At 39.2% G+C, this 57,671-nt stretch carries 52 protein-coding genes and 1 riboswitch (1 of these 53 running past the window's edge); of the genes, 24 read left to right on the top strand and 28 right to left on the bottom strand.

Features of this window, described 5'->3' with window-relative positions; translation table 11 throughout:
• The 3 genes in view from AQF98_RS21630 to AQF98_RS21620 are tightly spaced (at most 60 nt apart) and all read right to left on the bottom strand, a layout consistent with a single transcriptional unit that may run on beyond the window.
• Positions 1 to 1,459 carry the 5' portion of a phosphocholine-specific phospholipase C gene (locus AQF98_RS21630; protein WP_055134058.1) on the bottom strand. 1,046 nt of this gene lie to the left of the window's left edge, so the window shows 1,459 of its 2,505 coding nt (coding positions 1–1,459); the start codon lies at positions 1,457 to 1,459; its stop codon lies beyond the left edge, outside the window.
• Positions 1,460 to 1,519: 60 nt separating this feature from the next.
• A complete protein-coding gene (locus AQF98_RS21625; protein ID WP_055134057.1) occupies positions 1,520 to 3,007 on the bottom strand; it encodes a SusD/RagB family nutrient-binding outer membrane lipoprotein in 1,488 nt (495 codons plus the stop codon).
• Between the two features lie 19 nt (positions 3,008 to 3,026).
• Positions 3,027 to 6,224 (bottom strand): SusC/RagA family TonB-linked outer membrane protein, encoded by a 3,198-nt coding sequence (locus tag AQF98_RS21620; RefSeq protein WP_200911943.1) that lies wholly within the window; start codon positions 6,222 to 6,224, stop codon positions 3,027 to 3,029.
• A gap of 326 nt (positions 6,225 to 6,550) precedes the next feature.
• On the opposite strand from AQF98_RS21620, the gene arr reads away from it, so the two are divergent.
• Positions 6,551 to 6,967: an NAD(+)--rifampin ADP-ribosyltransferase gene (gene arr / locus AQF98_RS21615; protein ID WP_369816953.1), complete on the top strand. Its 417-nt coding sequence runs from the start codon at positions 6,551 to 6,553 to the stop codon at positions 6,965 to 6,967.
• Between the two features lie 6 nt (positions 6,968 to 6,973).
• On the opposite strand, the gene AQF98_RS21610 is transcribed toward arr, so the two are convergent.
• From AQF98_RS21610 to AQF98_RS21590, 5 genes are all read right to left on the bottom strand, one after another.
• Positions 6,974 to 7,462 carry a MarR family winged helix-turn-helix transcriptional regulator gene (locus AQF98_RS21610; RefSeq protein WP_055134055.1) on the bottom strand — a complete coding sequence of 163 codons (489 nt, stop codon included), beginning with the start codon at positions 7,460 to 7,462 and terminating at the stop codon, positions 6,974 to 6,976.
• A 29-nt stretch (positions 7,463 to 7,491) separates the two neighbouring features.
• The gene (locus AQF98_RS21605; RefSeq protein WP_055134054.1) at positions 7,492 to 9,942 is read right to left on the bottom strand and encodes a TonB-dependent receptor domain-containing protein; all 2,451 of its coding nucleotides are present in this window, start codon (positions 9,940 to 9,942) and stop codon (positions 7,492 to 7,494) included.
• Between the two features lie 212 nt (positions 9,943 to 10,154).
• Positions 10,155 to 11,150 (bottom strand): AhpC/TSA family protein, encoded by a 996-nt coding sequence (locus AQF98_RS21600; protein WP_055134053.1) that lies wholly within the window; start codon positions 11,148 to 11,150, stop codon positions 10,155 to 10,157.
• Positions 11,151 to 11,154: 4 nt separating this feature from the next.
• A complete protein-coding gene (locus AQF98_RS21595; protein ID WP_055134052.1) occupies positions 11,155 to 12,630 on the bottom strand; it encodes a RagB/SusD family nutrient uptake outer membrane protein in 1,476 nt (491 codons plus the stop codon).
• Positions 12,631 to 12,642: 12 nt separating this feature from the next.
• Positions 12,643 to 15,801, bottom strand: a complete 3,159-nt coding sequence (locus AQF98_RS21590) for a TonB-dependent receptor (protein WP_082435234.1) — start codon at positions 15,799 to 15,801, stop codon at positions 12,643 to 12,645.
• Positions 15,802 to 15,897: 96 nt separating this feature from the next.
• Positions 15,898 to 16,008, bottom strand: a riboswitch (SAM riboswitch).
• Positions 16,009 to 16,333: 325 nt separating this feature from the next.
• Between AQF98_RS21590 and AQF98_RS21585 the strand changes: the two genes are divergently transcribed.
• From AQF98_RS21585 to AQF98_RS21575, 3 genes are read left to right on the top strand one after another with little or no spacing between them, the layout of a single operon-like run.
• The gene (locus AQF98_RS21585; protein WP_055134051.1) at positions 16,334 to 16,531 is read left to right on the top strand and encodes a KOW motif-containing protein; all 198 of its coding nucleotides are present in this window, start codon (positions 16,334 to 16,336) and stop codon (positions 16,529 to 16,531) included.
• Between the two features lie 39 nt (positions 16,532 to 16,570).
• Positions 16,571 to 16,951 (top strand): hypothetical protein, encoded by a 381-nt coding sequence (locus AQF98_RS21580; protein ID WP_055134050.1) that lies wholly within the window; start codon positions 16,571 to 16,573, stop codon positions 16,949 to 16,951.
• A 57-nt stretch (positions 16,952 to 17,008) separates the two neighbouring features.
• Positions 17,009 to 17,374: a DUF2200 domain-containing protein gene (locus AQF98_RS21575; RefSeq protein ID WP_055134049.1), complete on the top strand. Its 366-nt coding sequence runs from the start codon at positions 17,009 to 17,011 to the stop codon at positions 17,372 to 17,374.
• Between the two features lie 71 nt (positions 17,375 to 17,445).
• Here the strand turns inward: AQF98_RS21575 and AQF98_RS21570 are convergent, their stop codons facing one another.
• Positions 17,446 to 18,318, bottom strand: a complete 873-nt coding sequence (locus AQF98_RS21570; protein ID WP_055134048.1) for a LysR family transcriptional regulator — start codon at positions 18,316 to 18,318, stop codon at positions 17,446 to 17,448.
• A gap of 105 nt (positions 18,319 to 18,423) precedes the next feature.
• On the opposite strand from AQF98_RS21570, the gene AQF98_RS21565 reads away from it, so the two are divergent.
• Together AQF98_RS21565 and AQF98_RS21560 are read left to right on the top strand one after the other, a co-directional pair.
• Complete coding sequence (locus AQF98_RS21565; RefSeq protein ID WP_055134047.1) at positions 18,424 to 18,951, top strand: GNAT family N-acetyltransferase; 528 nt, start codon at positions 18,424 to 18,426, stop codon at positions 18,949 to 18,951.
• 2 nt (positions 18,952 to 18,953) lie between these two features.
• Positions 18,954 to 19,820, top strand: coding sequence for a DMT family transporter (locus AQF98_RS21560; protein WP_055134046.1), 867 nt, complete (start codon positions 18,954 to 18,956; stop codon positions 19,818 to 19,820).
• A 56-nt stretch (positions 19,821 to 19,876) separates the two neighbouring features.
• Here AQF98_RS21560 and AQF98_RS21555 read toward each other — a convergent pair whose 3' ends face one another.
• Both AQF98_RS21555 and AQF98_RS21550 read right to left on the bottom strand, forming a co-directional pair.
• A complete protein-coding gene (locus tag AQF98_RS21555) occupies positions 19,877 to 21,280 on the bottom strand; it encodes a S41 family peptidase (protein ID WP_082435232.1) in 1,404 nt (467 codons plus the stop codon).
• A gap of 73 nt (positions 21,281 to 21,353) precedes the next feature.
• Positions 21,354 to 22,160 (bottom strand): helix-turn-helix domain-containing protein, encoded by an 807-nt coding sequence (locus AQF98_RS21550; RefSeq protein ID WP_055134044.1) that lies wholly within the window; start codon positions 22,158 to 22,160, stop codon positions 21,354 to 21,356.
• A gap of 329 nt (positions 22,161 to 22,489) precedes the next feature.
• On the opposite strand from AQF98_RS21550, the gene AQF98_RS21545 reads away from it, so the two are divergent.
• The 11 genes from AQF98_RS21545 to AQF98_RS21495 all read left to right on the top strand — a co-directional run bounded on the left by AQF98_RS21545 (position 22,490) and on the right by AQF98_RS21495 (position 30,342).
• Positions 22,490 to 24,109 carry a vitamin K epoxide reductase family protein gene (locus AQF98_RS21545; protein WP_055134043.1) on the top strand — a complete coding sequence of 540 codons (1,620 nt, stop codon included), beginning with the start codon at positions 22,490 to 22,492 and terminating at the stop codon, positions 24,107 to 24,109.
• A 124-nt stretch (positions 24,110 to 24,233) separates the two neighbouring features.
• Positions 24,234 to 24,458: a hypothetical protein gene (locus AQF98_RS21540; protein WP_055134042.1), complete on the top strand. Its 225-nt coding sequence runs from the start codon at positions 24,234 to 24,236 to the stop codon at positions 24,456 to 24,458.
• A gap of 175 nt (positions 24,459 to 24,633) precedes the next feature.
• Positions 24,634 to 24,858, top strand: a complete 225-nt coding sequence (locus AQF98_RS21535) for a TIGR04149 family rSAM-modified RiPP (RefSeq protein ID WP_055134041.1) — start codon at positions 24,634 to 24,636, stop codon at positions 24,856 to 24,858.
• Between the two features lie 145 nt (positions 24,859 to 25,003).
• Complete coding sequence (locus tag AQF98_RS21530) at positions 25,004 to 25,231, top strand: TIGR04149 family rSAM-modified RiPP (protein ID WP_055134040.1); 228 nt, start codon at positions 25,004 to 25,006, stop codon at positions 25,229 to 25,231.
• A gap of 160 nt (positions 25,232 to 25,391) precedes the next feature.
• Entirely contained in the window at positions 25,392 to 25,616 is a 225-nt protein-coding gene (locus AQF98_RS21525) for a TIGR04149 family rSAM-modified RiPP (RefSeq protein ID WP_055134039.1), read from the top strand.
• A gap of 174 nt (positions 25,617 to 25,790) precedes the next feature.
• Positions 25,791 to 26,021, top strand: coding sequence for a TIGR04149 family rSAM-modified RiPP (locus tag AQF98_RS21520; RefSeq protein ID WP_055134038.1), 231 nt, complete (start codon positions 25,791 to 25,793; stop codon positions 26,019 to 26,021).
• A gap of 83 nt (positions 26,022 to 26,104) precedes the next feature.
• A complete protein-coding gene (locus AQF98_RS21515) occupies positions 26,105 to 26,698 on the top strand; it encodes a M15 family metallopeptidase (RefSeq protein ID WP_055134037.1) in 594 nt (197 codons plus the stop codon).
• A 1-nt stretch (position 26,699) separates the two neighbouring features.
• Positions 26,700 to 27,215, top strand: a complete 516-nt coding sequence (locus AQF98_RS21510; RefSeq protein ID WP_055134036.1) for a hypothetical protein — start codon at positions 26,700 to 26,702, stop codon at positions 27,213 to 27,215.
• Between the two features lie 31 nt (positions 27,216 to 27,246).
• Positions 27,247 to 29,058: a biosynthetic peptidoglycan transglycosylase gene (locus AQF98_RS21505; RefSeq protein WP_152969784.1), complete on the top strand. Its 1,812-nt coding sequence runs from the start codon at positions 27,247 to 27,249 to the stop codon at positions 29,056 to 29,058.
• 14 nt (positions 29,059 to 29,072) lie between these two features.
• Positions 29,073 to 29,726: a hypothetical protein gene (locus tag AQF98_RS21500; RefSeq protein WP_055134034.1), complete on the top strand. Its 654-nt coding sequence runs from the start codon at positions 29,073 to 29,075 to the stop codon at positions 29,724 to 29,726.
• A 1-nt stretch (position 29,727) separates the two neighbouring features.
• A complete protein-coding gene (locus tag AQF98_RS21495; RefSeq protein WP_055134033.1) occupies positions 29,728 to 30,342 on the top strand; it encodes a hypothetical protein in 615 nt (204 codons plus the stop codon).
• Here the strand turns inward: AQF98_RS21495 and AQF98_RS21490 are convergent.
• The 5 genes from AQF98_RS21490 to AQF98_RS21470 are packed head-to-tail and all read right to left on the bottom strand — an operon-like array spanning position 30,339 to position 36,270.
• On the bottom strand, positions 30,339 to 31,088 hold the full coding sequence (locus tag AQF98_RS21490) for a succinate dehydrogenase/fumarate reductase iron-sulfur subunit (protein ID WP_055134032.1): 750 nt from the start codon (positions 31,086 to 31,088) through the stop codon (positions 30,339 to 30,341). The two genes, AQF98_RS21495 and AQF98_RS21490, sit on opposite strands and share 4 nt — an antisense overlap.
• Positions 31,089 to 31,094: 6 nt before the next feature.
• Positions 31,095 to 33,011 carry a fumarate reductase/succinate dehydrogenase flavoprotein subunit gene (locus tag AQF98_RS21485; RefSeq protein ID WP_055134031.1) on the bottom strand — a complete coding sequence of 639 codons (1,917 nt, stop codon included), beginning with the start codon at positions 33,009 to 33,011 and terminating at the stop codon, positions 31,095 to 31,097.
• A gap of 1 nt (position 33,012) precedes the next feature.
• Positions 33,013 to 33,702: a succinate dehydrogenase cytochrome b subunit gene (locus AQF98_RS21480; protein WP_235524283.1), complete on the bottom strand. Its 690-nt coding sequence runs from the start codon at positions 33,700 to 33,702 to the stop codon at positions 33,013 to 33,015.
• Entirely contained in the window at positions 33,675 to 35,105 is a 1,431-nt protein-coding gene (locus AQF98_RS21475; RefSeq protein ID WP_055134030.1) for an anion permease, read from the bottom strand. The genes AQF98_RS21480 and AQF98_RS21475 overlap by 28 nt, the downstream gene beginning before the upstream one ends.
• 10 nt (positions 35,106 to 35,115) lie before the next feature.
• Entirely contained in the window at positions 35,116 to 36,270 is a 1,155-nt protein-coding gene (locus AQF98_RS21470; protein ID WP_055134029.1) for a porin, read from the bottom strand.
• Positions 36,271 to 36,622: 352 nt separating this feature from the next.
• Between AQF98_RS21470 and AQF98_RS21465 the strand changes: the two genes are divergently transcribed.
• The gene (locus AQF98_RS21465) at positions 36,623 to 36,988 is read left to right on the top strand and encodes a hypothetical protein (protein WP_055134028.1); all 366 of its coding nucleotides are present in this window, start codon (positions 36,623 to 36,625) and stop codon (positions 36,986 to 36,988) included.
• 54 nt (positions 36,989 to 37,042) lie between these two features.
• Positions 37,043 to 39,139: an AAA family ATPase gene (locus tag AQF98_RS21460; protein WP_082435230.1), complete on the top strand. Its 2,097-nt coding sequence runs from the start codon at positions 37,043 to 37,045 to the stop codon at positions 39,137 to 39,139.
• A 112-nt stretch (positions 39,140 to 39,251) separates the two neighbouring features.
• Here the strand turns inward: AQF98_RS21460 and AQF98_RS21455 are convergent, their stop codons facing one another.
• From AQF98_RS21455 to AQF98_RS21425, 7 genes are all read right to left on the bottom strand, one after another.
• Entirely contained in the window at positions 39,252 to 40,787 is a 1,536-nt protein-coding gene (locus AQF98_RS21455; protein ID WP_055134026.1) for a DUF5689 domain-containing protein, read from the bottom strand.
• Positions 40,788 to 40,800: 13 nt separating this feature from the next.
• Complete coding sequence (locus AQF98_RS21450) at positions 40,801 to 42,363, bottom strand: SusD/RagB family nutrient-binding outer membrane lipoprotein (protein ID WP_055134025.1); 1,563 nt, start codon at positions 42,361 to 42,363, stop codon at positions 40,801 to 40,803.
• A 74-nt stretch (positions 42,364 to 42,437) separates the two neighbouring features.
• Positions 42,438 to 45,713 (bottom strand): SusC/RagA family TonB-linked outer membrane protein, encoded by a 3,276-nt coding sequence (locus tag AQF98_RS21445; RefSeq protein ID WP_055134024.1) that lies wholly within the window; start codon positions 45,711 to 45,713, stop codon positions 42,438 to 42,440.
• 426 nt (positions 45,714 to 46,139) lie between these two features.
• Positions 46,140 to 47,033, bottom strand: a complete 894-nt coding sequence (locus AQF98_RS21440) for an alkaline phosphatase family protein (RefSeq protein ID WP_055134023.1) — start codon at positions 47,031 to 47,033, stop codon at positions 46,140 to 46,142.
• A gap of 13 nt (positions 47,034 to 47,046) precedes the next feature.
• Positions 47,047 to 48,279, bottom strand: a complete 1,233-nt coding sequence (locus AQF98_RS21435) for an MFS transporter (protein WP_200911941.1) — start codon at positions 48,277 to 48,279, stop codon at positions 47,047 to 47,049.
• Between the two features lie 8 nt (positions 48,280 to 48,287).
• Positions 48,288 to 49,373, bottom strand: a complete 1,086-nt coding sequence (locus AQF98_RS21430; RefSeq protein ID WP_055134021.1) for a zinc-binding dehydrogenase — start codon at positions 49,371 to 49,373, stop codon at positions 48,288 to 48,290.
• Between the two features lie 42 nt (positions 49,374 to 49,415).
• Positions 49,416 to 50,111, bottom strand: coding sequence for an HAD family hydrolase (locus tag AQF98_RS21425; protein ID WP_055134020.1), 696 nt, complete (start codon positions 50,109 to 50,111; stop codon positions 49,416 to 49,418).
• A gap of 170 nt (positions 50,112 to 50,281) precedes the next feature.
• Here AQF98_RS21425 and AQF98_RS21420 point away from each other — a divergent pair, with 170 nt between their 5' ends.
• Positions 50,282 to 50,848, top strand: a complete 567-nt coding sequence (locus tag AQF98_RS21420; RefSeq protein ID WP_055134019.1) for a helix-turn-helix domain-containing protein — start codon at positions 50,282 to 50,284, stop codon at positions 50,846 to 50,848.
• A gap of 10 nt (positions 50,849 to 50,858) precedes the next feature.
• On the opposite strand, the gene AQF98_RS21415 is transcribed toward AQF98_RS21420, so the two are convergent.
• Positions 50,859 to 51,944, bottom strand: coding sequence for an acyltransferase (locus tag AQF98_RS21415; RefSeq protein ID WP_055134018.1), 1,086 nt, complete (start codon positions 51,942 to 51,944; stop codon positions 50,859 to 50,861).
• A 199-nt stretch (positions 51,945 to 52,143) separates the two neighbouring features.
• Between AQF98_RS21415 and pxpB the strand changes: the two genes are divergently transcribed.
• Genes pxpB through AQF98_RS21395 form a run of 4 tightly spaced genes read left to right on the top strand, consistent with a single transcriptional unit; the run spans position 52,144 to position 55,813 of the window.
• Entirely contained in the window at positions 52,144 to 52,872 is a 729-nt protein-coding gene (gene pxpB, locus AQF98_RS21410) for a 5-oxoprolinase subunit PxpB (protein WP_055134017.1), read from the top strand.
• A 3-nt stretch (positions 52,873 to 52,875) separates the two neighbouring features.
• Positions 52,876 to 53,862, top strand: coding sequence for a biotin-dependent carboxyltransferase family protein (locus AQF98_RS21405; RefSeq protein WP_055134016.1), 987 nt, complete (start codon positions 52,876 to 52,878; stop codon positions 53,860 to 53,862).
• Between the two features lie 8 nt (positions 53,863 to 53,870).
• Positions 53,871 to 54,632 (top strand): LamB/YcsF family protein, encoded by a 762-nt coding sequence (locus AQF98_RS21400; RefSeq protein ID WP_055134015.1) that lies wholly within the window; start codon positions 53,871 to 53,873, stop codon positions 54,630 to 54,632.
• Complete coding sequence (locus tag AQF98_RS21395) at positions 54,629 to 55,813, top strand: NRAMP family divalent metal transporter (RefSeq protein WP_055134014.1); 1,185 nt, start codon at positions 54,629 to 54,631, stop codon at positions 55,811 to 55,813. Before AQF98_RS21400 ends, AQF98_RS21395 begins: the two co-directional genes overlap by 4 nt.
• A 202-nt stretch (positions 55,814 to 56,015) precedes the next feature.
• On the opposite strand, the gene AQF98_RS21390 is transcribed toward AQF98_RS21395, so the two are convergent.
• The 4 genes from AQF98_RS21390 to AQF98_RS21375 all read right to left on the bottom strand — a co-directional run.
• Positions 56,016 to 56,414: a hypothetical protein gene (locus tag AQF98_RS21390; RefSeq protein ID WP_055134013.1), complete on the bottom strand. Its 399-nt coding sequence runs from the start codon at positions 56,412 to 56,414 to the stop codon at positions 56,016 to 56,018.
• A 10-nt stretch (positions 56,415 to 56,424) separates the two neighbouring features.
• Positions 56,425 to 56,874, bottom strand: a complete 450-nt coding sequence (locus AQF98_RS21385) for an SRPBCC family protein (protein ID WP_055134012.1) — start codon at positions 56,872 to 56,874, stop codon at positions 56,425 to 56,427.
• On the bottom strand, positions 56,864 to 57,247 hold the full coding sequence (locus tag AQF98_RS21380) for a DoxX family protein (RefSeq protein WP_055134011.1): 384 nt from the start codon (positions 57,245 to 57,247) through the stop codon (positions 56,864 to 56,866). Before AQF98_RS21380 ends, AQF98_RS21385 begins: the two co-directional genes overlap by 11 nt.
• Positions 57,248 to 57,273: 26 nt before the next feature.
• On the bottom strand, positions 57,274 to 57,671 hold a 398-nt coding region (locus AQF98_RS21375; protein ID WP_055134010.1), incomplete at its 5' end, for an SRPBCC family protein.

The following is a 57,671-nucleotide window of genomic DNA, read 5'->3' as shown; positions in this document are numbered from 1 at the left end:
CTTCTTGTGGAGCTTTTGGATCTATGCCCGAAAATTCTGTTGCGGTATTGATGCCTGCAGAAGTTTTTCCGGTATAAGGTCTTTGGCTGTGCGGAGGTACAAAAGGCGATTGGTGATCGAAATAACCATCACTCTCATCGTAAGTGAGCACAAAAATTGTTTTTTTCCATACTTCCTCATTTTTGGTCAGGATATCTAATATTTCAGAGATATACCATGCACCATGCCACGGAGAACCCGGATGATCGGAGAAACGGCAGGGTGCAACCAACCAAGACACCATAGGTAACTTGCCATTTGCTACATCGGCCCTAAACTGATAAAGGATATCACCCTTGGGCACTACCATTTGTCGTTTTACCCCTGCATCATCATAGTCTATCTGTTCTACTTTATGGTAATCAGGATCAGCCTCATTGGTTACAAAAGCCCTCTTGTGGATATTTTTTTCGAAATCGCTTAAGGCAGCAAAACCTTGTTCGTTCCAAGTCTTGATGGCTTCTTGTACTTTTACCAAAGTCTCCTTTTTTGTAACCAGTAATTTTTGTTCTTGCTCATCTTTAGGCAATTTGGCTTCTAAATGATTGATCTCTTGAGGTAGATCTGCTAGCTGTTTACGCAAAAAGGCCATATGTGCCGGATGAAACCGAACTTTGTATTGTTTAAAAAACTCGAGACTATTGTCGGTAAAATTGGCCAACCAATCATCTTCCTCATCCTTAAAACCTACCGGAAGGCTCAATTCGTTCTGGTAAACCTTCCAAGGAATCTGTGCTTCTTCCAATCGTTCTGGATAAGTTTTCCAACCTACATTTTTGTAATCGATCTGACCATTAAAAACATGTGGCAAAGACTTTTCGTCGTGCGGATTTTCCCTAACCGCTCCAGACCAGAACGAAGTACGGTTAGAACTTGTACCTGTAAGCGTAGAACAGAAATGTTGGTCGCAGATGGTAAAGGCATCGGCCAAGGCATAATAAAAAGGAATATCTTTTCGATCAAAATACCCCATGGTTAATGGCATGTGTTCATAAGCCCTAGCTGCTTTCTTAGCTTCTAACCAAGTATCCATTTTACCTTTGTTTCTAGCACCAACCATGTCTGTCCAAGAATGCGGCAGTGAACCCATCCAGGTGATTTTGGAATTTTTGATATCTAACCTAAAAGGCGCATAAGTCTGCCCTTGTTTATTGGTTTGAAACCAAATTGGAAGTCCATTTTGTTGTTTCAGTACCCTCGGATCATTAAATCCCCTTACCCCCTTTAAAGCACCATAGGCATGATCAAAAGAACGGTTTTCCTGCATCAGAAAAACCACATGTTCAGCATCCTTATAGCTACTACCAGGAGTAGGTTCAATAGACATGGCCTTTAGCAGTGAAGGTGGTACCATATTGGCAACAGTGGTTAAGCCTGCAAACAAACTTGTCTTTTTTAAAAAGTCTCTTCTAGAATCCATTATACGATAAATATAAAAAAGGGCCATTTCATTAAAAATGGCCCCATTTGATTGTTGTTATTATTTAACCCACCAAGTGGCTTGGTTGATCTGATCATTATTGGCTCCAAACTGGCTAGATATGGCCTTGTTCACGTTCGCCGCATTGTTATTGTATTCTGCCTGAGGGTAGATCCATCTAAAAGGAATATTTACACCTGCTGGCCTGCGAAACGAAGGGTAACCTGTACGTAAGTTAGTGAAAAAGGCCGACCATCCATTTTGGAAATAGGTTTGTAGGTATTTCTGTGTGGTGATCAATTCTATCTTTTGCTCATTACTTATCGCTTGGTCAAAATTATTAAGGGGTTTGCCCAAATAATTGCTGGCTGCCGTTTCATTAACGTAGCTAGCAAGGCTGGCCACATTGTTTTCGTAGAATTTGAAATTCGATTTTACACCGCTCTCATATAAGCTTTTAGCATCAGCAGTAATCCATCCTTTCACCGCAGCTTCGGCTAAGATCAATTGTTGTTCTGCATAACCGATCAATACTCTTGGCTCATTTACCGGATCGGCATAATAACGTTCGTGTACTTTAGATACTCTTCCAGCAACGGCTTTAACATTGGTTTCTGCATAAGGTGCTGCCGGATCTCCACCTTCATAAGATGAAAAATCAGAAATTGGCTTACCTGCTTCCTTACCTAACCTGGTTTGTGTGCAGAAAAGGAAAAGACGAGGGTCTTCACGTTCTTTCAAACGCTCTACAAAAGTCATGTCCATGTACATACCCGAACCAAAACTACTCGAGTTGAATTCTGGGTATCGGTTGTTCTGTTGGTTAAGGAATACCAATCTGGCACTTTCGTCTTTTGCAAATAAAGGCTCAGATGCATAGATGCCAGCAAATTGGTTTACAATATCCAGATCAGTTTCGCTCGTCTTTTTAGATAGGGTAAGCAATACCTTTAAACGCAATGCATTTACGGCCTTGCGCCAGTTTTGTACCGAACCACCAAAAATAATATCACCCACAATAATGGTATTTTGACCTTTCAGAATGGTATTGGCTTCATTCAATTCTGTCAATATTCCTTTAAAAACTGCTTTTTGCGTGTCGTAAACTGGTGTAAATATCGGATTTGCACTTTCTCCTTTTAAAGCCTCGCTGTAAGGGATATCTCCGAAAGTAAGGGTAAGGTTATAAAAATAATAGGCCCTAAAAAATTTAGCGAGTGCGTTATAAGCCTTTAGGTTAAGCTTAGTCGCTTCTTGATCCATTTTGGTTACAATACGCAGGTTATTGAAAGGATCAAAACTTGCCCTGTTCCATTTGTAATACTGCTCTAAATTTTCGCCATCACTTTGTACCAACATTTTATTGGCATATAAAGGGCCAGTTCCACCAAACTCTTGGAAAGCTGTCCACTCAATTTTGGTGAGCAACAATTGTGGGTGCGTTTCTTGTGGCCTATTGGGATCTTTATTCAATTCTTCGAGGTCTTTTTTACAAGAAATGGTAAATAGACAGACCACCATTAAGCATACATTTAATATCTTTTTCATGTCTTTTTTGTGTAAACGATTAAAACTTAAGGTTAATTGAGCAGCCCAAATATCTCGACGAAGGATCCTGTAGATCAGAATCGGTACCGAAATCTGGATCTAGATATGGCATTTTTTTCCACATGGCCAAGTTGTAACCATAAAGGCTAACATCTAATGCTTTTACTTTTCCCATTTTAACGAGTTTGGTCAAATCATATCCTACAGAAACCCTACGTAACTTTACAAAAGAGCGGTCGAAGGTATTGGCGAACTTTTTATTTTCTGCTTCGGTTACTCTAGCTCGGTAAGGATACTGTTGGCTCCAAGTTTGCCAGCTCACGGCCTTAGTATTTTGGGCATAAGTACGTGTATCTGTCACTACATTTCCGTTAATGTCTCTGGTAAGGCTACCACCAGTAACCACAACACCTGTTGGTACGTAAACAGGTTTACCAGCTGCATATTCAGCATCGCGGTATTCTGTTGAAGCTGGATGTTTTCCACCCCACCACATTTTCTCTATGGTGGTCGAGTTCATGATACCACCCCAAGCACCATCAATATCTACATTGATGACAAAATCTTTGATCTTGAACTTGTTCTGGAAACCAAATCTCCAGGTAGGATCAAGATTTCCAACTTTTCGTTGAAATGGATCTCTGATCGGAAGGCCACTGTTGGCATCGAGGATCAATTCTCCTTTAGCATTTTTCTCCCAAACGGTGCTGTAATAGCTGTCTGCTCTATCGCCCACTACCAGGTTGCCAAATTTGGCATTGCCATTGTATATTTCTTTTAGTTTACGGATAGATGATGACCAGTTTAGGTTCAGGTCCCAGCTAAAATTGCGACCTACAACTGGTTTGATACCCAACACTACCTCATAACCATTGGTTTGGTATTTATTACCATTCACCTTACGGGTGGTAAAACCAGAGGCCTGAGAAACGTTCAGGTCAATGATCTGGTTTTCATCAATGATATTGTAATAGGTCAGGTCTAAACTTAACCTATTCTTGAAAAAGGCAGAAGAAAAGCCCAACTCATAAGAAGTAGATTTTTCAGGATTGATCAATGGATTAACCAAGCCACTGCCATAACCTACAGATGGCGTACTGCCATAGGTTACATCTTTTGTATATACGGATTGGATACTGTAAGGTGCCAAATCGTTAGATACCTGCGCCCATGAGGCATTCAACTTCATAAAATCAACCACCTTTGGCATTTTGATATATTGCGATAGAATGGTGCTGATGGAAGCCGAAGGATAGAAATAAGAGTTTGAAGATGAAGGCAGTGTAGACGACCAGTCGTTACGAGCCGTTACATTCAAATATACAGCGTTGAACAAATCGATGTTAGCTGATCCGTACACACTCTGAATCTCTTTCTTTTCGAGATAGTTAGTAGCTTGAACAGGCCCTTGGGTATTATTTAAACTATATACAAAAGGTACAATGATACCATCTGTACTCTGATATTGCTGTCTGTAAGTTCTAGCAAATTTAGAGGCCCCAGCGTTAATGGTTAACCCAACTTTGCTGCTCAACTCCTTGGTATAAGTAGCCAGAAAATCGGCATCGAAATTGGTCTGGTTAGAGTTCCAGTCTTTATAGTCGCCATTTCTAGAATCGCCATAGTTTAAGTATGTTTTTGGACTTTGCATGTCTTCAAACAAACTGGTATTTCTTAGGTTTGCCCTTGCTTGTAAAGTCAGCCCAGGAGCTGCCGTCCATGCCAAACGCATTAAACCATCAATGGTATTTTTATTGTGTAATTGGTTAAACTCATAAGCTGCAAAATAAGGGTTGTTATACCATGCGTAATTATAGTTGGCCTGTCTGTAACCTTCAGCACCCGGCACATACATGTGTTCTTTCAGTTCTTTTCCATTCACATCATCGCCCATCCAGATCAAGATGGTGTACATGTGGTTTTTAGGACCGTAGCCATAACGTGGGAAATTTGGAGAATAAACCTTGTTGTAAGAAAGACTTGCTTCTGCTACCAAATTCTTAGTCAGGTTATAGTTTCCGCTAAAATTAAGGCCGCCAGTAGATAAGGAAGTATTTGGCACCTGCCCTTTTTGATTGGCATACTTTCCTGAGAAATAAAGCTGTGCTTTTTCACTTTTATAGGCCATAGACATGTGGTTATCTGTTACAATTCCAGTACCTAAGAAATCGTTCAGGTTATCATGGCGTACCCAATCAGTTGGTACCCTTTCGTACCTCGACTTATCGTTATAGATGGTTCCACTTACATCTCCCCACCACGGAATAACTGCTCCTGTTTGTTTGTCTCTAATCGGGCTGTTCCATTGTCTTACTTTGATACCAGTTCCAAATTTTGGACCCCAGATCATATCTCCATCAGAGATACCACCATCAGCACCATCCCAGAACTCATATTTTCCTTCAGATCCATTACCATACTCGGTTTGTGTTTTAGGGAAAACTGTAAAACCAGCGGTAACCATAGTATTTGCTCCCACATTTACTTCTAGGCCATCTACCTTAGCTCTTTTGGTGGTAATGATAATTGCACCATTCTTTCCTCTAGAACCATAAAGTGCCGAAGCGGTTACCCCTTTTAATACGTTGATGTTCTCAATATCGGTAGAAGACACATCATAAAGATTACTTTCAACCGGAATACCATCGATTACCAATAAAGGTGTTTTTCCTCTAAGGGTAATCTGTGGACTTTGAAATATACCAGTAGGATTGTTCACACTCAAACCTGCAACCTGACCACTCAATGCATTTCCAATGTTCATGGTTTTTGACTTATCCAACACTTCTGTGTTTACTTCCTGTGTGGCATAACCCAATTTTCTTTTTTGTTGTTTGATCCCGATAGCGGTAACTACTACTTCGCTCAATATTGATTCTTGTATCTCTAAGGTTACCTCTATTTGGGTCTTTGAGCCCACGGTAATTTCTTGCGATCGATAGCCAACCAAAGAAAACACCAAAATATCGGTAGGTTGAACTTTAAGGGTAAACTTTCCATCGCCGTTTGAAGACACGCCTTTTTTGGTGCCTTTAACTAAGATACTGACCCCAGGAAGCGCTTGCCCCCCTGCATCTTTGATCGTACCTCCGATAGACAGCTCTTCACCAGCTTTTAAAACTGGGGTCTGCCCCTGTGTAAGCGCAAATGCGTTTACAGTGCCCATAAATGGGATAAACAGCAGCATGAGGCCACTGAGTGCTTTTCTGAACTTCATAATGATTTTGTTTTCGGTAACTTTCTTGCAATTTTACCCCACCGAAATGAACTTAAAACAAAGCCCAGATTAACTAATCCCCAGAAAAGACTGTTCAAAGATTATCAAATTGTTAAAACCATTAACGTTTAGCAAAAAAAGCCATAGCAGGCAAAATAATGGATTGACCTATTTTTCTAGTGAAAGACTTATTGCCTATATTTATATTTGAAAGCCGACTGTTTATTTCATAAGCAGCAATGAATAATTTGGCTTTTTTTGAATGCTTAACGATCGTCAATCTCCCCTAAAAAACAATGAAAAACCCCAATAATAAAGATCAATCGATAGAGTTTACCAATGAACTGCATTTACAAGAATTGTATCATGGCACTAAAGCTAACTTGAAATTGGGCGATTTAATTGAACCTGGTTTCAATTCAAACTACGGCAAACAGAAAAAGGCTGTTTTTGTTTATCTAAGTGCCACTTTAGATGCGGCTACTTGGGGTGCTGAACTTGCCTTGGGCGAAGGAAGAGGCACAATTTATAAAGTAGAACCTACTGGCCCAATTGAAGACGATCCTAATTTAACGGACAAAAAATTCCCTGGCAATCCAACAAAATCATACCGGAGCCTTTATCCACTTCGGGTAATTGGAGAAATTACAGATTGGCAAGGCCATGCTCCAGATCAGCTCAAAGCAATGAAAGACCACATTGAGCAGTTGAAACAATTGGGTGTGGAGGCTATTGAGGATTAAAAATATTTAAGGCTTTTGCTGTAAAATATCTAGCTTAATTCTTTGATACATACTTTGCTCGTCTAATGCCTGTTCCAATTCTGTTAAAACACACAGGATATTGGCACTGGCACTTTCAATCCATTTTTTATTTTCTGCTTTGATGCTCGTTAATATTGGTGCAATTTGTTCCAATGTTCTTTTCCCTGTAGTGGTTAAAGAAATCATTCTTTTTCTGCCATCCTTTTTATCACCAACAGATTTGATCAGGTTCTTTTGGCTCAACTCCTGAACAAACTGCACAATAGCCGGATGGCTCAATTGTAAAGACTCGGCAATTGCGGTAATGGACATTACTTTCTCCTTTTGCAGCAGGGATAAGATCAAAAACCATTTGGCCTCAAAATCAACATCCGATTCCTTATATATTTTACTAACATCGGTAGAAAGGCGCTCGCTTAATCTTTTTAAGCGAGTTGCCAATGCCAATTCTCCCAATTCGTGTATCAAATCCATAGGTCTAAGTTAGAAAAATTAGGTTAAAATTAGCCCGCTCTCCTTTTCTCTTCATCGGCAGCGCCCGCTCTTCTCGAACTTGAAACCTGCGATTTTCCAAAACGGTAACTGAAACTTAGCGTTCCAACCCTCGTGTCTCTGCTCTGATAAAATTGCTCGCTGTAACCTGTCAGCTTGGTGTATGCATCAGTTTTGGTTTTATAAAATACATCACTTACGCTTAATTTTATAGACGCCTTTTTATCCATTAACTGTTGTTGCACACCTAGCGCTAAACCCCAGTTGCCCTTCACATCCAAAAACCCGTAATAAGACCTACTCTGGTAATTAAAAATGGCTTCGGCACTTGTACTTCCACTAATTTTAATATTATTGCTCGAGTTAAAATTATAGCTTACCCTGCTTACATTCAGGTCTGTGTTCACCAAATTTCCTTTATAAAGTCCATAAAAAGCCAAGGCATTATTGGTACTATTTAACCATTTACCCACCTTTATCGGAAAACTAAAGCTCACACTATAATAATCAAACTTGGCCAAGTTTCTATTGGTCTGGATCACTGAGTTAGGTTCTACATTGTCTGGCGAGAGTACGCTCAGAATATTATCTGTAGTTCTGCTGTAACCGATCTTGGTCATGTATTTTTGTTTGTAGGTATGGGTCAGCTCAAACGAATTGGTCAGCTCTGGCTTAAGGTAAGGGTTACCGGTAGAATAGGTTAAAGGATCTAAGAAGTTCTTAAACGGATTCAATTGGCGGTAAGATGGTCTATTGATTCTTCTACTTAATGAAAGGCCCAAATCGTTATTGTCTGTAAATTTATACCCCACATAACCGCTTGGGAAAAGCTGTGTATAATTCCGATCAAATGTGCTATTATCTGTCAATTGGATGCCATTGGCATTTGTATTTTCTAACCTTAAGCCTAATTGCAGACTTAGTTTTTTCCAAGACTTGGCCGCATTTGCATAAACTGCATTGATGTTTTCATCATAAATAAAATGATTGCTCTTGCCTGTTTCCAGTACCGACGAGCCATTGCTCAGATCGAAAAATTTGATATCGTTATCTGTTTTAACCCAACTACTTTTTACCCCCAGCTCCAACTTGGCTTTGAGCGCTTTGAGCGGTTGCTGATAATCGATTTTAAATGATTTGATGGCTAAGTTACCCCCCAGATCGCCTTTAAGTAAATAGGGTGCTTTGGCCACACTGCCATTCGGATTTAAATAACTGGTGGTATAGTTTTGGATCTCGTTTGAAGCAAAGCTGGCATAATCGAAATCGGCCGAAATTTCTTTGCCCGTTGTATCTAATACCTGCTTATAATTAATGTTGATGCTGTTGTTATTTCTAATTGGTGCATTGGCCGCTACCGTATTAAACGAACCTGTATTTTGCGCTGAACTATTGTAAGATTTCGCTCTACTATCTGAGTTGATATCGCCCCTGCTGTAAATGCCATTGGCTGCAAAACCAAGTACAATATTTTTATTGAGGTAAAAATCACTTCCTACCCTCACATTATGGTTATTAAATATAAACTTGAAATAATTATTGTAATTGTTGCTGCCTGTTAACTGATCGGTAGCCGAATAAAAATTCCTAAAAATATCGAGTTGGTTAAAGTTTTGGTTGTACCCATAATTATAAGAACCAAAAACATTCATCACCTTTGTGCGGTGGTTGAAATTTAAAGATGGATTTACCTTGGCATATTTCCCTTGTCCAAAACTCAAGGTAGCATTGGCATTTGTACCACTGTTATTTCCTTTTTTTAACCTGATATCGATGATCCCTGCATTTCCAGCAGCATCGTATTTAGCAGATGGATTGGTTACCAAGTCGATTTTTTCGATCTGGTTGGCCGACATACTTTTTAACATGTTGGCTAAATCTTGTCCAGACATGGGTACAAACTTGCCATCAATCATGACCAGCACACCTTGTTTGCCACGCATGGCGATATTGTCATTTTGATCAAGCGTAATACCAGGCGCCTTTGCCAATACTTCTAGGGCATTGCTGCCCACAGCAGAAATGGAACCTGCCACATTGAGCACCGTTTTATCAAACTGTTGTTGAATAAATGGCTTTGTGGTGCTTACCACAATCTCTTTTAAGTTAGTGGTTAGCCCTTGCAGCTGGATGGTGCCCAGATCAAGATCTTTGCTTAAAGTAATTGCAGCAGATTCATATTTTGCAAATTCTAGGCTTTGGGTCATCAATAGGTAATTGCCCTGCGGTATTTTTTCAAAAGCAAAACTGCCATCTGCATTTGCAATTTCTAGCTTAACCAATGCTTTGGTATCGGCTTTTAAAAGCTGAACACTTAGTCCTTCTATCTTTGCTTTTTGCGCACTTGCAAATACGCCTTTGATGTTAAATTGCTGCCTTTCTTGTGCTGATACTAAATTTACGTAAGTACTTACATAAATAAACAGCACAAAATAAATAGATACTACTTGTTTGGTCTTCATAAAAAATCAGGTTTAAAGTTTGTTTGGTATAGGCATTAGACACCATATCTTACCAAATGTTGCAATACCTTCTATAAATTTATACAAAAACAAAGGGTATTTACTGTTAAAAAATGTTAAATAGGTAAGTACTTACGTATTTATACTTAAAATACCAATAAAAAAGGCAGCACTTTGCAGCGCTGCCCTGACAAAGGGGAACCTATTATCTTTTACTTTGCTGTACTAAATAAGCGTTCCAAGGTTTGTTGCAGTTCTTCTCCCCTCAAATTCCTTCCTATAATTAAGCCCTGCGGATCAATCAATACATTAGCCGGAATTGCCCTTACCCCATATAGTTTAGCGGGTGCACTGTTCCAAAATTTTAGATCCGAAACTTGTGTCCAATTCAATTGATCGGCTGCAATAGCTGCAAGCCAATCGGCCTTGCTTTTGTCTAAGGATACCCCTAAAATATCAAAACCTTTGGCATGGTATTTCTGATAGGCAGCCACCACATTTGGGTTCTCCTTTCTGCATGGACCACACCAAGCTGCCCAGAAATCAATTAATAAATATTTGCCTCGAAATTGCGACAGACTGACCGATTGACCATGTTGGTTTAAGGCTGTAAACACTGGTGCAGGTTTACCAATAGCAACTGTGCTCAACACACCGATCAATTCTTTCAGCACCCCTACATAGGGTGTTTGCTGTAATGAAGGAGCTAAGTAACTGATATTTTCTTCAATTTGTGCGGCACTCAAGCGATAAGAAAAATCTCTGTACAACACATAAGCCGACACAATGGAATTGGGATTTTGCTGAATAAAAGTTTTGATATCAACATTTCTTTCTTTTTTATAGGCAATAAACAAATCGTTACTTTTTGATCCACTGATCACCGATCCAGTATAGTATTTAGTGGTATCTAAATCGGCATTGATTTTACCAGCTTCCAGAAATACATAAAGTGGATTTTTGTCTTTGTTTAAAGTTAATCCGTACAACTCTGGCAAGATCAATTTTTGGTTAAATTGAAATTGACCATCTTTAACCGTTGCCGAATCGATGGTAAAGAACATTTTGTTGTTAAATTTTTGTAAGTAGACCTTACCATTTTGTAGCCCTTTTACAGTACCTGTAATGGTAATCTCTTCTTTTTGTTGGGCTAAGGCCATGCTGCTACCGAGCAGCAACAAAGCCATTACGTTGCTTAACTTTTTCATCAGATTATAAATTAGGGTTGGTATTAATTTCGTTTATTGGAATACTGAACAAGTAAAATGGACTGTTGGGTACCAAAGGCGTATTGTTCGAAAACTGGAAAATATAGTGCCCTTTAATGGTTACATTGGCCGATCCTGATACAAATGTGTCTGTAGTTTCGGTTCTTATTGGTTTTCGTTGCAAACGCAAAATATCTAACAAACGGAAACCTTCGCCCCATAGCTCTCTTCTTCTCTCGTTTAAAATTTCTTCGATCAGCTCTGCTTGATTAAAGGTACCACCAACAATGGCTGGCAGGTTTCGTTTAACCCTTAGTTCGTTTAAAGCATTAATGGCACCTGGCAAATCGCCCAATCTGGCTTTGCTTTCTGCTTCTATCAATGTCATTTCTGATGAACGCATTAAAACGATATTGCCAGAGCGGTCTGTCTTGTCTACAAACTTTTTGTATTTATACCATCGGTACATCGGATCTGATGGTGTAGTTACCAGTTCAAACAAGTTTTTCCTCACATCCTGATCTGCAAATAGTTTCCTGAAATTCGGATCTGGCATGATACTTCTGTAACCTGTAGTTGGCGTTACATCAATGTAGGCGAAAAAGGATGCACCTCCCAAATTTTGGTCTGCCCGCTGTGGATGGCCCCAAATCCACTCTACATTACTCACATCATTAAATCCTTGGCCATATTGTCCGGGTTCCATAATGGCATAACCAGTTCTGGCCTCTTTTGCTTTGGTAGCGGCCAAGTCCCATTTTTCCATGGTAAGGTAGGTTCTTGCCAATAAGCCTTTCACCACATTGAGGTCTAACCTATTTTTAACGGTTCTTTTGTAACCTACCAATAAGGTTTCGGCTTGTGTTAAATCATTAATTACCTGATTATAAACAGCCGCTACACTTGCCCTGGCCTTAGGTTGCGAGGCCGGACTGGTAGGTTCGGTATAAATAGGAACGGCTTTGGCAGTTTGATCTTTAATGTAAGTAAACTGGTATTGGCGCACTAAATTGAGGTAAACAAATGCCCGAAGTGCCAAGGCCTGCCCTTTTAAATATCTTTTATCTGTATCCGAACCACTAGCCTGATCTACGTTGGCTATAATGCCATTACAGTTATCAATCACTTTGTACTGGAAGCTCCAAAAAAACAATGCCCTTCTAGTAGTATTATCATAAGGATCGCGATAAGGGTACGAGTCTCTAAAACCATAAACACCATCTCGAGCTATGGCATCTTCGCCCATTACCTCTTGGGTTAAAAGAATGGCCGGATAACCCGGATTATCTTGAGAAGTGCTCGATTCCATCAAGTAACGTAAGGTACCATTGGTTAAGGCATCGATATTTGCTGTCGAAGCATAGGCTTCTTTTCCGGTAAGGTCGCCAGCGGGTGCCGTTTCAAAAAATTGGTCGCTGCAGCTGGTCAACACTGCCACCACTGCCAGCAATAGTATAGATTTGAATTTTTGTGTTTTCATGTGCTGTAGAAATTAAAATGAGGCGTTTAAACCAAATGAAATTGTTTTTTGTGCCGGGTAGCGATAAAAGGTAACCCCATCTACCGCTTGCTCCGGATCGAGTCCGCTTTGCCCAAATAGGGTCACTAGGTTTTCGCCTGTTACAGAAAGTCTGATATTTTTGAAACCGATTGATGACGCTACCTGACTTGGTAAGCTATAACCCAGTGTTAAGTTTTTCAAACGTGCGTAAGAGGCATCGTATAAAAATCTGGTCGAAATGCTGTTCCAATTGGTGGCCTGTGTACTCAAACGTGGCACATCTGTATCGGTATGTTGGGGTGTCCAACGGTTTAGGATCTCGTCAGACCAGGTTCTACCCGGATTATCTCCATTGTGAGAGATCATTACCTTATCTAAGTCTAATATTTTACCTCCTATCGAATACGAAATCAAGAATGAGAGCTCAATACCTTTGTATTTTAGCCTGCTGCTAATCCCTCCATAAAGGTCTGGCAAGGCCGATCCTTGAAAATATTGATCGGCATCGGCAAATACACTCGTAGTCGTTCTTCCGGTAATGGTTTTTACACCAGCACCATCTGTGGTAAATGTATTTTTGTACCAAAGTGGTTTTCCATTAGCTGCATCTACCCCTGCCCATTCTCTGATAAAGAAATCGTATACTGAACCACCCACCACTAATTTTTTGGTAGAGCCCAACTGACCAACGTTTCCAGAAATGATCTCTTTTTGTGGTAAAGCCGTAATTTGATTACTGAAATGGCCAAAGTTGATTCCTAAGTCCCAGGTTAAATCTGTAGTTCTTACAGGCACCACATTGATCTGGCCTTCAAAACCATTGTTTCTTAAAGAGCCAATGTTATCATCAATTGCCGTAAAACCTAAGGAAGGAGAAAGTGGTCTGCTGAATAACAAATCTTTAGATTTTCGCTGATAAACCTCAAAAGTTCCTGTTAAACGGTTATTGAACAGGCCAAAATCTACACCTGCATTAAAATTAAGGTTAGTTTCCCATTTAAGGCCCGGTGTAGGTAACCTCGAAGTTACCAATCCGGCTTCGCCTAAGCTGTTATAAATGGAATACAGATCCTGATAAGCATAATAACTACCTAAGTTGTCATTACCCTGTGCACCATAACTGGCACGTAAGCTCAAGTTGTTTAACCATTTTGTTCCTTTCAGGAAGTTTTCTGAAGTAATGTTCCAAGACGTACCGAGCGACCAGAAGTTGCCCCAACGAGAACTTGGACTAAACCTTGATGAACCATCTCTACGGAAACTAGCCGTGATGTAATACTTTTGGGCAAAGTTGTATTCAGCCTTGCCTAAAAAACTACTCAGTTTATATTCATCAGAATCGCCAGTAAAACTATTCAACAAGGATGCTGCAGCAGGTTCGTCTTTCCCTTGAAAGCCAAAATTACTTCTAGAGCCTGAAAGATTAGAGCTGTTCAACAAATAGAGTTCTTGTCCGGCCAATAAGTTAAAGTGGTGCTGATCTGAGATGTCAAAAGTATAATCCAGTAAATTGTTGATGGTGGTTCCGAGCGTACGTGAACTGCTCTTGCTTACCGAACCTTTTCCGGCCAATCCTGAACCAAAACCGGGATTGGTATAGGAATGGTTAAGGCGATTGACATAATCAGTATTGACACTGTTTTTCAATTTCAGGCCTTTCAGGATGTTAAACTGAAAATTCCCCCGAAAAATCAAGGCATCTTGTTTGTTATTGTATTTGTTAAGGGCTACCCCACCCAACAAGTTATTTCCTGTTGCGGCAGCACTGGGTCTGTAATTCCCGAAATCGTAAATTTTGTTGCCTTCTGCATCAAATTTGTAGCTTCCATCGGCATTTCTTTCGTAAACCGGGTAGATATTGGATACTAGCCTACCAAAATTGGCAAAATTACCTTGGTTGCTATCTGTTTGGGGTGGCGAATCTTGACTTGTACTTGTGGCAGCAATATTCAGCCCTGCTTCAAACCATTTGTTTACCTTGGTGTTGTAATTGACACGGGCATTGTATCTCGAAAATCCAGAACCTACAATAAATCCTTTGTCATTTAAATAGCCACCAGCAACATAATACTTCGAATTTTCGCTACCCCCACTAATGCCCAGTTCGAGCTGGTTACGGATACCATTTCTGGATAAAGATTTGGTCCAATCGTCGTTCCAAAGCGAATTTGCACCTGCCAATAACTTTCCATCTAAGCCAACTGGCTGAGGGTAAGCTGAACCAAAAGGGTTGATTTTTAAGGCACCTACCAATTCTGTGCTGGCATATTGTGCGGCTTGGGCAGCGGTTTTACCCTGATCTAATTGGTTATTCCTCAAGGCTTCCCAATACAATTCGAAATAATCTTTGTTGTTGAGGTAACTGTAATCTTTAAATGCTCGGGTAGAAATACCAGTTGAGGCATTGATGTTTACGGTAGCTTTGCTATTGAACTGCCCTTGTTTGGTGGTAATGATAATGACCCCATTGGCTCCTCTAGAACCATAAAGTGCACTGGCTGAAGCATCTTTCAGCACCGAAATGGACTGAATTTCGCTATTGCTAATGGAGTTGATATTGCCCGAAAACGGAATACCATCTACCACATATAAAGGTGCGCTCGATGCATTAACCGAGCCAATGCCCCTGAGGCGAATAGCAGCCTCACTACCTGGCTGACCAGCTGGTGCCACAGACTGCAAGCCCGGAACAAGCCCCTGTAAAGAGCGTGAAACATTAGAAACCTGTCTGTTTTCTAAATCTTTGGCACTCACTACCGATGCAGAACCTGTGTAAGTTGCTTTATTGGCTGTACCATAGGCTACCACCACAATTTCATTCAAACGGTTTTCTTCGGCTATCAGTTCTACATTTTGTACATCGTTGGTTATCGGCAGCTCCTGTGTAACAAAGCCTACGAATGAAAACACCAATGTATTTTCTGATCCTTCGATACCGATTACATATTTACCATCGGTATCGGTTGATACTGCTTTTTTTGATCCTTTTACTTTAACCACCACCCCGGGTAAAGGCTTACGGTCTGATTGTAGGGTAACTACCCCGGTTATTTTTCTTTGTTGTGCCAGCGCAATGCTGCCCCATAGTGTAAAGAGGATAAAGATCGTGAACGTCCTCTTCCACTGAAACGTTTGTAATTGTATTTCCATAAATTTTTCTAATCAAACTGAGTTGCTTTGCTTAAAAGCAGACATTGAAGGGCAAAACAAGCGTGTAGCCCGCAACAGGTGCAGGTTATATATCACTACTTATCTTTCTCTTTTATCAAGAGTAGGAATTAGCACCTTTTTACTTCCGGTTAGTATCAGGTTGCTAAGACGTTATCGGGCCTCTCCCTCGGTCTTTCTTTATAAGTAAGCTATTTAAGAACTCAGTGGCGCAAAGATACGAATAGACTACTAAAACTATAGATTAAATATACAAATGATATTAACGTGACAAATTAATGTTGACCTCCTTATCAAAACGAAGGAACAACTTCAATAACAAACCACTCAACAACAACTATTTACAGCTTTAAAACCATTTTAGAAGGATTTAAAACATCTCAATCCGAATCATCAGAAAACTTTTCAAACCCTATTGACTTACTCCTATTTCCTTTTATAGGCGAGTGGCTAACCTAGTTTTTTTGCAAATATGAGCTAGGCCTGTTAACTTAGATGGACTAAATTAAATGAGATGGACGCGAAGAATAGACCATTACAAGATGGTGATACCTGTAAAGTAGTAGCTGGAACACACAAAGGGAAATCTGGTTGGGTACGTGATAGCAACATCAGTAAAACAGGCCACCTTACCATTACGGTTGAACAAGAAAGTGGCATCAAGTTTAAAACATTGGGCAAAAATGTAGAAGTGATTGCCAGTTCAAAATAAATACCCACTCTACTCTGTCTCTTTAATCACCTTGTAAACATGAATTTTACCAAATTAGTACCCAATATATTTTATGTAGACATTCAAGATGGTCTTACACTCTTTGTAGATTGTTTGGGATTTACAATCAGTTATAACGATCTCGAGGCAGAGCATCCCTGCTGCGTGGTAGATCAAGACAGCCTATCTGTTTTCTTGTTCCAAAACAAGGAATATGCGGATAAAGACAGGCCAGAAATCCGTTTGCATACCAACGATATCCAGGAGGCATTTAGCAAGATCTCCAAATCGCATCCCGAGTTTTTGCACCCTAACCTTAACCAAGTAACCCTTAGGCCATGGGGTGCTTTAGAATTTGCGTTAAGAGATCGCACCAATGTGTGTGTGATTATCCAACAATGGAATTCAAATCAAGCCTAACCACACAAAAAAACTTACCCAAATAGATGCCAATCATATCAATTAATTTGATTAACCATGAACACTAGCGATATCCATAACCAACGCATTGCCCAAATGACCTTTGCCTCTGTTTACCCTCATTATGTAAGCAAAGTAGAAAAGAAGGGCAGAACCAAAGCAGAGCTACACCAAGTGATTACCTGGTTAACGGGCTTTGACGAGGCCAAACTACAAGACCTCATTGCGCAAAAGGTCACTTTCGAAACCTTCTTTCAGCAGGCTACACTTCATCCTAATGCACAGCTCATTACCGGTCTTATTTGTGGTTACCGCATCGAAGACATTGAGAATCCTTTAACCCAACAAGTACGCTATTTGGATAAAGTAGTTGATGAATTGGCCAAGGGTAAAAAAATGGAAAAGATTTTGAGGGAGGCTTAAACTCCCTTAGCTTATTTAAATCATCCTATCAAAAATTTACTGGATCAAACGAGCAGTGGATAGCTAGCCAGCTAGATGGCTTTTCCCAATATCAATCTTAAAATATTGACAAGCACAGGATTATTATCGTCGCTGCGCCAATTGAGGTAAAGTTCGGTTTGAAAAGGAAGTGGAATAAATCTAACACCCGGCATTTCGTGGTATCGGTAAGAATCGGGCAATACCGCAATACCCAATCCTTTTTTAACCAAGGCGATAATGGTAGAGCCAAATTCTGAATGCAGGTACACATTGGGTATAATATCTAGTGTTTCGAACATCTGTTGGATGATATGGTTGTAACTGCTGCTCTCATCTTTTACAGGCAGAATAAACTTCTGGTCTATTAGTTTATCTTTTGACAGGTCTTCGAATGTTTGGAATGGGTGATTTTCGGGTACGACCAATGCTAAATTATCAATAGCGTATTTTTCTGACCTAATTTCTTTCATTTGATTTTCGTCTCTGGTAATGACCAGGTCGAGCTTGTAATTGCTTAAAAATTCCTTTTGGCTCTCGTACAGCACCTGCACCAATTCTAACTGCAGTTTAGGAAATGTACTCGTAATACGGGCTACAATATCGGGCATTAACGATCCCGAAATGGAATCTGGATGGGCAATTCTAATGGTTCCCTGCTCGCCTAAATGGATCTGTTTGGCAAATTGATGAATGTAATTGATTTCGCTTAATTCCCTGCCCCATTTCTCTTTTAAAAATGCTCCTGCAGGCGTCAATTTCACACTGCGTTTGGTACGGTTAAACAATTGCACACCCAAATCGCTTTCTAATGCTTGTATCTGCCTACTTAATGCAGATTGGGTAATGTTCATTTTCCCTGCAGTATTCCAAAAATGCAGCTCATCGGCAAGTGCCAAAAAATATTTAATCTGTTGCAAATCCATTAATGCAATATACGCATTAATTAATCATAAAATAGCATTTTTATGCATTGAATGAAATGATAAATTTGCGCAGAAATATTAAAAGAGCTTATACTACGCACAAATATGAATACCCTACAGATTACCAGTGTTTCGAAAAACGATATTCCTGAATTGCAAAAAATTAGTCGCCAAACATTTTTAGAAACCTTTGCCGATACCAATACCGAAGAAAACATGAAACAGTACCTAGCCGAAAGCTTTGCGCTAGCGCAATTGACTGAGGAGGTTGAAAATCCTGAATCCAAGTTTTTCTTTGCTGTATGGAACAATGAGGTTATTGGTTATCTAAAAATCAATACCGGACAGGCACAGACCGAGCTCAAAGGAAACGATTCGTTAGAAATTGAACGCATTTATGTACAACAGGCATTTTTGGGTAAAAAAGTTGGTCAATCTTTATTTGATCATGCAATAGGTATGGCTCAAGATGCAGGCTTCCATACCGTATGGTTGGGCGTATGGGAAAACAACCAACGGGCAATTCATTTTTATCAGAAGAATGGTTTTGTCACATTCGACAAACATGCTTTCTACTTGGGCGACGATGAACAGACCGATCTGATGATGAGAAAAACCTTGCAAAGCATTTAAACATGGACAAAAAATATAGTATTCTTTTATTATTGATATTAGGTACTGCTTTCTGGGGCATTTCCTTCTCTGTAACTAAAATGGCCATTAGTGGAGGTTCGTCTGCCAGTTTTTTATTTTACAGGTTTTTATGTGCTACCCTTGTTTTATCATTGGTATTTTCGAAGCATTTGAAACAGATCAACTGGAGTACAGCCAAGGTAGGGTTCGAGCTGGCCATTCCACTTGCGCTAGGCATTTATCTGCAAACCTTGGGCATCAAATACAGTAATGCTTCTCAATGTGCCTTTGTGGCAGGTTTAACTGTTATCATTATCCCTCTTTTAAAGATTGGTCTTTATCGATATTTGGCTCCGATTAAAATCTGGGTGGCGGCCACATTTGCTTTAATTGGGTTATTTATCATCTCCATTAAGGGAGATTTTTCGGTCAACATAGGCGATGTGTACACCATAGCAGGTGCTTTTGGTTTTGCATTTTACCTGATCAGAGTTGAAAAACATTCGCGAAATTTAAATATTGCGAGTACCATCGTACCCATGTTTGGGGCCTGTACGCTCCTCACTTTGATATGGGCACTGAGCGACAGTAGCACGGTATGGGTACCTAACAATGCTACATTTTGGTGGGGTGTTGGTTTCTGCTCCCTGTTTTCTACAGCTTATATGTATAGTGTTTCTAATATTGCTCAAAAATACCTTTCGGCCGAAAGGGTATCCATTATCTATCTCTTTGAGCCAGTTTTTGGTGCTATTGCGGCTTATTTTTTATTAAATGAGACCCTTTCATGGCGTTTATTGTTGGGTGGCGCCCTCATTTTGGTGGGCATGTTGATCTCGGAAGTTAAAATAAAAAAGGCAGCAATTTAGTGCAATCACAAAAAAGCAGTGTTGAACAACAGCACTGCTTTTTTATACTATCGTTCTCAGTTTTCTAGATAGTGTAAGGCAAATTCTACCCAATCTTTTACACTACTGTCTAGATAAACATCTGGTTGTACACCGATATAGTCAATGGGATAATCTGGCAAACGCATCGCCCTATAGGTAGGCATGAATACTTGATAACCAGGACAGCCAAAATCGTTTAAATAAGCATTGCCATAATCTAATGCGCCATAACTCGGTTTACCTAATAATTTTACCTTTTTGCTCTGTTTGGCAATAAATAAAAAGTACTCTGCCGAACTCCCAGTTCCTTTATCGGCAAGGATTACAACCTGACGAGGACTTTTCTTCGCCACTTTTACTTCTTCGATATAAACAGGTTCATTTGAACCACTAAAATTGATAAACTGACCCAGATTTGCTTTGAGCTGATTGATTTGTTTGTCTATTCCAGTTGTGGAGGCACTTTTATCCAATGTCTTTTTGTAAGCTTCCAAATTGTCGATATAAGTTTGTGTAGCTAAAAATTCTGCTGCTGTATGGCGGATCGTTTTACCAAAAATGTAGGGCAACAATTTCTGATAAGCATCTGTTGTACCTCCTGGATTACCGCGAACATCAATGATCAGATTCTCACTCTCTCCAATTGCCTTGCTATGCTGTGCAATGAGGGTATTAATTTCTTTCAAATGTTGGTATTCAAAACTTGGCAATTTGAGAATAGATGTTTGAGCAGATATTTTTTTGAAATAAAAACCAGTCAACTCCTTTAGTTTCTGTTCTCTTTGGCTTGCACTTACAGGCGACAATGGAATTTCTTTAAGCAGCGCCATACCTACCGCATCCAGAAACAAGATCCCCTCTTGATACATGCTGTACTGTCCACTTCTTTTCGATCTGTCAAGTAATGCATAATCAAATGATCCATTTTTAAACAATCTAAACTTAATGTCTCCTGCTTTCCAGCTGGTTGATTTGGCTTCGATAATAAAACCAACATATTCGTTCTCATTGATCTTTTTAACACCAATTTTATAACCTTCTGTTGTCCACACCCCTTCTAATGCATCTTTGGTAGTTTGAACTTGCTTTTGGAAATCGCAACTATCAAATTTAATGGTTTCTACAACACCACCGCTAGTTGAGGCAAAAGCAGAACCGTTAGCACCAACCCACAAATGAGGATCTTTAAAGAAATCGGTATATTTTTTAAGTACTTTTTCGCAGGCTAACCGATCTGCTTTTTGGGCTTCTTTGATCAAATTTTGTTGAAATTCTTCGTAGAGCGATCTTTCTTTGGTTTTTACGGAGAAACCCGGATATTCAGTTTCTACCTTTTGCATCAGTTTTTCCAATACTAGGGTGCAGTTACAGTCTGAGGATTGCGCATACCCGAAAAAAGTACACATTAAAAGGGCAAGGCTGATGAATAATCTCTTCATATCAAATCGTTATTTTTATTGAGCTGCAAACATAGCCCCATCCTTACTGCTAAAATTGTAAAAATGTAAACTGTTAAATAAATAACCAGAGATTATCGCTGTTGGTATCTACTTGTTTAAAAAAAGTAAAAGGATTGACATTGGTCAGCTGCTTAAAATCCTTGATCAAATGAGATTGATCATAAAAAAGACTTTCGTAAGATAGATCAGTAAGGCTTCTCATGGCTTTCTGTTTCGCAATCGCCTTTCTGAACCGATGGATTCTATAAAATTCGGAAGGCGATTTACCGATATTTTTGGTAAAGAGCCTGTTGAGGTATTGTCTCGAAAAATTGTAGTTCAGCGCAATTTCGCTAATCTTCAGCCCCGATTCGATATCCGTGATCATGCGTTCCATCAACCCCGGTTCTTTGACATTCAATTTCGAGAGCCAATAAGTTTCGAGCAACTCTTGTTGGAGGTTTCTATCGCTTTGGTCTAGTATCGCTTTCATGGTTGAGATAAAATCTGCAAAAGGATTAAAATCCAAACCATTTTCTTGTTTAAAAAGATCGTGGGCATTGGCTAAAAAATAATTGATGGCCAAAGGCTTAAAATAGATCGTAATCTCTTTAATACTTCCATCAATGATCACCTCTATAGGCGAAATGTACCTTGATACAAAGTTGGCCTTGATATTCTCTTGCTCGGAAGTTTTGATGATGATTTTGTTAGGTTGCAACGCTAACTCTATATTTTGGCTCACCGATACGATAAAGAAGTTATTCGGAAATGTCCAATAATGCAAACGTTCAGGATTCTCTTCGGGAGAAATAAAATAATAACCTTCTATGTATCTTTGCAAGACCTCATTTATCGGTCTATAAAATTCCATTTTCATCTTTCCACATTTACCTCTTTTTGCAACGTTGCAAATATAAGATTAGCAACCTACATCATAAAAAGATATCGAGGTGTTTTTAAAAACAACAGGGTTCAAAACTAATATTTTTGATCATTTTAAGGGATTGAAAGCCCTCACTAACTTTAATCTACAAGAGTTGTCTTGCTACCAGTTGAAGTCTTTTGGGCTGATGATTCGTGTAACGAAAAAGTTTCAACCTAAAGTTAAATTATATCTTTAGATTTAAGATACTGAGTTTTTAGGTTGATGTAAGATAAGGGACATACAACTGAATAACTGACATTTACCTCTAAAAAATAGCGCAAATGAAATTTAAACTATTGGATACGTATGAACACGATAAAATTCATAATGTATTAAGTTTTACCCTAAATTCATTTGGATTACAGTATACAGACTATCAACTTAAAGAATCCATCCAGTCGCATTTAGACACACCCTCTTTTGCAACCATAAAAGATATCTTATTCACCTATGGTATCCAAAGTACGGTAATGCGGAAAGGAAATCATGCGTATGAAGATTTTCAAACTCCATTTATCTGTTTAATCAAAAAGAACAATTGGTCTGAAAACAACTTTAGCATCGTAACCAAAGTAGAAAACGACATTGTGGAGTTTTTGGAGCCATATGAAAATCGAATTGTTGCGTTAAAGCTAGCCGAATTTGAAAAAATTGATGAAAAGTTTATCCTCTTAATGGACGATGAGGAAAAAAAGGATGAACAGGAATATAAGCTGAACAAGAAAAAAGAAATTCAAAACAGGCTTACCATTTTATCTCCATTTATAATCACACTGGCTATCATAATTTATAATTTGGTCTTCAGAAACGATTATGCTGAAGAAAATGTCATACAAAAAACGATTTATCTCTTCACTTTTTACTTTGGCTTATTAGTTGCAGCATTGCTAATAGGGCAAGAGGTTGATTCGCATAATCCTTTTTTTAAAAAGCTTTGTGGTGGCGAAAGCGAAAAAACGACAGATTGTGATGCGGTACTCTCTTCTAATGGAGCCAAATTTATTGGTGTAAGTTGGTCTATTTGGGGATTTTCTTATTTTTTCACACTGTTTGTTGCGCATTTGCTACTCTTTAATCAGCTCAGTACCATGCTGTGTGCAGTAGCATCACTTGCCGTATTTCCTTATATCTTTTACTCCATTTATTACCAGTTAAAAGTGGTAAAAAAATGGTGTAGGCTTTGTTTAGTCACTCAATTTACACTAGCTACTAATTTTTTGCTTGGGCTTTTGCTTTCCTACAATTTTGCAAATACGCTTGATTGGGAAGTTGTAGGCACCATTGTATTACTGGGTACATTAATTGTATTTCTGAGTAGCTACATGGTTAGCAATTTAAAAAAAGCAAAAAAGGGAAGTTTGGCCGAAAAGAAATGGAAAAAACTACGTTACGATGAACTGGTTTTTAAAACATTATTGCAACAACAACCTAGGTTAGCGGTTAACAATTTAGGAATTTTGGTTGGCAACCCCGATGCAGACATCGAAATCATCAAGGTTTGTAATCTCTATTGCGGGCCTTGTGCCCTAGCACATCAAGAGCTCACCAAACTAATGGACACCGAGAATCGCATCAAGTTGCGGATCATCTTTAATCCCAATGGGCAACCCAACGATAGAAATACACACCTTGTCTTTTATTTTCTGGGCATTGAGGAGCAATATGGCACAAAAGTATTTCACGAAGCGCTTGAAGAATGGTTTGGTTCGGCAACAAAAGACTATAAAGAATTAACCCTTAAATATCCCTTAGTAAGGGAGCTCACTAATTATTTGCCGAAGGCCCGAATGATGGGCGAATGGTGCAATCAAATGAACATCAATCGCACACCAACCTTTTTTGTGAATGGATATCCATTACCAGAAGAATATAGTTTTACCGATTTCAAGTACTTATTTTAAGAAACTACGTAGAGAAGGCACGAGTGGTTTCGCGAACTGCTCTTGCAACAGAAAGTTCCCTGTAAAAGGCTCTCTGATAATGTTCCGGAGTGATTGAACATTTTTATCATTAATACCTAACAAAATGAAAAAAATCAATCTAAAAAACTTACCTATGGATGAGGTATTGACCAAAAATGACCTCAAGAAAATTGTTGGAGGAGGTGGTAGCGGTGGTCAAGACTGGCTTTGTTACTGCCCTGGCCAAGGTACATGGGGTGTAACTACCTACGACCAAGGAGAAATCAATACGATGTGGGATAACATAGACGCAACTTGCTCTTGGGGTGGTGGTTGTTCAATGATGTAACAATCAACAGATTACAACAATCGGCAAATCAATTGATTTGCCGATCTATTCAAATCAATGAAGCGATCAAACACTAACAGTGTTGAACTCGTCCTTACTACAGAAAATTGCCAAAAAAGGCACTCTGATGATGTTCCAGAGTGATGAACATCATGACCTTTAAAACCTAAATAAAATGAAAAAAATCAATCTGAAAAACTTACCTATGGATGAGGTATTGGACAAAAGCGAACTAAAGAAAATTGTTGGCGGAAACGGTAGCGGCTGTCAAAACTGGTATTGTTACTGCCCAGGTCAAGGTTCATGGACTACGTATACCTGTTCTTTTGCAGAAGCAGATTATCTGCATGCTACCATGCAAGAGAATTGTCCATGGGGCGGTGGTTGTGGATTGATCTAATCGTTTTCAATTACAACAATTAAGAGATAAAAATCACCAACAATAGCTGAAACTACTTTTGCCAACGACAGAAAGTTGCTCCTAAAAGGCATGCTGATGATAGGCTATGGTGATGAAACATTTTGATCATTAAAACCTAAACAAAATGAAAAAAATCAATTTCAAAAACTTGTCTAGCGATGAGGTGTTGAGCAAAAATGAACTCAAGAAAATTATTGGTGGCAATGGTAGTGGCTGTCAGGTATGGGTTTGTTACTGCCCAGGCGTAGGCTTTTGGGACGCATTTACCTGCTCTTCAGTAGAAGTAGACGCCATGTATATTGTGCTAGAAGATAATTGCTCAAGTGGTGGTGGCTTCTGTACAACATATTAATTAGCAATCGATTAAAATGGTCGGCAAATCAATTGATTTGCCGATCTATTCTTTACAATTTAAATCAATAATGAGCTAGTTTGAACCACTCTGGCTGTAAAAAATCCTCTGATGATGTTCCAGAGTGAGTGAACATTTTGATCTTTAAAACCTAAACAAAATGAAAAAAATCAATCTCAAAAACTTGTCTATGGACGAGGTATTGACCAAAAATGAACTGAAGAAAATTGTTGGTGGAGATGGTAGTGGCTGTCAGAGCTGGCTTTGCTATTGCCCAGGCCAAGGCACATGGTGGGCTTCTACCTGCGACGCATGGGAAGTAGAGGCAATGTTTTCTGCCATGGAATCGAGCTGCCCATGGGGCGGTGGTTGTTCTATGATGTAACTATCAACCAGCCCCAACAATCTGAAGATCAATTGATTTGCCGATCTATCGATTAAAATCCACATCGATTACAACTCAACTTGAACTATTATAACCACAGAAAACCGCCCGTAAAAGGCGCTCTGATAATGTTCCAGAGTGATGAACATTTTGATTCTTTAAAACCTAAACAAAATGAAAAAAATCAATCTCAAAAACTTGTCTATGGACGAGGTGTTGACCAAAAGTGAACTAAAGAAGATTATTGGTGGAGATGGTAGCGGCTGTCAGGAGTGGTCTTGCTTCTGTCCAGGCCAAGGTGCATGGGGTGTAACTACCTGTTCGCCAGGAGAAATAGACGACATGTTGGCTGAAACAGAGAATAATTGCCCACATTGGGGTGCTGGTTGTTCATTAATAGGATAACCCTCAGTTACAACAATCGGCAAATCAATTGATTTGCCGATTCATACCTCAATATCTGTTCAAATGAAAAGCCAATAAAATTTATGCTTTTAGACAAGAACCAGCAAATTTTAAGCGAACTGGAACCTGAATTTGCCGAGAAGATGGCCATCATCTTAAACAACTGTGAACGTTTAGGTGTAACCTTCGCACTGCGAAATGGGAATAGGAATACCTTTACACAAGCTGTTTATTGGCGAAGATCTAGGTCTAATGAAGATATAGCCGAAAAAATAAAAATGTTCCAAAACGAACAGGCAGATTTTTTGGCGTATTGTTTATTTATTGTTGGCGAACAGCAGGGGCCTTATGTAACAGATGCACTTCCGGGCCTATCATGGCACCAATATGGTTTGGCTGTAGATTGTGCTTGGATACTTGATTCGAAAATATGCTGGGACAATGAAAACTTATATAATGGTATTAATGGCTATGAAATATTGGCCAAAGAAGCAAAAAAACTAGGTATTTGTTCGGGGCATGAATGGAAAGATTTCAAAGACAGCGGACATTTACAGGCTAACTTTTACGCTTCGCCATTAGCTATATATACCTTGAAAGATATTGAACAACTGATGAAAGAGAAATATTTACCGCTATTGCAAACCAATCATAACCTTATCGAACACCGTTCATAACATGGAGATCTACGAAGCATATTTTAAACATTTTGATCAAAACCAGAAAGCAATGGCCGCAAGTTTGCCCGCTTTACAATACTGCATCAGACTCATTAACAGTTTTGAACTAGAACACATTTTAGACCTTGGAAGCGGTATCAGTACGGTAATGTTCACAGAAAAGTTTCAAAATGTAACTTCTATAGATACAGACATTGCATGGGGTAATAAAACCACCGCCATGGTTAAAGAGCTCCTTAACAAGGACATTACTATTTTAGATGGAATTGATAAATTGGAGCAACAAAAATTTGACTTTGTATTTTACGATTACGGAAACCTGGAAGATCGCATTTTCAATTTCCCAAAAGTAATGGCTTTAGATGCCAAATATATCTACCTAGATGATTTCCATATCCTTCCTTATCGATATTATGTAGAAAGTAAATTGAAAAAGGAACGGCTGGTGTTTTTACCAGAAACGATTGATGACTTTGGCAGGTTTGGTGCATTGATTATCAAAGAAAATAAATGATCATTTTGAGTTTATCTTAACCCCTATTCCTGTGAAATTTTTGCTTTTCTTTTTGTTATTCATTTGTATAGTCTTAATGATCAGCTATGCCTTAAAAAAACAGATTCTCTCCTATTTTTGCAGGTTGATTAAAAAGAAAACAGGTTGTATGGTTAGCATTTCAACCATAGGGTTTTCTATTAAAGGCATCTATTTCAAACAACTTACTTTAACTAAAGCTACTTTATATTTAGAAATTGATTCTGTTAGGCTTGGTTTATCTATACGACCACAATTTCTTGTGTTGCGTATTGGCAATTTAAATTGCTATCATCAACCTGCAAACCAAACTTCAACAAATACAGATCATACAAAAACCGAAAAGACAAACACTCCACTACTTCAAAATGTATTAGCGAGAATAACCAACTTGTTTGCAAGAAAATATCCCAAAATATGTAGATATAGTACCATCAAGACAGCTCAACTTCAGTTTTTTGATCAAGACCGTACTCGACCAATAGTAGTGGTGGAACAGCTCATTTTTGAAAAACAGAAAATTGTATTTGAGTTAAATAATTTTGCAAGCCTCCAATCCAAATACCGTGTTTTGATTCGATTCAATCGGCATAAAATCTTGTATGCGGTAACCAACCTCCTTCTTAACAGTTCAGACAGCTTACAGACTGCTCATTTAAGAGGAAAAATAGCCATCGGTATACAACAGCAATTGACCATTGGCACCTATGCCAAGAGCGTAATTTTGAACAGTAAAAAAGTATCCAATCAGCCCTTAGCTTTAAAAGACCTCAATGTTTTATTCATTATTGACCAATTTGACGATAGAATAGAACTAAATCCTGATTCAACCGTCCAATTTAATCAGGTTCTCTTAGAAATGAAGGGTCGTTATCAATATGAGGAAGACTTGTGTTCGATGATGCTCTATCTCACCTCAAAAGTTGAACATTTGATTGCGCTGATCCCCAATTTACAGACCAATCCATTAAAAGACTTTAGCAGCGAAGGCGAAATTTGTGTTGGGTTTTCTCTTGGTTTTTTATGGTCAGATCCGCTACACTATAAATTTGATTTAGATTACAATACAGAAGAGCTTAAAATTATAAACCCTGGAATAGACCTCCTTTACCTTGAAAATGATTTCAGTTTTAAAAGCACCATCAATCGAGAGAATCACCGTGTACTTCACATTTCAAAATCCACTGGAGATACCGAAAATCAACATTTACTGTCCAAAATTATCCAACTTTCTGAAGACCCAAATTTTTACAAGCATAACGGAATAGACAGCTATTTTATTGGTGTTGCCATAGCCAATAACCTTGCTCAAAAACAATTTTTTAAAGGGGCGAGTACACTGAGCATGCAGTTGATTAAAAATTTATGTTTGGGCGAAGAAAAATCCATAACCAGAAAATTGGAAGAATTGATTTTGACCTTGCTGATGGAGAATTATTTCAAGATCAGAAAAGAAAGGATTTTGGAAATCTATCTTCAGGTGATTGAGTTGGGCCCCGAAATATATGGCATAAACGAAGCTGCAAAGTTTTATTACAATAAAACTGTTGACGAGTTAAATGTATTAGAGTGTTTGGCAATCAGTTACATTATCCCACGTCCTCGTTTCTTTTTAGAGGCGTTGATTGCAAAAAGCGAACAATTGAACCATAACCTTTCCAAACATATCGAAAACAAGCTGGGCATGTTAGTAGCCAATCGGATGATCACCAAAGATCAATTGCTTGCTATGGGCAACAAAATTGAGTTTTACCAAATTGGAGAATTGGAGCTGAACAACTTAAACACTGCTCATTTAGCCCGTTTGTTTACACTTGTTCATTAATCGCTTAAAAGTAAATGAGAATAGACAATCCTAAACACCAAACCTATATCATCAACCTCGAAAAAAGGACAGATAGAAAGCTCAACATCGAAAAAGAGTTCTCTGCTCATCAAGAATTCGAAATTACAATTTTTAAGGCTGTAGAACGGCAAAGGGGAGCATTAGGATTGTTTCAGTCTTTCCAAAAAATTGTGGAGCTTGCTGTTGAAAAAGAGCTCGACTATGTGATTATTTGTGAGGATGACCATGTATTTACTTCAAACTACAACAAACATTTATTGAATGCACAGATTAAACTTGGGCAAGAGTTAGAATTTGATGCCCTGTTAGGTGGAATGAGCAATGTACACGATGCATTGTTCTTTAACCCAAATCTGGTATGGGTTGGAGGTTTTACCGGACTTCAATTTACAGTGGTTTTCAAAAAATTTTATGCTCAGATTTTACCATTTACACTTGGGCAGAAACCATTTGACCTTGAGTTGGCCTATTTGAGCGACCATATCTATTGCTGTTACCCAACCATATCTACTCAACGTTCTTATGGCTATTCTGATGCGACCACAGAAAATAACGATATGCAAGTGGAAAGTTACTTCGAAACCTGTAATCAGAAATTGGATCGACTCTATAAAATATCCCAATATTTTGACCTTGTAAATTATTGAGATGGAAAAAATATTAACCTATCTCTTGGAAGGTCAAAGTGATTTTTCAGGAATTACAAATAATGAAACCATAGATCGTTTGTTCAACGTCAAGCTTCTTCCAACTGCCGCAAAAGAATCAACAGCAGAGTTGGTTTGGATGCAGCTTGTTAATGTGGTTAAACTTGCCAAACAATCGAAGGCAGCACTCTTTATTTTGGGCAAAAATATAGAGAGTTTAAAAAACATCAGCCATACCGATTTACTATTGGAAGTGATTAGCGATGCACTTGATTCTAACTTAAAAATTTTGGTCAGCAATACCTCTTCAGGCGATGCTACTTTGATCCCACTTTCGCCAAATTTATTTTGGACAGATTCACTTTATGGTTTCGAATTTTTAGTGATCTATGAGTCCTGTTTTGATTTGATCATTAACGAAGATTTCTCTGCTTACCATACCATTTCCGAATGTTTAGAGAACATCACCAGCAATAAAATGCTCATTTATCCAATGGTCAATACAACACCAAATGTTAACCACCAAAATATACACCTACGCATGGAGCGATTAATGCAAATGAGCATTTATTTAGAGCAAAATAGACTTAAACTACAAAAAAAGAAGCAGCCTTAATCCTTTCTAAGCAAAGCTGATTTTTGCCATTCGTAATTCATTCTGGCAATAGATAGTACCGAGATATGCTGTGGACATTCTACTTCGCAAGCTTCAGTATTGGAACAATGGCCAAAATCTTCGGCATTCATCTGCCCTACCATAGCGTTCACTCTGGTTTCTTCTTCTAATTTCCCTTGTGGAAGCAAAGCCAGATGCACTATTTTTGCTGCTGTAAAAAGCGCTGCACTTGAGTTTTTACACGTAGCTACACAAGCACCACAACCAATACAGGCCGCTACATCAAAAGCATCCTCAGCTTGTTGGTGCCCTATCGGGATAGCATTGGCTTCTGGAGCCGAGCCGGTAGAAGCAGAAATGAAACCACCAGAACTGATAATCCGATCAAAACTGCTCCGATCAATCTTCAAGTCTCTTAAAATAGGAAAAGCTTTTGCTCTAAAAGGTTCTACATAAATGGTATCACCATCTTTAAAACTGCGCATGTGAAGCTGGCAAGTAGTGGTATTTGCCAATGGCCCATGTGCACGACCATTGATCATTAAGCCACATTGGCCACAGATCCCTTCCCTACAATCGTGGTCAAATTCAATTACCCGTTCTCCAAGCTGTATCAATCTTTCATTGAGCATGTCCATCATTTCGAGAAAAGACATGTGTGTGGTTACCCCATCAAGTTCATAATCAACAAGCTTGCCTTTTTGAGCGCTATTTTCTTGTCGCCATACTTTTAAGTTCAGTTTCATAGCCCCTTATTTATAACTTCTAACGGTTAATTTTACATTTTCAAATACCAGCGGTTCTTTGTGTAGCACATGTGCTTGGTCGCTTCCTTTCCATTCCCAACCAGAAACAAAGGCATAATCTTGGTCGTTACGTAGCGCCTCGCCATCAGCAGTCTGAAATTCCTCCCTAAAATGTGCACCACATGATTCTTCTCTTTGCAGGGCATCGTGGCACATCAGTTCGCCCAATTCAAGGTAATCTGCTACCCTTCCGGCTTTCTCCAACTCACTGTTGAGCTGCTCATCGCCAGTTAGCTTTAAATCGGTATAGAATTGGTTTCTTAGCTTTTTAATGTCTTCAATAGCGGCTAACAAACCTTCACGATTTCTGGATAAGCCACATTTATCATACAGCAACTTACCCAAGGTTTTATGAAAATAATCAACCGACAACTTGCCTTTACTGCTCATCAATTTTTCCAACTGTTCTTTTACCCTATTTTCGGCTTCCTCAAATGCAGGATGCTCAATTTTTATACTTGCCACACTCAGTTCATCTGCCAAATAATTTGGTATGGTATAGGGTGCAATAAAATAACCATCTACACAAGCTTGGAGTAAGGAATTTGCACCTAATCTATTGGCTCCATGATCAGAAAAATTGGCTTCACCCAATGCAAAAAGACCAGGTATGGTGGTCATCATCTGATAGTCAATCCATAAACCGCCCATGGTAAAATGGGCCGCTGGCGAAATGAGCATTGGATGTTGATAGGCATCAATACCGTTGATCTTCTCGTACATGGCAAAGAGATTGCCATATTTTTCTTTGATTTTATCTTTTCCCTGCTCAGCTAAAGCTTTAGAAAAATCTAAATAAACTGCATTTTTCATTGGACCAACTCCAAAACCAGCATCTATCCGTTCTTTTGCTGCTCGCGAAGAAATATCTCTTGGCGAAAGATTACCAAATGCAGGATAGCGACGTTCGAGGTAATAATCTCTTTCAGCTTCTGGAATTAGGTTTGGCTCTCTTTCATCACCTGCTTTAAGCGGCACCCAAATCCTTCCGTCATTACGCAACGACTCAGACATGAGTGTAAGTTTAGATTGGTTCTCGCCCGATTGGGGCAAACAGGTGGGATGAAATTGGATCCAACTCACACCCGACATCAGTGCACCTTTTTTATGTGCCCTCCAAATTGCAGAGCCATTACAGCCCATGGCCAAGGTAGAAAGGTAGTAGATTTTACCATAACCACCTGTTGCCAAAACCACTGCCGCAGCTGCATGACGTTCAATTTTACCACTCACTAGGTCTCTAGAAATAATGCCCTTTGCTTTACCATCAACTACCACCAGCTCTAACATTTCATGTCTGGAATAAGTGGTTACCTTACCCAAATTTTCTTGTCGCATAAGCGCTTGATAGGCACCCAATAACAATTGTTGTCCGGTTTGGCCCCTTGCATAAAATGTTCTCGAAACCTGTACCCCACCAAACGATCGGTTATTCAAATAGCCTCCATATTCTCGAGCAAAAGGCACACCTTGGGCAATAGCTTGGTCAATTAGTGCAGCAGAACATTCTGCCAAGCGATAAACATTGGCTTCTCTTGAACGGAAATCGCCACCTTTAATGGTATCATAGAACATTCTATATACACTATCGCCATCATTTTTATAATTTTTTGCAGCATTTACCCCACCTTGGGCAGCAACTGAATGTGCTCTTCGGGGTGTATCTTGAAAACAAAATGATTTAACCTGATAACCTTGCTCTGCCAGTGCAGCCGCACAAGATGCACCTGCTAAACCCGTACCCACCACAATAATTTCCAGTTTCTTTCTGTTAGCAGGATTTACCAATTTGGCATGCTTTTTAAAATTCGACCATTTATCCTCAAGTGGTCCTTCTGGGATTTTCGCATCTAAACTATTCATCTCAACTATTTAAATAAACATAAATTGGCATGGCCATAAAACCTAATGTAATCACTAAAGTATAGATCCATCCTACAACTTTCATTAGTTTCACATATTTGGGATGATAGAGCCCAAGGGTTCTGGCTGCACTAAAGAAACCATGTAATAAATGAAAACCCAATGCTAAAATCCCCAGCTCGTAAACCACAACATACCAAAGCTCTTGGTAAGCCTGGAGTACAATGGCATACAAGTCTTTCTGACCCTTACTATCTACAGGTAATGTGGTAAACTTATACTGGTACCAAAAATCTTTGAGGTGGATGATCAAGAAAAGGAGAATAAACGTGCCCAAAATACCCATGTTTCGACTATACCAAGGGCTTACCTCGCCTCTTCGATCATAAGCATAAGTTTGTCCATTTGCCTTTTTCTTTTTCAATGTCAATACAATGGCGTAACAAACATGGGCGATGATAGAAATATAAAGCACATAAGAAATGAGCTTGATCAAAATATTGTTAGACAATAGCTGCGAATACCAGTTGAATTGCTCTCTCGCTTGTGCTGCTGGCAAAAAAAGTTGAAGGTTACCTAAGAGGTGGATCACCAAAAAAAAGCACAGAAAAAGTCCGGTTAAGGCCATCCATAACTTATAAAGCTGTGTGGTTCCGTTCGTTTTTACCATAAACCAATTACTTTCCACCATAAACCACCAATTACAAACCAGATCAGCAAGAACAAGACGCTAATGAAAAAGCCTTGTTTCCACCAATCTTTCATATCTACATAGGTACTCCCAAAAAATATCGGTGCGGGGCCATGGCCATAATGTGTCAATGAACCCATTAAAGTAGCGCAGGCACCTAAGAAAATAGCCAGCATGGTACCCGGAACGCCAACAGCAATACCAACGGCCAAAAATACCGAGTACATGGCCGCAGCTTGTGCGGTAGCACTCGCAAACAAGTAGTGACAATAAGAATATACCAATATAATGATTGGGAAAGCCAATTGCCAGCTTAACCCAGCCATCTCCTTGCCTATCAATTGGCCAAACCAGCCAATAAAACCTAATGAATTAAGGTACGACCCCATCATTACCAATGAAGAAAACCATACAATGGTATCCCATGCACCCTTTTCTGATTTAACATCGTCCCAAGTTAAAACACCACAAAGCAATAAGATAGAAAGTCCTATTAAGGCTGCTGTAGTGGCATCCATGGCAAATAGATTTCCAAAAATCCATAACACCAATAAAATGATAAAGGTGGCTACCATTAACCACTCTTGTCTGGTAATTGGTCCCATTTCTTTCAGTTTCTCTGCAGCCAATTTGGGGGCATCGGGTGTTCTTTTCAATTCTGGTGCATAGAATTTATATAGAAAAATAGGCGCCAACAGAAAACAGGCCAAACCCGGTATGGCTGCTGCCATGAACCAACTGCCCCAGGTAATATGGATCCCCAAATCTTTGGCAAATTTCTGTGCCATCGGATTACTCGCTGTTGCTGTAAGGAACATTACAGAGGTAATCATATTTGCATTGTAACTGCTCAGCGTAAGAAAAGCGCCAATTTTACGGTGTGTTTCTGGCTGTTCGGGCGATGAACCCATATTTACGGCCACAGATTTCATGATCGGAAAGATTACCCCTCCTGCTCTTGCGGTATTACTAGGTATAGCCGGTGCTAAAATGAGGTCGGCGGTATTGAGGCCATAGGCCAAACCTAAAGAGCTTTTACCAAAAATACGGATAAAGCTATAGGCCAATCTGGTACCCAAACCTGTTTTGATAAAGCCACGGGCAATAAAAAAGGCCAATCCAATTAACCAAATGGTAGAATTTCCAAAACCGCTCAATGCATTTTTAATGGATTGTGCCGGATCGCCGGGTGCCAATACTTGTGTAGCGGCACAGAGTGTAATGCCGATCATGGCCATTGAACCCATTGGGGCAGCCTTTACAATGATGCCAATAATTGTTGCCACAAAAATGGCCAATAAATGCCAGGCATTTGGTTTTACGCCCTCTGGAACAGGGATAAACCAGATAATGAGACCAATAATTGTGGTAGCGAGGAGTGCTTTGAGCTTAATTTCTTTCATGAGCATTAATTTAAAAACGTACCTGCAATTGCAGATAGTAGAGATTACTATTGTAAGTAGTGCTTAAAGGCACATTTTTTTGATATAAGTTAATCGAAACCCCAGTTTGTAATGTCGCATAAAAATCATCGGCAAAAATGAGCGATACATTTGGGATGAGGTTCTGTCTTGAATTGTTATCCAGTTTATAATTCACATCTAAATATTCATACCTTGAAGAAAATTCGATAGCCCTTAAACGTGGCAGGTTGTAGTAATACCGAAGAATGGGAAATACATAAAAACCTTGCATACGCACATCCGACAATTGTGGCTTATTACCTGTAAAACCATCAAAAAGTGCCAAATTGGTACCATTTTTATATTCTCCACTTAAAGAAAGTTGCCACCTATTGGCTAATTTCTGACTGGTTACCACATCTGCTCCCCAGGCATCGCCTTTGCCATTTCCGAAACTTCCCACAGCCCCATTGATACCTATGATTAGTTTTTTAGCCAGTTCTGCTTCCAAACGGCCGTAGAAATTCTTTGCATTGTCGTTGTCGTTGGCCACATTCCTGTTGTTTCCATTGTAAACACCAGCATAATACCGAATTGGCATTGATCCTTCAGCAGTTACATCGCCAAATACCGAAACACCAATCTGAAAACTCTGCCATCCACTACCGCCAAAAGCATAATACTGGTTAGAGTAATCAAGTGTACGGATCACATCAACTGGCATGGCATCCTCTATTCCAAAAAATGGCCTAAACTGGCCAGCCTGTACATTGAAATGTTTGCTCAAAGTGTATTTGATATAAGCATTTTCTAAAACCTTATTGGTTGGATTGTTGCTGAATTCGGCAAAGTTGAACATGATATTTGCTGAAAAGTGATCGTTTACCGTTCCCTTTACTTGCAATCGCACTCTTTTTAATAAAAAAGCATTGGTATTTTTACTGGTTGAAGTTTGATCAAAATGTTTGCCATTGATATCAACATTGTTGTTTAATGAAGCAGCAAACCTGGTTTGTAAGAGACCTGCAAAACTAATTGCCCGTTTATAGGCAGAAAAATTCTTCACCGTATCACGGTCGATACCTGTAATATCTGTTTGTTGGGCTATTGCCGACAAAGAAAATACAAGTAAAAATGAAAGTATTAGAGCGTTTATTTTCATCATAAGCTTGTTTGGTTAAATTTGATCGTCTCAACCTCTCAAACAACAACATAAACACTGAGTAAAACCGTTAGCTGGTAACAGTTGCAAATCAAATAGACTACTACAAGATAACGAAAAAAAATTATTCCTAAAATTAACTTAAAATTAATTTTTGCTATTGAAATGAAAGTAGTACCTATTCTATTGCTTTATTTGTTGAAACATTAATTTATAAACCCCTTTTTTCAAACTAGTTACAAAGGAAAATGCCTTATAAGTGGGCCTCATTAGAGTAAGGAAGAGATATGTGGAAAAATTGTTTCGGTTGGCAGCAAAAGAAGCATTAATTTAGTATTCCGAACAAATCTATATCATGCCTCAATTCGATTGTATCTTCTTTCTAGAAAACGTTTACCTACAAATTATCGAGGTAAAACGTAACGATCTTGCCTCAGATGCAGATATTTCGGAAAAATTTAAGTGGCTCAGGATCGAAAAGGAAACCCTGCAGATCACCCCATTGAACTTTGCTTCGATGGATTCATCAGGCGATATTGAAGAGCGCTATTTTCTGGAAGGTTATCTCAAATTCAATAGCAGTACGGGCACTTTTATCGAGAAATACAATTCCGCACAACACCATCTCGATAGAAGAATAGATTTTAAGATCCAAACTGCACTTGCCAATAGGATTACAGATTTCCTTCAAAATCCGTTAATGGCAACTACAAGGTCTTAATAAAATCGGCCACCAAAACCCCAATTCTACCTTAATCAACTACAGAATTTTATAATGAAGCTGGATCCCCTGCACGAACTCATCGTCGACTTTATCGAAAAGACCAATAAGCCAATCTTTATGACCGGAAAAGCGGGAACCGGAAAGACCACTTTTCTACGTTATATCCGCTCCAACACCAAAAAGAACCTTGCAGTGGTAGCACCTACCGCTGTGGCGGCCATTAATGCTGGTGGAGTAACCATTCACTCCTTTTTTCAAGCTCCTTTTGGTCCCATTCTACCCACTTCACCTGAACATATTTTTACCGAATTTTCTGGAAAAAGCTTCGGCCCTGAAAAATCAAAACTTATCAAATGCCTTGACCTGCTCATTATCGATGAAATTAGTATGGTTAGAGCAGATACGATGGATTATATAGATAGGGTATTGCGATTCGTTAAGGGAAATTCGCAAGCATTTGGTGGGGTACAACTGTTAATGATCGGAGACCTTTACCAACTGCCTCCTGTTTTCCAAAATGATTGGCACCTACTTGGCAAATACTACAATGGTCCCTATTTCTTTGACAGCCTCATCTTTAAAACATCTCCATTGCTCACTTTTGAGCTCACGAAGGTGCATAGACAGAGCGATCCTACATTTATCGAAATATTGAATGAGATCAGAAATGGATCGATCAGTACATCCTTGTTAGACAAGCTTAACGAACATTACCAAATACAGCCCAAAAATGAGGTGTTAAGCGACCATGTTACCTTAACCACTCACAACCCCTTGGTTAAAAAGATCAATGAGGAAAGATTGGAACAGCTTCCGGGCGAAACCCATCGTTTTATGGCAAAGGTAACTGGTGAATTTCCGAAAGAAGCCTACCCCACAGAGGAACAACTGATACTGAAGGCAGGCGCCATGGTAATGTTTATCAAAAACGACAGTTCGGGCAAGAAACAATTCTACAATGGCAGAACGGCCAAGGTAGATAGCATTGCTGGTGAAACCATTAGGCTAACCTTCTTAGACGATGGCTCTACCTTTGAAGCCACTCAAGAAACATGGGAGAACACCAAATATGCACTCTCTGAAACTGATCAGAAGGTTACCCAAACCAGTGCAGGTTCTTTTATGCAGTTTCCATTGAGACTGGCTTGGGCAATTACGATACACAAAAGTCAGGGGCTAACCTTTGATAAAGCCGTTATTGATGTTGGTGCCGCTTTTGCCCATGGACAAACCTATGTGGCATTGAGCCGTTGCCGTACACTCGATGGGCTGATATTGAAGGAAAAGGTTGACCTTAAAAACATCATTACCGATCCATCGGTGGCTGCTTTCATGAAAAAAGCACAAACCCAGCTTCCAGATCAAAGTGTGCTTGATAGTGCAATAGCCGCTATTGAAATGGAATCCCTTATAGAAAGTTTTAATTTTGCCCCGATCCATACTGCTTGGAACCATTTAAAATTGGTGTTAACCACATTATTCCCTACCGTAACAACACTTCAAGAAAAGATCAAGGAATCGCAGCAACTCTTAACAACCAAAATCGAACCTATTGGGCAACGTTTCATTCGTCAGGAATTACAAATCAATCAGGGCAAATCTACATTAGCACTTTTAAAAGATCGACTTACCAAAGCTGCTGGTTATTTCTTGCCTAACCTCATTAACTTACACGAAAATGTGATGGCCCTGCACTTATTGGCAACAGGGGCTCCTTTCCATACCGACTATTTCCCAACATTGAACCTCTTATTGGAACAGCTAGAAGCCAAAATAGAAGTATTCAAATTGCTTCCAACTATCAAATCGATGGAGGAGCTATCTCAAGCTATTCGAAATACAGCGACCACTTACAAACCAATTGACAGTTGGAAACAAAAACAGGCAGCTGTAGAAATTGTAATTGAAAACCCTGCGCTCTATGCAGTACTGATAGACTGGAGGCAACAGACAGCCGAACTGAAAAAATCATTGGGTTACCACATCATTTCCGATCAGGCCATTATTGATATCTCTGCTAAGCTGCCAAGAACATTGACACAACTTTCGAAGATCAAAAATGTGGGTGAAGGAAAAACAAGTGAATATGGTGAACAGCTGCTCAAGATCATTCGCCAACACTTGGGCGAAAATGAACTTTTCTTTTAAGAATTCAAATCAGGTTTCTACACTAAGTTCAATTGAAAAAACACAGTAATTTATAAAATAACAAGCTATATAAAAATAAAATGCCAATTATTGCTAATTGGCATTTTAATTTCTAGTTAACGAGTTTGGTCCCGCCCTCAATGAGCGTGACGGGCGCATCTTGTGGTACCGTAATACTAGTTACTATTCTTTTCACATTCCATCTACCCGAGGTGGCATCGTACTCGCCACCTAAACTGGCAAAGCTAATGGCATTGGCAAAGCCCAAACGGAAGCTGTTTGTTCCCGAGCCCATTAATGGTTGAGGGGCTCCAGTTGATGGATTGTTGGTACTATAAGACTCTGTATTGGTCACTCTATAGCCCATTTCTGGTGGGCCAGCACTGTAAAAATTACCACCTGTACCACCAAAGAAGATCACATCCAATGGCAAGGTGTTTACGCCTACATTGGCACCTTCGAAAATGGCGATACCTGCAAGATTACCACTATTTGCCAATAAATTTGTGGTAACTGCCCCTATTCCATCTGCTCCGGTTATTTTTGTGTAATCTACACTTGCAATCCATTTTGAAGAACTGATATCAGTTGAAGGTGCTCCAGATGGGAACCCATTAATTCGTTTACCTGCACCCCCTACATAAAAATACTCTCCCTTAGCAACTGTTCCACTGGTCAGATTAAATTTATAGCTTCTCACCCCACCCGTTACCCAACCTGCGGTAGGGAAAGTGGTAGCACCAGCGTTGTTATTGGTAATTACCGAAAATGATGTTTTAGAGAAGTCGATGTCTTTGGTAGCCAAGAACTGGATATACTCATAATTGCCATCGGTCCCGTTTGGATCACCAAAATAACCTGTAATAATTGCCGGAGAGAGCTTAGGTAGCACTGCAAAACGAAAATCATCAATGGAACGCATCCAAACACTCAATTTTTTATCTGCTCCATTACCTGTGATAAAAGGTATACCTGTAAAATTACCACTAATGGATAAAGCAGTAGCAGCAAAACTGGCAGCAGCTTCGGTATGAATGGTAGCACTGCCACCACCATCAGTTATTTCCTTATCTCCAGCAAATGTTTCTCCCGTAATAGGTTCGGGAACTACTAAAGAATTACCAATGGTGATTAATGTGTTTTCATAAGTATAAGGTAATGCCAAAACTTGTGCAATGCTTACAACTTGCGTTTTAACTGTTTTACCAGATGCCATTTTATTGACCGATGCACCTGATATGCCGGCAATCTGTAAAATTCCATTTATTCTTTTCAGCACAGCCCCTTCAATTGTGACATGAACAGAATCGCCAGGAATATATTTAGCTGCTTCTGGACCAATGTTTAGTGCCATGCCCCTTAATGAATCTATTCCACTACCTGCCATTCTGCTGTTCTGAATAATCAGTAGTCCGGCCGGAGAATTCCCTGACCTAAAATCGGAAATTACAACTCCCTTAACAGCAGTAGCACCACCCATCTGTTTTGCATTGAGTGGAAGATCAATATTTTTATACAACTTTTTAAGATCAAAATTGGAGATATAAGAACTAGGCTTTCCTACAATAAAGTCACTGTCACGTTTACATCCCATCCAAATACCAACAACTGCGGTTAGTATGAGTATATACTTTAATTTCTTTTTCATCAATTGAAATAATTTAAGGTTTTTGCCACCAAACTAATGTGTTGATATCGTCTGCACCTTGTACGGCAACTGCATTTTTATAACTTGTTGGGTTTGTAGACTGACTGATCACAGGGTAACTTAATCTTGCAGGCATTTTTCCATTATTAGCCAAACCACTTCCCTTTGGCAAAAAAGGGTGCCCTGTTCTTCTATATTCAAACCATTGCTGAAAATCTACCAAAAATAGCGCATGGTATTTTTGCAGATGAATGAGCTCCATTTTACTTTGGGTACCAGGCGTTGTGGTATTCAATGGATAAGAGTTGTCCCAATCTATATCTGCCGCAACCGCAAAAGCTTTAACCGCAGGGTCGCTTGAATTTGCCCATAAATTTGGAAGCCAATAATTAACTGCATCTGCTATACCTTTATAGTAGTAGTTCTCACCTGTGGTATTGATCCAGCCTTTTGCTGCAGCTTCGGCCAAAATAAAATCAACTTCTGCTACATTCATGATAATTCCGGTAAAAGGATCTGTTTGTAATGTGGTTGGATTATTTGTTGTAGCATCAGAATAAAAATAGGCTTGTTTGGTAACCGCACCACCTTGTGGATAACCACTCGGCACGCCTACGTAACCATTTTTACCTGCTGCAATACCATATCGGTTCACATTGTTTTTGCCCAATGTTGGATTGATTCTAGGATCGGCCCAAATGCTTAAATTGCCAATAAAAAAATCTGAAATGGCCGGAGACCTAAAATCTACCGCACGTACATTGATCATTAGCGGAGATGAATAAACTGCCGTAGTACTATTCGTACCATTCCAAAGAATTTTAGCAGTATGTGTATTGTCCTGCATAATCGGATAGTTCAGCGGATTGACATCAACCATTTCCTTCATTTTGGCAATTACTTGAGCGCTTACCTCCGGTTTAGCAGCAACACGCATCAACAATCTCAAATACAAAGAATTGCCAAACCTTCTCCATTTGGCAATATCTCCCTGATAAACAGGATCGCCAGTGGGCACAATAGCCGTTCCTTCTGCTAGCAACTTGTTTGCTTCTTCCAGTTTTTTAAAGAGATCTAGATAAATATCTTTTTGTTGATCAAAAGCAGGCTCTAGTATACCATCTTTACCTTGGTTAGCCTTAAAGTAAGGCACATCACCATAAACGTCTGTTAGCAACTGAAATACCCAAGCTTCTGTAATTAAAGAAATGGCTTGATAGGATTTGTTGAGTGTAGCAGGTTTGCTGGCAATGGTGTAAATATCTTTCAGGTTGGTTAATTCTGGATACCAGCTATTCCAGGTATAATCAGACAAATTCCTTCTGATATCGTACCTAAAAATTTTACCATCAGAATCGCCAAGGTCAACCGTAACCTGCATGAGCTCATTCGTAAAATTACGGTTGCGTACTACATTTGCGCTTAAAATATTTACCAAAGCAGGTGCCAAAAGCTGATTGGCTGTGGCTGTACTCTTGCCAATAGGATCTGTGTTTATTTCATTAAAATCTTTGGTACAAGAAAAGAATGAAATACCAAATATAAATAGCAATGTATAAGTGGTTATTTTTTTCATGATTATAGCATTTATTTTCGATGATAAAACCATTAGGTACAATCGGTATATTTTTAGTGTTTTCATTTGATCGATTAATTAATGCCTACAACTAAACGTACACCATAGGTTCTGGTAGATGGCAATTGACCAGTTTCAAAACCTTGAACAATATCTGAGCCTGCCAATGTGCCAAACTCAGGGTCGAAAGCTGGCCATGGAGACCAAATGAACAGGTTACGACCATACACCCCTAAAGTAATTTTACTTAGGCCTAAGCTTTTTACGAAAGCACTTTTAAACGCGTAATTTAGGTTCGCTTCTCTAAATTTCAGATAGTCGGTTCTAAAAACACTTCCCTCGGCTTGGTCTGAACCATGAAGCGAAGTATAGTAGTTTTCAAAATCTAGTGCGATTATATCGTTTTGGCGATAACTTCCATCAGCATTTTGCACAACCCCTGGTCCAATTATGCCATTATATCTTCCTGGCAAGGTAACTTTTAGTTTACCTAAAGCAGCCATTCTAGAGAAGGTTAACGAATGCCCTACTGCACCAAGCTGTGCATCGAACAATACGTTTAAGTTGAACTGTTTATAGCTCATGCCAGAACCAAAACTGAACCTGAACTTGGGCAAGGTATTTCCAAGATAAATGAGATCAGTAGCATTTATTTTTGCATTTCCGGTTACGGCATCAAATACAATTTGTCCATCGGGAGAACGCACAAAACCACGCCCATACAGATCGCCCATGCTGCCTCCAACATTGGCCACCACTTGCCCACCACCTAATGCACCTGTACGTAACACTACCGAACTATCGGCCAATTCCTTAACTGTATTTCGGTTAGCCGTAAAGGTTCCATTCAATGTCCATTTAAAATCTTTTGTTTTTAAAGGCGTACCACTTACAGATACCTCAATTCCTCTATTGTCTACACGGCCTACGTTAAATACTGCAATATTGTAACCAGTAGAACGATCTACCAAACGATTTAAGATCTGGTTCTTGGTATTTCCTGTATAAGCAGCAAAATCGAAGTTTAGCCTGTTGTTAAATAACCTCAATTCTGCACCAACTTCAATGGTGGTAGTTAGAAGTGGTTTTAAGTTTACATTGGGTAAAACAGTTGGATTATTCAATGCGCTATCTGGATAAATTCCATTAGCTGCCAATGCATAATTATAAGCTGTACGATAAGGAATAGTACCACCGCTACCTACTTGCGAAAGTGATGCCCTAATTTTTGCGAAATTAAACACTTTAGGCATTTTCCATAAATCTGAAGCCACAAAAGAGGCACTTACAGATGGATAGAAGAAACCCACCTTATCTGTTCGTGTTGGAAGTGCCAAGGTGCTGCTCCAATCTTGGCGACCCGTAACATCTAAATAAAGGTAATTTTTGTAGGTGAAAGATAATGCACCATAGAAACTGTTGATGCGGTACCTTGCTGTATCTGGAACAGAAATTAACGGATTGGCATTATTATCCAACCTAAATATGCCAGGAACTACCAATCCATCGGCACGAAGTTCTGATTTTTTATAGGTATTGCTAACTTGGCTACCACCTGCAGTAGCAGAAACCCTGAGCGACTTGGTAATTTTTTTATCGTATTTTAATAAGAAGTCACTGTTGATTTCATAAGAATTGATGTCTTGCACACGAAAAGATCCTTGCGCAAATTTATTCCCAGCAGCATCATAAGGACGTCTGGTTTCACGAATTTCGTGGTTAAAGTCAATTGATGAACGAACCATTAAGGTTAACTCTTTTGTAAATTTATAACTCAATTGTACATTTCCCAAAGCTCCATTTCTTCGTTGTGCATTCAAATACTGCTCTGAAATTGCAAAAGGACTTTCTGGATTGGTGGTTGTAATATTTACAAATTGGCGGTTCTCCAAACCTGGTGCCCAATAATTTCGGTACCAGTCTACATCAACATTTTTTTGTGCCAGCATAAACCAATACATCAATGATTGGTTTCCATAACCTGTTGCTGGTAAGTTATCGCTATTTCTATTGTTATAAGCGGCCTTAAAAGACAAGCTTAATTTTTTTGTTAAATTGGTATTGGCCGAAAGCTGAGCAGAAGTACGCTCTAAACCGGTATTGGGAACAATCCATTCATTACTTCCATGACTTGCAGAAAAACGAAGCCCAATTTTATTCCAGGTGCCAGCAAGGCTAACCGAATTTGTGGTTTCTAATCCAGTTTTGAAAAAAGATTCAGGATCTTCATAGGCCACCCAAGGTGTTCGGGTAAGCCCTCTTGCCTTGGTAGATGGATCATATTGGTAGAACATGCCGCCAGCAGAAAAAGGAGCACCCCAGCTTGCGCTCGTGCCATTTGTACTTGGCCCATCTTCGGTGGTACCATAAGAAAAATAAGCAACCCCATTCTGACCTTGCCCGTATTCACTTTGTCTATCTTGCCTACGGTTGATCTGTTCCCATGCGGTATTGGAGGTAAAATTGATGCTTAATCGGTTTTTATTTTGATTACCAGACTTAGTAGTGATAATAATAGCCCCATTTGCTCCTCTTTGCCCATATAGTGCCGATGCACCCGGGCCTTTAAGTACAGTTACACTTTCAATATCATCAGGGTTTAGATCGTTAATTGCACTTCCATAATCTGTAGGCATAATATCGCCCGAAGTTCCGTAGGCACCACCTCCAGTTGCCGCGGTACGTCTTGCCGAACTGCTCGCCACTACCCCATCAATTACAATCAATGCTTCATTATCTCCTGTGAGGTTATTTTCACCTCGTAAAATAATTTTATTAGATCCAGCCGGACCACCATTACGAACAAGGTTCAATCCTGCAACCTTTCCGGAGAGGGCATCTGTCCAGTTGCTTGCCACAGCATCTGTAAAAGTAGTACTGTCTAATTTAGTTACTGCATAACCTAAGGCTTTCTCTTCACGTTTAATACCCAATGCCGTAACTACCACTTCCTGTAAATTGTGATCACTTGGGGCAATTTTTACCAGCGTCTTTTCACTATTTTCGGTATAAGATTGTTTAACAGTACCATAACCTATCATATTGAAGCTTAGCTCGGTACCTTTAGGTATAGTTACGTTAAAATCGCCATCGTTATTGGTAACGCCATAAAACTTTTTATTCGGCCCCATAATGGTCACACCAGGTACTCCAGAATTGTCTGCCGCATCTACTACCCTGCCCTTTACCACAATTGTTTGTTGTGCCTGTACCAGTAAAATTTTATTTTCAACTGCCAACAATCGTGCAGGAGAGGTCAATAAAAGCATTACAATTAGCAAACTTATTTCTGCTATTGTTTTCTTTTTAACCTTGAACTTCTTCAAATGTTCGAGTAAGTTTTTCTTCATTGTTTTTGGTGTAAAAAATCATCTTTAAATTTTCGTTTGTTGAAATTTTGCAAACCCTAACATTTGCTATTAATACTATGATCCAGCTAGTTAAAATCCTTTTTGGATCATGCTTCTTTAGGGTATTTCATTTTTTTAATTCGCATAAATATTTAACAAAACTAAACTATTGTTTATTAATACTAAACAATACGAATGTTAAGATTCCATTATGTTATAGTTAACTCACTATGAACATTTAGCTGATTTTGATGAAGCCATGATGAGTAAATGTGCACAAGGAACAATTGCTATTACTCACCATACCTGCCTATGTTAAGCAGGGCTTCATCGCCATTAAAAAAACGAATGATATACTAATGAAAATTGGGTAGTTTAGAAGTACAGGACAACAATTAGGCACGGTTACCCCTAAACCTATTCGGCTTATTTAAAAATCTCTTTGGGAGCTGTACCTGTCCATGATTTTGGGATATCACTTAGACCAAATATTTTAGCGAGTACCAAAGAAGTATTTTTATTGCTATTAAAGAAACTATCTGTAACACCCAAATTTTTGATGGTTTTGCCAGTAATGCCCCAAGGAATTTGCATCTCATTCATGGTTACGCCACCGTGACCTTTTGCAATGCCACCATGGTCGGTAATCAAAAGAAAATAGGTGTCTTCAAACATATTTTTTGCCTTTAATTTTGCAATGAAAGCTCCAATTGCGGTATCTGCTTCTTCAATGGCAGCAATGTATTCTGGCGACATCCAATTGTGGCTGTGGCCAGCATGATCGGTATGCACACTATAAAGAAATACCAAAAATGGGTTAGCTTGATTTTTTTCTATGAAATTTAGGGCCTTCGCATAATTATCTTGGTACTTGTCATTTTCCTCAAAAGAAACCTCATCTAAATATTTTTTGTTAATGGGATTGATGAGTTCTGCCCAGTTGTAATAGAAAGCTGTTTTTGTGTTTGGTTTTTTATCTTTCAATAATTTAAAAATTGATGGACTGTAACCATCCTGATCGGTCTCTAACGGAAGTAATGTACGGTTTTTCAATGTCCATTTATTTGATGTGATGCCATGCTCTTCTGGACCCTGCCCCGTTAAATGGCTGGTCCAATTGGGTAAGGTTACCGAGGGCATAACCGGACGGTTGGTTAAGGTAATTAATCCCTTAGCAAAAAGCTGATCAATGTTTGGATGCTTGGATGCTTTAAAGCCTTCTGTGCTAAAGCCATCAAGACCAATAATAACCACTTTTTGTGCATTTATATTACTGCCAAACAATAATAATAATGCTAATAAATAGCTGATTTTCTTCATGATTCTTGGTTTTTTATATGGATGAATTCATACTTACTTTTTGTTTTATTTTTTTGGAGGCTATTGAAATGATAATGGTCGAAGCCAAACAGGCGGCACCCACAATCAAAAAAATGGGATGGGTACTCCCAGAAACATCTATAATTTTTCCAATCAAAGGTTCGCCAAGCGCTGCAAATAGGTACCCGAACATATTCATACATCCAATTCCTGTTCCTGTTAGTTTTGACCCCAATAGATCTGGACTTAATGGCCAGAAGCAGGCCTGAGGACCATACACAAAGAAACCAGCAGTTAGCATCAGCACAGCTGACAATACAAAATGCTCTTTCGCTACGAAAAACATCGATACGGCAATAAATGTACTGATGAGCATTCCGATTCTAATGGCCCTAACCCTATTCCCTTTAAATAGCGTATCTGATAACCAGCCAAAACTCAGTGCACCAATGGCCATACCTAATGGAAGAAAAAAGGTAACCCAAACACTTTGTGGCTGTTGTTTCCAATTTGTACCCAAATAATGTATAGGTACCCAGAATATCAATCCGTATCTGGCCATGTTCTCAAAGCCAAATGCTACACAGAGATAGAGAAAGGATTTATTGCCCAACACTTTCTGATACCGTTGAAGCCAGGTGAGCGCTGATGCATCTTCTTCATTTAAGTGATCTTCCGTCTTTTCATCTGGCTTATCTTTAATAAAAAAGAAAAAAATAGTTGCGGTTATTAAAAGGCAAAGCACAGGCAATCGGAAAAGCATGCGCCATTCGTAACCATGCTGTAACAATAAAATGGACAGCATATAAGTGATTACAGACGATAGTCCGGCAGACATGGTATAAAATCCAAATGCCTTTCCTCGTTCTTCACTACTCCACCAATTGTTAATGATTTTACCCCCTGGTGCCCAGGCCAAAGATTGAAAATAACCATTTATCCCCCATAAAAAGAGGATCAAATAGGCATTGCTGGCAAAACTAATGGCAACATTTGCAGCAATAGAAAGATAAGCGCCAGTAACAATCATCACCCTTGGGCTAAATCTATCTGCTAGATTACCATTAATGAGCTGCCCAATGGCGTACCCAATCAGCATGGCAAAACTGATCCAACCTATAAAACTATAGGAAATATGAAGTGATGCACTCAAACCAGCAGCAGCCCAACCAAAGTTATGCCTGCCTGTATAGAAGAAAAGGTAACAGACCATGGTGAGTAGCAACATGGTCCATTTGTTTTTCATAGATGATTTCATTTGAGTTGATCGATGTAAACCCCCACTCGCAATGGCTTATGCATTAATGCATATTCAAAAGCTTCAGTTGCTTCGGTTAATGGAAACTCTTTCGAGATAATTTCGTGAAATGGAAATTCTGTATGGTAATCGGTCATAAATTTTAATGCGTATTGCAAATCTTCAAAATTGTAATTGTGCAATCCTTTAATGGTAATTACTTTTCGAATAACCTGTTCTGCATCAATTTCTACTTTCCGGGTTTTGAAAACAGCACCAATCCAAACCGCAATGCCTCCAATAGCTAACATTTCTACACCCAGTTCTGCTGCTTCTGGTGCACCGCTCATTTCAAAAGCAGCCCCAATCTGATGTGCTGATAAGTTTTCCCTTACCATCGCATTTTCTAGGGATAGATAAGTATGGGTAGCACCAAATCTCTTTGCCTGTGCCAATCTTTCTTCACTAATGTCTACCGCTATAATTTTTTTTGCACCTTGCGCTTTGCACATCGCTACAGTTAAGTTGCCCAGCAGGCCCAATCCGGTTATCAATACTGTTTGATCTAATACCTCTCCTGCCAAACGCATGGCCCCAGCAACCGTTGCCACAGCACAATTAATTGTTGCTGCTATAGCAGTTGGCAATTCTTCAGGCAATTTAAAAACTGCTGTATGTGCTTTTAGGATAGTAAAGTCGCCCAAACCTCCATGAAAAACATCATCACCCTCAATACGGGCATGCCCATATTTAAAAAGGTTTTCAGACTTTTGTGGCATCTTTTTATTCAACCATTCTTCTTGTGGGTCTGCTGCAAAAACTGCCCACGTTACCCGATCGCCAATCTTCAGTTCTTCACCATTATAATCTAAATGGTTGTGTCCATCGGCAATTTCTGCTACCGTGCCAATAATTTCGTGACCAAGTACAGTAGGTGTTTTTTCATTTCTTTTCCCACAATAGGTATGTAGGTCACTTCCACACAAGGTGGTATAAGTATTCTTGATTAATATTTCACCAGTTTTTAAGGCAGGCACTTCCATTTGAACTAATCTCAAAGGTTGATCTGCGCCATCAAAAACCAATAATTGGCCAGTTTTCATAAGTTGTTAAACTAAAAATGAGTAATTTATATGCTGATCATTTTAGGCATTGTGCATTTCTATAATGGGTACCAGTTCAAGTAAATCGTCTATGATGTAACTTGGACTGGCAGAATTTAATTGTGTAAGGTTATGCGCACCAGTGGTGATACCAATGCTCAATGCGCATCCAGCATTTTGTCCTTCTTGAATATCAATGGTCGAATCGCCAACTTTTGCCACTAATGCTGCATCATCGATATCAAATCTATCCATAGCCTCATTGATCATATCTGGATATGGTCTATTTCTTGGTACATCAGATGCGGTAACCAGTGAATCAATTTCGGCGCCCACAGACCAGTTCAGTTTTTTCAACAGAAATTCTGCCGTATTTCTATCATAACCAGTATTAAGCACCCTCAATACATTTTTCTCTTTTAATATAGCAAACAGCTCTTCCGCATTTGCATTAGGAAAGATATCCTCTACTTCATAAGCATGTTTTAACTGATCCAAAAATACTTTAAATATTTCTTCGGCCAACTGATCGTTTATGGTACCTAAACTATAAACAAGTATAGATTTAATGGCTTGCAGTTTTTCTTTTCCAGCTCCATGCTCAAGTACTTCGGCTAAACTAAGCTCGTATCCGCCAACGGCGTTAATGGCATTTCTCAACGTCTTATATACGATATTGTCTTCATTTACTGTAGTGCCTGCCATGTCGAACACTACCATTTTAATTGGTTTCTTCATTTTATTAGTTAGTAAGATTATTTAGCAATAATAAATATTTGTTTATCAATACTAAACATTTTTAACATTATTCTATTGTAATGTTTTAGTTAACTAAAGATTAACATAGACGATATAGCCCATAATCGTTATTTAAATGCTATTTTTAGAAAATTATCTATTTAAATTTTATGAAAGACCCTGCGCTTCTACAGATTAGCCAAAAAATAAAAGAAACAAGAAAATCTTTAGGTATGACCATACAGGAATTAGCTGATCGGTCTGGCGTAACCAAAGGACTAATTTCGCAAATAGAAAATAGCAGGGTGGTTCCCTCTCTTCTTGTCTTGCTCCAAATTATTAAAGCCCTAGGTGTAGAGATTAACATATTTTTTGGTGACATCAATTTCTATAGAGATAATCCAGTACTCGTTATTAGAAATGAAGAATTGACCTCATTTGAAAAGGAGGATGCCGATGGTTATCATTACCAAAGAATTTTTTCAAGAAATGTTAAAGCGAGTACCATAGACTTTGTATTGTTGACTTTAGAACCAGGTGCGCAAAGAGAGAAAGTGGTAACCGAAGCTTTTGAATTTAAGCACATTATTGAGGGAGAAGTGGTATATCGCTTTGATTCGGAAGACATTACCCTTAAAAAGGGAGATTCGATGTTTTTTGATGGGAGGTTGGCCCATACCCCTATTAACCTAGGAAGTACTAAAGCGCTAATGTTGGTTGTTTATTTTTTTGATTAGTATTTTGTATTTACTGGGTCTTTCTTTTACCACTTAAATATTTTCTTACAGGGATATCATAAACTGCCATTACCATATAGGCGAAACCAACCAACAAGATAATCCCCGAAATGATAATGAATGTCAGCTGCGTAGTGCCCGGTTTATGAGTTGTGTAATAATTTCCGAACATCCACAACACGGCATAATGTGTCATGTATAAAGGATAAGAGATCTTGCCCGAAAAGACACATAGCTTTTTCAAGCCAGTTGTTAACATCGCCCCTGCACCTAAAGAGATCAATAAAGGGAAGTAAAACAACACCACAAAAGGCTCTGTTAGCCAATTCCATTTAGAGAATGGCATTATAAAAGCCAGCAACAATAAGATGGATAGACCAACAAACCCCAGTTTGTTTTTGATGATCCAATTGGAACGGTAGATCAACAATCCTGCTAAAAAAGAATAGGATATCCTTGCAGCCCCATCCCAAAAAGTTGGGCCACTCCAGCCACCCAACAAATTGCCAGAACGATAAGCTACCCAACAAATGGCCACAGCTGAGAGTATGGTTAACAGCATAAGGTAATTGCGACGGATTTTATACAGCACTAGGGCATAAACAATATTAGCGATATATTCCCAAAACAACGACCACGATGGCGCATTGAAACTAAACAGGTTAAAGGCCCTGTCGGCAATTACAGGCAAGGGAATAAGCAGTGCCGAGCACAAAAATGTGAACACGAGTTTAGCAGTACTATACAATTCTGGATGGCCACCAAATGGATCAAATAAAAAAGCAAACAAACCCAACACCGAGCCTGCGATTACGAGTGGGTGCAATCTGATGATTCTCGCTTTAAAAAACTCGAGCAAGCCGATTTTTGCAATACGATCATCATAAGCATAGCCAATCACAAAGCCCGAAAGACAGAAAAAGAAATCGACTGCTAAAAAACCATGCCCAATAAAATTCTTACTGGCATCGGTATACACCCATTCCATAAAATGAAAGGTAACTACGGCAAGGGCAGCAACGCCCCTTAGCCCATCGAGAATTTCGAAATGTTTTTTAGTTTGCAGATTTGTAGTGTTCGCGTTGTTTGTATCCATTTAATGATGACGTTTCAGGCTAAATTCAGGCAACAATAGCTCCTGATTTGTTGTTCAGCAAGGTATTCAAAATTGATAGGCTAAGCAAATATTTAAATTTACCTTTCCAAGTTTTGATTAAAATCAGCTGTAGAAAGCGCCAAACAGCATTGCAATTACCCCTAAAAGTTTACATATTCGTAAAGATAAATACCATTAGATGTCCAGCTTACAAGATGATCCAAGATTTCAGTGCTACTTTTTAAGTGAGGAAGCAATTACCATTCAGTTTGGAACAGAGATCAAAGCGGATACTTTTGAACAGATCACGGCCTTTAACCAATTGCTAAAAGCAACTGCTTTTAATGGTTTTGTAGATTCGGTGCTGGCCTATACCACTTTAACAGTTTATTACAACCCTTTGTTGGTATGGAATGGGGATTTACCGGGCATGAATTGTTTTGAGAAAGTTGCGAATTTTCTGAAACAATTGTATCAAAAAGTGGAAGGAACCCACAGCATCAAGGCAGATCAAATCATTATTCCTGTTGTTTATGGTGGCCAATATGGGCCAGATCTGGAAGAAATTGCCAAACACAATAAGCTCAGTACCCAAGAAGTAATCTATTTACATACCCAAGCCATTTATACAGTGTATTTGATTGGTTTTGTACCCGGCTTTGCCTACTTGGGCGGAATGGACCAAAGACTATATACGCCACGTAAAGAAACACCCAGAAATGAAGTACCCAGCGGAGCAGTTGGTATTGCAGGTAACCAAACCGGAATTTACCCCTTAAACACCCCCGGGGGCTGGCAAATTCTAGGGCAAACACCATTAGCCTTATTCGCTATAGATCGTGAACAGCCATCCTTATTAAAAACAGGTGATGAAGTTATCTTTAAAGCAATAGGTATCAACGAGTTTGAACAACTAAGCAATCAATAAGCCATGCAGATCAGTATCATTAAGCCGGGTTTGTTAACCACCATCCAAGATTTAGGAAGGTTTGCTTATCGTTCGCAAGCTGTTCCAGTTTCGGGGGCGATGGATAAACTGGCTGCGAGTTTGGCCAATACAGCAGTTGGCAATATAGCTAATGCAACGGTAATTGAATTTACTTACGCAGATGCTTCCTTTACAGTGGAACAGGACATATTGATTGCCTATAGTGGATTAGGAGCCATACTAAGTATCAATGATGTGGTATTGCAAGCAGACCGACCTTTGTTTATACCTGCCGGAAAGAAGGTGAGTTTGATCAATAATCCAAAGGGTGCCCGTACCTATCTGGCAGTTGCCGGGGGTTGGCAAGTGCCCACAATTTTGGGGAGTAGTAGTACTTATCTCATTGCCAAATTTGGTGGATATGAGGGCCGATCGCTTCAAATGGGTGATCTTTTGCAGCACAATCCTAAATTATCAGATTTAAACCTTAAAATATTAGCCAGCCTGAAAGGAGATGACATCAAATTTCCAAACTGGGGTATCAACAACTGTTGGTATCCTACAGGCACCAAAGAAATCAGGGTGGTACCTGCACAAGAATTCAATTGGTTCGATGGCCGTTCCATCACCGATTTTTTAACAAAACCCTATACCCTAAGTACCCAATGCAACAGAATGGGCTATAATTTAAATGGTCCGGCATTTACTAGGGCTAAAAAAGGAGAATTACTATCTACGGCAGTAACGTTTGGCACCATTCAAGTAACTGGAAATGGAAGCCTCATTCTATTAATGGCTGATGGGCAAACCACTGGTGGCTACCCAAGAATAGCGCAGGTTGCTGCTGTAGACCTTCCACTTTGTGCACAAATGAAACCAAACGACCAATTGTTTTTCAAAGAAATTAGTGCAATAGCAGCACAAACATTGTATATTGAACGAGAGTTGGAACTGAAGCAGTTAAGCACTGCCATTGGTTTAAAATTTTAAGAATTGAGATGAAAATCATAGATCTAAATTGCGATATGGGTGAAGCATTTGGAAATTATCCAATGCCAAATGATATTTTATTGCTGGATTACATTAGCTCTGCAAACATTGCCTGTGGTTTTCATGCCGGAGATCCTGCTGTAATGCAAGAAACAGTTAACCTGGCCATTGCAAAAGGTGTGGCCATTGGTGCCCACCCAGGTTTGCCAGACCTGCAAGGTTTTGGCAGAAGAGAAATGAACATTTCGCCAAAAGAGGCCTACCAACTTACGCTCTATCAGATTGGTGCTTTACATGCATTTGTGAAAGCTGCTGGTGCAAAGCTGAACCACGTAAAACCTCATGGTGCCCTTTACAATATGGCGGCAAAGAATGCTCAACTGGCCGAGGCCATTGCAAGCGCTATCCATGATTTTGATGCGGATTTAATTTTATATGCCTTGGCAGGAAGCGAAATGATCAAAGCCGGAGCGCAAATCGGACTAAAGACCGCTGCTGAAGTTTTTGCAGACCGTACCTATCAGGATGATGGTTCTTTGACTCCAAGGAGCCAGCCCAATGCCCTAATTACAGATGATGAACTCGCTATTGCTCAAGTAATGATGATGGTGAACGAACAAAAGGTAATTTCTACCAATAATCAACCAATCCCTTTAAAAGCCGACACTGTATGCTTGCATGGTGATGGCGAACATGCCGTTTCCTTTGCGAAAAAAATAAGTGAAAAACTAAAAGCCCAACAAATTACCGTAACCGCAGCTATTCGATGAAAAAAAAGTACAATTGGAGTGTAATCTTAGGCGCAGCTTTTTTAATGGCTTCTTCGGCTATTGGACCAGGTTTTTTAACCCAAACTGCAGTTTTTACAGAACAGCTCGGTGCAAGTTTTGCCTTTGTAATCTTGTTGTCTATTGTATTGGATGCTATTGCGCAACTCAATGTCTGGCGGATTATTGCAGTAGCAGATAAACCCGCACAGGATATTGCCAATACGGTATTTCCAGGTTTAGGGTATTTTATCTCTTTTTTGGTATTTTTAGGTGGACTAGCCTTTAATATCGGAAATATTGCAGGTGCGGGATTAGGACTCAATGTACTATTTGGCATTACGGTACAACAGGGCGCCATGATTAGTGCGGTTTTGGCAATCGGCATTTTTATCTATAAGGAAGCGGGTAAGGCCATGGATGTATTTGCAAAGACCATGGGGCTGCTCAAAATAGGCTTGGCCTTGTTTATTGCCTATATCAGCAACCCACCATTGGCAGAAGCCGCTATACGATCTGTTAACCCTACCCAATTTAGTTTTACGGCAGTACTTACCATTGTGGGTGGTACCGTTGGTGGTTACATTACATTTTCTGGCGCACATCGTTTATTAGATGCCAGACAAACAGGTATCGAAAATCTTTCTGCTGTGAACAAAGGTGCGCTAAGTGCCATTGGTTTAGCTTCGATAATGCGGTTACTGTTATTTATTGCTGCTTTAGGTGTAATTAGCACTGGCGCAAAGCTCGACCCTTCAAATCCAGCTGCTTCGGTATTTCAGTTGGCTAGTGGGCAGTTTGGTTATAAGATTTTTGGATTGGTGATTTGGGCGGCAGGAATTTCATCGGTTGTTGGTTCTGCCTATACTTCGATTTCGTTTATCAAAAGTTTCCATCCATTAATCCTTAAATATCATAAGCATATCATCATTGTCTTTATTTTGGTGTCTTGTTTCATTTTTATCCTCATTGGCAAACCTATCAAAATCTTATTGGCTGTTGGTGCGCTAAATGGTCTCATTTTACCAATTGCGCTGGGCATTATGCTGGTTGCTGCTTACCGCACAAAAATTATTTCCAATTACAAACAACCGCTCTGGCTTACCATCACAGGTGTAGCCGTAGTCATTACCATGATATGGATGGGCTACGGCACGATCATTCAAATGTTCGGCCCCCAATAATTTAATGAAACATTAAATAGAATAATATTGTTGCTTGTTTGATCTGCTTGATATAGATTCTTCGCTATGCTCAGAATGATAAAATTTTGTAAATACAATTTGTTCTTTTCACAGCATTTTTTTTCTTAAATCGAGATCAACCATGTATTTGAAGAATTGATTTAAATTGAAGGCCCTTGGTTATAAAATTATACATCTGTTGTTAAACGGACAATATCCATCTTACTTCAAAAGTATCAACAATTTCAATCAGCTGATCGTCATCATTACCGATGGAAAAATAATTTTTACTACACATCAATTTCTCAATCAGTTCCTTTCTAACATGCTTATTGGTACACTGCCTAAAAATAGCCATGTAATTTCCAACTATCCTCCCTTCGTTGTGTACCAGATCAGAACCGTAAATCACAATACTATCAGCAACTAGCGATCCACTCACAACAGGTTTTTCTGTGTAGCCTTGAAGTTCTTTTTCAAAAAGTTCAAACTGCAATGTGCCACCAAAGCAGTTTTGATAAAAAGTGAGTGCCTCCTTACAGTTTCCGGAAAACGTAAGGAAAATTGCACTCACCATTATACCATGATTAGGATCAGTCATAACAGTAAAGTTAAGCGTCTGGAATTTCGGGTTCTACTAGTTTTATTAGCTTTTCTAATGATTCTTGCCAACCTAAATAACACATCTCAGCAGGTATCATCGCTGGAATTCCTTCTTGTACCACTTTAAGTTCGGTACCGCATAACACCTTGTTCAACCATATGGTAGTTGTCATTTCTCCAGGTAAATTTGGGTCATCAAATATGTCTGTGTATTTAATGAACGCATTTGGTTTGATCTCCAGATAGGTTCCACCAAAAGAATGTCCGTTTCCTGTACTGAAATTAATAAACGTCATCTTAAATTTACCACCTTCCTTAAAATCCATTTCTTGTACGGTACACAGAAAGCCATAAGGTGGTAGCCAATTGGCGTGAGCCACAGGGTCTGCAAATGCCCTAAATACTTTTTCAGGGCTCGCCTTGATCACCCTGTGCAAAGAAACTGTATTACTTGCCATTGTTATTGAAATTTAGTTTGTGATTATAAATATAAGAAACAACCAGTATGCCCAAAAACACAAGTGGCATTAGCATATATGCGATGTTTTGATCCACACATGCATGACTGATGAATGCGAAGATTAAATTAAAGGAGAGCCCTGCATATGCCCATTCCTTTAGTTTACTTGGTGCTTTAGGGTAAGCAATTGTCAATACACCCAATACTTTACAGATGATAAGTGCATAAGCAAAGTAATCGGGATAGCCTAGTGCTTTTGTACCTGCAGTTACATACTCAGGTGTAAATAGCATCGTGGCCAGTGGCATCACACCCTCCCAAAGGACAAGGATTACAGTGGCCACCCAAAAGATAATTTTATTCTTCTTCATTGTTTGGTTTGTTAAGGATTTATAAATTAATTTGATTCAACATATTTTACAAAGCTATTTAAGATCGATTGCCATCCTTGTTTCTGAAATTCAGGATCATTTTGTGTTTCAGGATCAAAAGTGGTGGCCAAGTGGGTTTTACCATCTTGCTCGGTAAACAAGGTAGTGGCTTGTCTGCCATCAGCCATGGTATAGGTAATTTCCTGATGTAATACTACGCTGTCATAAACACCCTCAAAGTCAAAACCAAAGCTTCCGTCTTTAGCTTCCATCCTATTGTTAAACTTACCGCCAACTCTAAGATCGTTTTCACTGCTTGGGGTATGCCAGCTCGGATCAGGAGTATTCCATTTCATAATGTCGCTAGGGGTGTTCCAAGCTTTCCATACGTTTGCTACGGGAGCATTTACTGTTGCTTCTACCG

It is taken from the genome of Pedobacter sp. Hv1 (genome assembly GCF_001412215.1).
Taxonomy (GTDB): Bacteria; Bacteroidota; Bacteroidia; order Sphingobacteriales; family Sphingobacteriaceae; genus Pedobacter.
Note: the sequence above shows the minus strand (reverse complement) of the source record. Positions and strands in the feature narration are given on the sequence as shown.

Bases quoted from the DNA above. Each gene is read 5' to 3' on its own strand.
- AQF98_RS21435 (WP_200911941.1), bottom strand. From the start codon at position 48,279: ATGAAAAACAAATGGACCATGTTGCTACTCACCATGGTCTGTTACCTT.
- AQF98_RS21525 (WP_055134039.1), top strand. From the start codon at position 25,392: ATGAAAAAAATCAATCTCAAAAACTTGTCTATGGACGAGGTATTGACC.
- AQF98_RS21575 (WP_055134049.1), top strand. From the start codon at position 17,009: ATGAACACTAGCGATATCCATAACCAACGCATTGCCCAAATGACCTTT.
- AQF98_RS21395 (WP_055134014.1), top strand. From the start codon at position 54,629: ATGAAAAAAAAGTACAATTGGAGTGTAATCTTAGGCGCAGCTTTTTTA.
- AQF98_RS21600 (WP_055134053.1), bottom strand. From the start codon at position 11,150: ATGAAAAAGTTAAGCAACGTAATGGCTTTGTTGCTGCTCGGTAGCAGC.
- AQF98_RS21610 (WP_055134055.1), bottom strand. From the start codon at position 7,462: ATGGATTTGATACACGAATTGGGAGAATTGGCATTGGCAACTCGCTTA.
- AQF98_RS21465 (WP_055134028.1), top strand. From the start codon at position 36,623: ATGCCTCAATTCGATTGTATCTTCTTTCTAGAAAACGTTTACCTACAA.
- AQF98_RS21450 (WP_055134025.1), bottom strand. From the start codon at position 42,363: ATGAAAAAAATAACCACTTATACATTGCTATTTATATTTGGTATTTCA.
- AQF98_RS21480 (WP_235524283.1), bottom strand. From the start codon at position 33,702: ATGGTGGAAAGTAATTGGTTTATGGTAAAAACGAACGGAACCACACAG.
- AQF98_RS21520 (WP_055134038.1), top strand. From the start codon at position 25,791: ATGAAAAAAATCAATCTCAAAAACTTGTCTATGGACGAGGTGTTGACC.
- AQF98_RS21515 (WP_055134037.1), top strand. From the start codon at position 26,105: ATGCTTTTAGACAAGAACCAGCAAATTTTAAGCGAACTGGAACCTGAA.
- AQF98_RS21430 (WP_055134021.1), bottom strand. From the start codon at position 49,373: ATGAAAACTGGCCAATTATTGGTTTTTGATGGCGCAGATCAACCTTTG.
- AQF98_RS21560 (WP_055134046.1), top strand. From the start codon at position 18,954: ATGGACAAAAAATATAGTATTCTTTTATTATTGATATTAGGTACTGCT.
- AQF98_RS21445 (WP_055134024.1), bottom strand. From the start codon at position 45,713: ATGAAGAAAAACTTACTCGAACATTTGAAGAAGTTCAAGGTTAAAAAG.
- AQF98_RS21605 (WP_055134054.1), bottom strand. From the start codon at position 9,942: ATGAAGACCAAACAAGTAGTATCTATTTATTTTGTGCTGTTTATTTAT.
- AQF98_RS21625 (WP_055134057.1), bottom strand. From the start codon at position 3,007: ATGAAAAAGATATTAAATGTATGCTTAATGGTGGTCTGTCTATTTACC.
- AQF98_RS21495 (WP_055134033.1), top strand. From the start codon at position 29,728: ATGGAAAAAATATTAACCTATCTCTTGGAAGGTCAAAGTGATTTTTCA.
- AQF98_RS21470 (WP_055134029.1), bottom strand. From the start codon at position 36,270: ATGATGAAAATAAACGCTCTAATACTTTCATTTTTACTTGTATTTTCT.
- AQF98_RS21535 (WP_055134041.1), top strand. From the start codon at position 24,634: ATGAAAAAAATCAATCTGAAAAACTTACCTATGGATGAGGTATTGGAC.
- AQF98_RS21565 (WP_055134047.1), top strand. From the start codon at position 18,424: ATGAATACCCTACAGATTACCAGTGTTTCGAAAAACGATATTCCTGAA.
- AQF98_RS21420 (WP_055134019.1), top strand. From the start codon at position 50,282: ATGAAAGACCCTGCGCTTCTACAGATTAGCCAAAAAATAAAAGAAACA.
- AQF98_RS21550 (WP_055134044.1), bottom strand. From the start codon at position 22,160: ATGAAAATGGAATTTTATAGACCGATAAATGAGGTCTTGCAAAGATAC.
- AQF98_RS21585 (WP_055134051.1), top strand. From the start codon at position 16,334: ATGGACGCGAAGAATAGACCATTACAAGATGGTGATACCTGTAAAGTA.
- AQF98_RS21490 (WP_055134032.1), bottom strand. From the start codon at position 31,088: ATGAAACTGAACTTAAAAGTATGGCGACAAGAAAATAGCGCTCAAAAA.
- AQF98_RS21380 (WP_055134011.1), bottom strand. From the start codon at position 57,247: ATGAAGAAGAATAAAATTATCTTTTGGGTGGCCACTGTAATCCTTGTC.
- AQF98_RS21570 (WP_055134048.1), bottom strand. From the start codon at position 18,318: ATGGATTTGCAACAGATTAAATATTTTTTGGCACTTGCCGATGAGCTG.
- AQF98_RS21425 (WP_055134020.1), bottom strand. From the start codon at position 50,111: ATGAAGAAACCAATTAAAATGGTAGTGTTCGACATGGCAGGCACTACA.
- AQF98_RS21555 (WP_082435232.1), bottom strand. From the start codon at position 21,280: ATGAAGAGATTATTCATCAGCCTTGCCCTTTTAATGTGTACTTTTTTC.
- AQF98_RS21540 (WP_055134042.1), top strand. From the start codon at position 24,234: ATGAAAAAAATCAATCTAAAAAACTTACCTATGGATGAGGTATTGACC.
- AQF98_RS21440 (WP_055134023.1), bottom strand. From the start codon at position 47,033: ATGAAGAAAATCAGCTATTTATTAGCATTATTATTATTGTTTGGCAGT.
- AQF98_RS21405 (WP_055134016.1), top strand. From the start codon at position 52,876: ATGCAGATCAGTATCATTAAGCCGGGTTTGTTAACCACCATCCAAGAT.
- AQF98_RS21385 (WP_055134012.1), bottom strand. From the start codon at position 56,874: ATGGCAAGTAATACAGTTTCTTTGCACAGGGTGATCAAGGCGAGCCCT.
- AQF98_RS21620 (WP_200911943.1), bottom strand. From the start codon at position 6,224: ATGAAGTTCAGAAAAGCACTCAGTGGCCTCATGCTGCTGTTTATCCCA.
- AQF98_RS21415 (WP_055134018.1), bottom strand. From the start codon at position 51,944: ATGGATACAAACAACGCGAACACTACAAATCTGCAAACTAAAAAACAT.
- AQF98_RS21580 (WP_055134050.1), top strand. From the start codon at position 16,571: ATGAATTTTACCAAATTAGTACCCAATATATTTTATGTAGACATTCAA.
- AQF98_RS21475 (WP_055134030.1), bottom strand. From the start codon at position 35,105: ATGAAAGAAATTAAGCTCAAAGCACTCCTCGCTACCACAATTATTGGT.
- pxpB (WP_055134017.1), top strand. From the start codon at position 52,144: ATGTCCAGCTTACAAGATGATCCAAGATTTCAGTGCTACTTTTTAAGT.
- AQF98_RS21500 (WP_055134034.1), top strand. From the start codon at position 29,073: ATGAGAATAGACAATCCTAAACACCAAACCTATATCATCAACCTCGAA.
- AQF98_RS21545 (WP_055134043.1), top strand. From the start codon at position 22,490: ATGAAATTTAAACTATTGGATACGTATGAACACGATAAAATTCATAAT.
- AQF98_RS21510 (WP_055134036.1), top strand. From the start codon at position 26,700: ATGGAGATCTACGAAGCATATTTTAAACATTTTGATCAAAACCAGAAA.
- AQF98_RS21485 (WP_055134031.1), bottom strand. From the start codon at position 33,011: ATGAATAGTTTAGATGCGAAAATCCCAGAAGGACCACTTGAGGATAAA.
- AQF98_RS21590 (WP_082435234.1), bottom strand. From the start codon at position 15,801: ATGGAAATACAATTACAAACGTTTCAGTGGAAGAGGACGTTCACGATC.
- AQF98_RS21390 (WP_055134013.1), bottom strand. From the start codon at position 56,414: ATGACTGATCCTAATCATGGTATAATGGTGAGTGCAATTTTCCTTACG.
- AQF98_RS21460 (WP_082435230.1), top strand. From the start codon at position 37,043: ATGAAGCTGGATCCCCTGCACGAACTCATCGTCGACTTTATCGAAAAG.
- AQF98_RS21455 (WP_055134026.1), bottom strand. From the start codon at position 40,787: ATGAAAAAGAAATTAAAGTATATACTCATACTAACCGCAGTTGTTGGT.
- AQF98_RS21400 (WP_055134015.1), top strand. From the start codon at position 53,871: ATGAAAATCATAGATCTAAATTGCGATATGGGTGAAGCATTTGGAAAT.
- AQF98_RS21530 (WP_055134040.1), top strand. From the start codon at position 25,004: ATGAAAAAAATCAATTTCAAAAACTTGTCTAGCGATGAGGTGTTGAGC.
- AQF98_RS21595 (WP_055134052.1), bottom strand. From the start codon at position 12,630: ATGAAAACACAAAAATTCAAATCTATACTATTGCTGGCAGTGGTGGCA.